Annotated in this window: 57 protein-coding genes, 1 other RNA gene and 1 pseudogene (2 of these 59 cut by a window edge); 22 read left to right on the top strand and 37 right to left on the bottom strand. The window is 45.7% G+C overall.

From position 1 onward, the window contains the following. Nucleotides 1–945 carry the 3' portion of a DNA mismatch repair protein MutS gene (mutS, locus tag C1S73_RS13555; RefSeq protein WP_038870271.1) on the top strand. Its footprint begins 1,617 nt before the window's first position, so only the last 945 of its 2,562 coding nucleotides appear in the window; its start codon lies beyond the left edge, outside the window; it ends in the stop codon at nt 943–945. Nucleotides 946–1,034: 89 nt separating this feature from the next. Here the strand turns inward: mutS and rpoS are convergent, their stop codons facing one another. The 13 genes from rpoS to rlmD form a co-directional block, all read right to left on the bottom strand. Then, a complete protein-coding gene (rpoS, locus tag C1S73_RS13550; protein WP_038870341.1) occupies nt 1,035–2,018 on the bottom strand; it encodes an RNA polymerase sigma factor RpoS in 984 nt (327 codons plus the stop codon). 79 nt (nt 2,019–2,097) lie between these two features. Further along, nucleotides 2,098–3,021 (bottom strand): peptidoglycan DD-metalloendopeptidase family protein, encoded by a 924-nt coding sequence (locus tag C1S73_RS13545; protein WP_038870272.1) that lies wholly within the window; start codon nt 3,019–3,021, stop codon nt 2,098–2,100. Between the two features lie 14 nt (nt 3,022–3,035). Beyond that, complete coding sequence (locus tag C1S73_RS13540; protein ID WP_038870274.1) at nt 3,036–3,662, bottom strand: protein-L-isoaspartate(D-aspartate) O-methyltransferase; 627 nt, start codon at nt 3,660–3,662, stop codon at nt 3,036–3,038. Continuing rightward, complete coding sequence (surE, locus tag C1S73_RS13535) at nt 3,662–4,438, bottom strand: 5'/3'-nucleotidase SurE (protein WP_038870275.1); 777 nt, start codon at nt 4,436–4,438, stop codon at nt 3,662–3,664. Before surE ends, C1S73_RS13540 begins: the two co-directional genes overlap by 1 nt. Then, nucleotides 4,438–5,481, bottom strand: a complete 1,044-nt coding sequence (truD, locus tag C1S73_RS13530) for a tRNA pseudouridine(13) synthase TruD (RefSeq protein WP_038870277.1) — start codon at nt 5,479–5,481, stop codon at nt 4,438–4,440. The genes surE and truD overlap by 1 nt, the downstream gene beginning before the upstream one ends. A 46-nt stretch (nt 5,482–5,527) precedes the next feature. Beyond that, nucleotides 5,528–6,004, bottom strand: a complete 477-nt coding sequence (ispF, locus tag C1S73_RS13525; RefSeq protein WP_038870279.1) for a 2-C-methyl-D-erythritol 2,4-cyclodiphosphate synthase — start codon at nt 6,002–6,004, stop codon at nt 5,528–5,530. 14 nt (nt 6,005–6,018) lie between these two features. Continuing rightward, nucleotides 6,019–6,726, bottom strand: coding sequence for a 2-C-methyl-D-erythritol 4-phosphate cytidylyltransferase (ispD, locus tag C1S73_RS13520; RefSeq protein WP_038870280.1), 708 nt, complete (start codon nt 6,724–6,726; stop codon nt 6,019–6,021). 1 nt (nt 6,727) lies between these two features. After that, nucleotides 6,728–7,009: a cell division protein FtsB gene (ftsB, locus tag C1S73_RS13515; protein WP_038870281.1), complete on the bottom strand. Its 282-nt coding sequence runs from the start codon at nt 7,007–7,009 to the stop codon at nt 6,728–6,730. A gap of 315 nt (nt 7,010–7,324) precedes the next feature. Further along, nucleotides 7,325–8,623, bottom strand: a complete 1,299-nt coding sequence (gene eno, locus C1S73_RS13510) for a phosphopyruvate hydratase (protein ID WP_038870282.1) — start codon at nt 8,621–8,623, stop codon at nt 7,325–7,327. A gap of 81 nt (nt 8,624–8,704) precedes the next feature. Beyond that, nucleotides 8,705–10,345: a CTP synthase gene (locus C1S73_RS13505; RefSeq protein WP_038870283.1), complete on the bottom strand. Its 1,641-nt coding sequence runs from the start codon at nt 10,343–10,345 to the stop codon at nt 8,705–8,707. 151 nt (nt 10,346–10,496) lie between these two features. Continuing rightward, nucleotides 10,497–11,294 (bottom strand): nucleoside triphosphate pyrophosphohydrolase, encoded by a 798-nt coding sequence (gene mazG / locus C1S73_RS13500; RefSeq protein WP_038870284.1) that lies wholly within the window; start codon nt 11,292–11,294, stop codon nt 10,497–10,499. A gap of 206 nt (nt 11,295–11,500) precedes the next feature. Continuing rightward, a complete protein-coding gene (relA, locus tag C1S73_RS13495; protein WP_038870285.1) occupies nt 11,501–13,720 on the bottom strand; it encodes a GTP diphosphokinase in 2,220 nt (739 codons plus the stop codon). Between the two features lie 127 nt (nt 13,721–13,847). Continuing rightward, nucleotides 13,848–15,167, bottom strand: coding sequence for a 23S rRNA (uracil(1939)-C(5))-methyltransferase RlmD (gene rlmD / locus C1S73_RS13490; RefSeq protein ID WP_038870289.1), 1,320 nt, complete (start codon nt 15,165–15,167; stop codon nt 13,848–13,850). 192 nt (nt 15,168–15,359) lie between these two features. Here rlmD and barA point away from each other — a divergent pair, with 192 nt between their 5' ends. Next, complete coding sequence (gene barA / locus C1S73_RS13480) at nt 15,360–18,158, top strand: two-component sensor histidine kinase BarA (RefSeq protein ID WP_038870290.1); 2,799 nt, start codon at nt 15,360–15,362, stop codon at nt 18,156–18,158. 89 nt (nt 18,159–18,247) lie between these two features. Here barA and acpS read toward each other — a convergent pair whose 3' ends face one another. The 11 genes from acpS to rpoE all read right to left on the bottom strand — a co-directional run bounded on the left by acpS (nt 18,248) and on the right by rpoE (nt 27,490). Further along, entirely contained in the window at nt 18,248–18,628 is a 381-nt protein-coding gene (gene acpS / locus C1S73_RS13475) for a holo-ACP synthase (protein ID WP_038870291.1), read from the bottom strand. Nucleotides 18,629–18,640: 12 nt separating this feature from the next. After that, nucleotides 18,641–19,372 carry a pyridoxine 5'-phosphate synthase gene (gene pdxJ, locus C1S73_RS13470; protein ID WP_038870292.1) on the bottom strand — a complete coding sequence of 244 codons (732 nt, stop codon included), beginning with the start codon at nt 19,370–19,372 and terminating at the stop codon, nt 18,641–18,643. Continuing rightward, nucleotides 19,369–20,100, bottom strand: coding sequence for a DNA repair protein RecO (gene recO / locus C1S73_RS13465; RefSeq protein WP_038870293.1), 732 nt, complete (start codon nt 20,098–20,100; stop codon nt 19,369–19,371). Before recO ends, pdxJ begins: the two co-directional genes overlap by 4 nt. 129 nt (nt 20,101–20,229) lie before the next feature. Further along, nucleotides 20,230–21,192 carry a GTPase Era gene (gene era / locus C1S73_RS13460; protein WP_038870296.1) on the bottom strand — a complete coding sequence of 321 codons (963 nt, stop codon included), beginning with the start codon at nt 21,190–21,192 and terminating at the stop codon, nt 20,230–20,232. Continuing rightward, on the bottom strand, nt 21,185–21,862 hold the full coding sequence (gene rnc / locus C1S73_RS13455; RefSeq protein ID WP_038870297.1) for a ribonuclease III: 678 nt from the start codon (nt 21,860–21,862) through the stop codon (nt 21,185–21,187). Before rnc ends, era begins: the two co-directional genes overlap by 8 nt. A gap of 20 nt (nt 21,863–21,882) precedes the next feature. Next, nucleotides 21,883–22,782, bottom strand: a complete 900-nt coding sequence (gene lepB, locus C1S73_RS13450) for a signal peptidase I (protein ID WP_038870298.1) — start codon at nt 22,780–22,782, stop codon at nt 21,883–21,885. Between the two features lie 104 nt (nt 22,783–22,886). Beyond that, on the bottom strand, nt 22,887–24,680 hold the full coding sequence (gene lepA, locus C1S73_RS13445) for a translation elongation factor 4 (RefSeq protein WP_038870300.1): 1,794 nt from the start codon (nt 24,678–24,680) through the stop codon (nt 22,887–22,889). 149 nt (nt 24,681–24,829) lie between these two features. Then, nucleotides 24,830–25,300, bottom strand: coding sequence for a SoxR reducing system RseC family protein (locus C1S73_RS13440; RefSeq protein WP_038870305.1), 471 nt, complete (start codon nt 25,298–25,300; stop codon nt 24,830–24,832). Beyond that, on the bottom strand, nt 25,297–26,262 hold the full coding sequence (gene rseB, locus C1S73_RS13435) for a sigma-E factor regulatory protein RseB (protein ID WP_038870306.1): 966 nt from the start codon (nt 26,260–26,262) through the stop codon (nt 25,297–25,299). Before rseB ends, C1S73_RS13440 begins: the two co-directional genes overlap by 4 nt. Further along, the gene (locus C1S73_RS13430; protein WP_038870308.1) at nt 26,259–26,885 is read right to left on the bottom strand and encodes a sigma-E factor negative regulatory protein; all 627 of its coding nucleotides are present in this window, start codon (nt 26,883–26,885) and stop codon (nt 26,259–26,261) included. The genes rseB and C1S73_RS13430 overlap by 4 nt, the downstream gene beginning before the upstream one ends. Before the next feature lie 26 nt (nt 26,886–26,911). Further along, a complete protein-coding gene (gene rpoE / locus C1S73_RS13425; protein WP_005436461.1) occupies nt 26,912–27,490 on the bottom strand; it encodes an RNA polymerase sigma factor RpoE in 579 nt (192 codons plus the stop codon). Between the two features lie 555 nt (nt 27,491–28,045). Here rpoE and nadB point away from each other — a divergent pair. Then, nucleotides 28,046–29,653 (top strand): L-aspartate oxidase, encoded by a 1,608-nt coding sequence (gene nadB / locus C1S73_RS13415; RefSeq protein ID WP_038870310.1) that lies wholly within the window; start codon nt 28,046–28,048, stop codon nt 29,651–29,653. Nucleotides 29,654–29,688: 35 nt separating this feature from the next. Here nadB and C1S73_RS28260 read toward each other — a convergent pair whose 3' ends face one another. Next, nucleotides 29,689–29,922: a hypothetical protein gene (locus C1S73_RS28260; RefSeq protein WP_038870311.1), complete on the bottom strand. Its 234-nt coding sequence runs from the start codon at nt 29,920–29,922 to the stop codon at nt 29,689–29,691. Nucleotides 29,923–30,076: 154 nt separating this feature from the next. After that, nucleotides 30,077–30,337, bottom strand: a complete 261-nt coding sequence (locus C1S73_RS13405; RefSeq protein ID WP_038870312.1) for an FAD assembly factor SdhE — start codon at nt 30,335–30,337, stop codon at nt 30,077–30,079. Between the two features lie 236 nt (nt 30,338–30,573). Between C1S73_RS13405 and ygfZ the strand changes: the two genes are divergently transcribed. The 3 genes from ygfZ (at nt 30,574) to C1S73_RS13390 (ending at nt 32,876) form a co-directional block, all read left to right on the top strand. After that, nucleotides 30,574–31,542: a tRNA-modifying protein YgfZ gene (gene ygfZ / locus C1S73_RS13400; RefSeq protein ID WP_038870313.1), complete on the top strand. Its 969-nt coding sequence runs from the start codon at nt 30,574–30,576 to the stop codon at nt 31,540–31,542. Then, a complete protein-coding gene (locus tag C1S73_RS13395; protein ID WP_038870314.1) occupies nt 31,535–32,008 on the top strand; it encodes an aminoacyl-tRNA deacylase in 474 nt (157 codons plus the stop codon). The genes ygfZ and C1S73_RS13395 overlap by 8 nt, the downstream gene beginning before the upstream one ends. Nucleotides 32,009–32,669: 661 nt before the next feature. Then, nucleotides 32,670–32,876, top strand: a complete 207-nt coding sequence (locus C1S73_RS13390) for a DUF1107 domain-containing protein (RefSeq protein ID WP_005449772.1) — start codon at nt 32,670–32,672, stop codon at nt 32,874–32,876. Between the two features lie 76 nt (nt 32,877–32,952). Here C1S73_RS13390 and C1S73_RS13385 read toward each other — a convergent pair whose 3' ends face one another. The 3 genes from C1S73_RS13385 to C1S73_RS13375 are packed head-to-tail and all read right to left on the bottom strand — an operon-like array spanning nt 32,953 to nt 35,985. Then, nucleotides 32,953–34,161: an FAD-dependent 2-octaprenylphenol hydroxylase gene (locus C1S73_RS13385; protein WP_038870315.1), complete on the bottom strand. Its 1,209-nt coding sequence runs from the start codon at nt 34,159–34,161 to the stop codon at nt 32,953–32,955. Between the two features lie 27 nt (nt 34,162–34,188). Continuing rightward, nucleotides 34,189–35,367, bottom strand: a complete 1,179-nt coding sequence (gene ubiH / locus C1S73_RS13380; RefSeq protein WP_038870317.1) for a 2-octaprenyl-6-methoxyphenyl hydroxylase — start codon at nt 35,365–35,367, stop codon at nt 34,189–34,191. Nucleotides 35,368–35,406: 39 nt separating this feature from the next. Beyond that, nucleotides 35,407–35,985 carry a YecA/YgfB family protein gene (locus C1S73_RS13375; protein WP_038870319.1) on the bottom strand — a complete coding sequence of 193 codons (579 nt, stop codon included), beginning with the start codon at nt 35,983–35,985 and terminating at the stop codon, nt 35,407–35,409. 249 nt (nt 35,986–36,234) lie between these two features. Here C1S73_RS13375 and C1S73_RS13370 point away from each other — a divergent pair, with 249 nt between their 5' ends. The 5 genes from C1S73_RS13370 (at nt 36,235) to serA (ending at nt 39,539) form a co-directional block, all read left to right on the top strand. Next, the gene (locus C1S73_RS13370; RefSeq protein WP_038870320.1) at nt 36,235–36,543 is read left to right on the top strand and encodes a cell division protein ZapA; all 309 of its coding nucleotides are present in this window, start codon (nt 36,235–36,237) and stop codon (nt 36,541–36,543) included. A gap of 8 nt (nt 36,544–36,551) precedes the next feature. Then, a non-coding RNA gene (gene ssrS / locus C1S73_RS13365) (6S RNA) lies at nt 36,552–36,736 on the top strand. A gap of 5 nt (nt 36,737–36,741) precedes the next feature. Then, nucleotides 36,742–37,335 (top strand): 5-formyltetrahydrofolate cyclo-ligase, encoded by a 594-nt coding sequence (locus tag C1S73_RS13360; protein WP_038870321.1) that lies wholly within the window; start codon nt 36,742–36,744, stop codon nt 37,333–37,335. A gap of 58 nt (nt 37,336–37,393) precedes the next feature. Continuing rightward, on the top strand, nt 37,394–38,050 hold the full coding sequence (gene rpiA / locus C1S73_RS13355) for a ribose-5-phosphate isomerase RpiA (RefSeq protein ID WP_038870323.1): 657 nt from the start codon (nt 37,394–37,396) through the stop codon (nt 38,048–38,050). A gap of 259 nt (nt 38,051–38,309) precedes the next feature. Beyond that, nucleotides 38,310–39,539, top strand: a complete 1,230-nt coding sequence (serA, locus tag C1S73_RS13350; protein WP_038870325.1) for a phosphoglycerate dehydrogenase — start codon at nt 38,310–38,312, stop codon at nt 39,537–39,539. Nucleotides 39,540–39,615: 76 nt separating this feature from the next. On the opposite strand, the gene C1S73_RS13345 is transcribed toward serA, so the two are convergent. Continuing rightward, nucleotides 39,616–40,311, bottom strand: a complete 696-nt coding sequence (locus tag C1S73_RS13345; protein ID WP_038870326.1) for an oxidative stress defense protein — start codon at nt 40,309–40,311, stop codon at nt 39,616–39,618. A 257-nt stretch (nt 40,312–40,568) separates the two neighbouring features. Continuing rightward, nucleotides 40,569–41,465, bottom strand: coding sequence for a LysR family transcriptional regulator ArgP (locus C1S73_RS13340; RefSeq protein ID WP_038870328.1), 897 nt, complete (start codon nt 41,463–41,465; stop codon nt 40,569–40,571). A gap of 140 nt (nt 41,466–41,605) precedes the next feature. On the opposite strand from C1S73_RS13340, the gene C1S73_RS13335 reads away from it, so the two are divergent. Together C1S73_RS13335 and C1S73_RS13330 are read left to right on the top strand one after the other, a co-directional pair. Beyond that, nucleotides 41,606–42,235, top strand: a complete 630-nt coding sequence (locus C1S73_RS13335; protein ID WP_038870330.1) for a LysE/ArgO family amino acid transporter — start codon at nt 41,606–41,608, stop codon at nt 42,233–42,235. Between the two features lie 24 nt (nt 42,236–42,259). Further along, a complete protein-coding gene (locus C1S73_RS13330) occupies nt 42,260–42,742 on the top strand; it encodes a YbaK/EbsC family protein (protein ID WP_038870332.1) in 483 nt (160 codons plus the stop codon). A gap of 63 nt (nt 42,743–42,805) precedes the next feature. Here C1S73_RS13330 and mscS read toward each other — a convergent pair whose 3' ends face one another. From mscS to epd, 4 genes are all read right to left on the bottom strand, one after another. Further along, complete coding sequence (gene mscS / locus C1S73_RS13325; RefSeq protein WP_038870334.1) at nt 42,806–43,672, bottom strand: small-conductance mechanosensitive channel MscS; 867 nt, start codon at nt 43,670–43,672, stop codon at nt 42,806–42,808. Between the two features lie 458 nt (nt 43,673–44,130). Next, entirely contained in the window at nt 44,131–45,207 is a 1,077-nt protein-coding gene (gene fbaA / locus C1S73_RS13320; protein ID WP_038870335.1) for a class II fructose-bisphosphate aldolase, read from the bottom strand. Nucleotides 45,208–45,360: 153 nt separating this feature from the next. Next, the gene (locus tag C1S73_RS13315) at nt 45,361–46,521 is read right to left on the bottom strand and encodes a phosphoglycerate kinase (protein WP_038870336.1); all 1,161 of its coding nucleotides are present in this window, start codon (nt 46,519–46,521) and stop codon (nt 45,361–45,363) included. A 153-nt stretch (nt 46,522–46,674) separates the two neighbouring features. Continuing rightward, nucleotides 46,675–47,712 (bottom strand): erythrose-4-phosphate dehydrogenase, encoded by a 1,038-nt coding sequence (epd, locus tag C1S73_RS13310; RefSeq protein ID WP_038870338.1) that lies wholly within the window; start codon nt 47,710–47,712, stop codon nt 46,675–46,677. Between the two features lie 199 nt (nt 47,713–47,911). On the opposite strand from epd, the gene C1S73_RS13305 reads away from it, so the two are divergent. Beyond that, nucleotides 47,912–48,148, top strand: coding sequence for a hypothetical protein (locus C1S73_RS13305; protein ID WP_038870340.1), 237 nt, complete (start codon nt 47,912–47,914; stop codon nt 48,146–48,148). 50 nt (nt 48,149–48,198) lie between these two features. On the opposite strand, the gene tkt is transcribed toward C1S73_RS13305, so the two are convergent. Beyond that, complete coding sequence (gene tkt, locus C1S73_RS13300) at nt 48,199–50,193, bottom strand: transketolase (RefSeq protein ID WP_038881148.1); 1,995 nt, start codon at nt 50,191–50,193, stop codon at nt 48,199–48,201. A gap of 367 nt (nt 50,194–50,560) precedes the next feature. Between tkt and metK the strand changes: the two genes are divergently transcribed. From metK to ruvX, 8 genes and pseudogenes are all read left to right on the top strand, one after another. After that, complete coding sequence (gene metK, locus C1S73_RS13295; RefSeq protein WP_038868143.1) at nt 50,561–51,715, top strand: methionine adenosyltransferase; 1,155 nt, start codon at nt 50,561–50,563, stop codon at nt 51,713–51,715. A gap of 280 nt (nt 51,716–51,995) precedes the next feature. Next, entirely contained in the window at nt 51,996–52,793 is a 798-nt protein-coding gene (locus tag C1S73_RS13290) for a DUF2189 domain-containing protein (RefSeq protein WP_038868141.1), read from the top strand. Between the two features lie 66 nt (nt 52,794–52,859). Further along, nucleotides 52,860–53,357 (top strand): SprT family zinc-dependent metalloprotease, encoded by a 498-nt coding sequence (locus C1S73_RS13285; RefSeq protein WP_038868139.1) that lies wholly within the window; start codon nt 52,860–52,862, stop codon nt 53,355–53,357. 150 nt (nt 53,358–53,507) lie between these two features. Continuing rightward, nucleotides 53,508–54,204 (top strand): annotated as a pseudogene (gene endA, locus C1S73_RS13280) (deoxyribonuclease I). Nucleotides 54,205–54,351: 147 nt separating this feature from the next. Beyond that, nucleotides 54,352–55,083, top strand: coding sequence for a 16S rRNA (uracil(1498)-N(3))-methyltransferase (gene rsmE / locus C1S73_RS13275; RefSeq protein ID WP_038868134.1), 732 nt, complete (start codon nt 54,352–54,354; stop codon nt 55,081–55,083). A 14-nt stretch (nt 55,084–55,097) separates the two neighbouring features. Next, nucleotides 55,098–56,048 (top strand): glutathione synthase, encoded by a 951-nt coding sequence (gene gshB, locus C1S73_RS13270; protein WP_038868132.1) that lies wholly within the window; start codon nt 55,098–55,100, stop codon nt 56,046–56,048. A 111-nt stretch (nt 56,049–56,159) separates the two neighbouring features. Next, nucleotides 56,160–56,723 carry a YqgE/AlgH family protein gene (locus C1S73_RS13265; RefSeq protein ID WP_038868129.1) on the top strand — a complete coding sequence of 188 codons (564 nt, stop codon included), beginning with the start codon at nt 56,160–56,162 and terminating at the stop codon, nt 56,721–56,723. Between the two features lie 53 nt (nt 56,724–56,776). Continuing rightward, nucleotides 56,777–57,202 carry a Holliday junction resolvase RuvX gene (gene ruvX / locus C1S73_RS13260; RefSeq protein ID WP_038868128.1) on the top strand — a complete coding sequence of 142 codons (426 nt, stop codon included), beginning with the start codon at nt 56,777–56,779 and terminating at the stop codon, nt 57,200–57,202. Between the two features lie 223 nt (nt 57,203–57,425). Here ruvX and C1S73_RS13255 read toward each other — a convergent pair whose 3' ends face one another. Next, a protein-coding gene (locus C1S73_RS13255; protein ID WP_038873178.1) for a PilT/PilU family type 4a pilus ATPase crosses the window boundary here: on the bottom strand, nt 57,426–57,671 show its final stretch. It continues 861 nt past the right edge of the window; only the last 246 of its 1,107 coding nucleotides appear in the window; its start codon lies beyond the right edge, outside the window — the gene reads right to left on this strand; its stop codon occupies nt 57,426–57,428.

Genomic DNA, 57,671 nt, shown 5'->3' with positions numbered 1-57,671 from the left:
AAAATGCAAAACCTTGCGTCAGCGATTTCTCAGTTGGACGTTTTACAAAACCTTGCCGAACGTGCAGACACGTTAGATTACTGTCGCCCGACTCTAGATAAAGAAGCCGGTATCAGTATTCAAGCAGGCCGCCACCCTGTTGTGGAACAAGTAACCAGTGAACCATTTATTGCTAACCCAATAGAGTTAAGCTCAGACCGTAAGATGCTTATCATCACTGGTCCAAACATGGGTGGTAAATCGACCTACATGCGCCAAACTGCGTTGATTGCTTTGATGGCTCACATTGGTTCATACGTACCAGCGGAATCAGCTCATATCGGATCTTTGGATCGTATATTTACTCGTATTGGCGCATCCGATGACCTTGCTTCCGGGCGCTCTACCTTCATGGTAGAAATGACCGAAACAGCGAATATTCTTCATAACGCGACTCAAAACAGCTTGGTGTTAATGGATGAGATCGGCCGCGGTACCAGTACTTATGATGGTCTTTCTTTAGCATGGGCAAGTGCAGAATGGCTAGCCACACAAATAGGCGCAATGACCCTGTTTGCAACGCACTATTTTGAGTTGACTGAACTGCCAAACCAACTGCCAAATCTTGCCAACGTCCACCTAGATGCAGTAGAGCACGGTGACAGCATTGCCTTTATGCACGCAGTCCAAGAAGGTGCAGCAAGCAAGTCTTACGGCCTTGCCGTTGCTGGGCTGGCTGGAGTTCCAAAACCCGTGATCAAGAATGCGCGCAACAAACTGTCTCAGCTTGAGCAATTAGGTCAAGGTAATGACTCTCCACGACCAAGTGCTGTCGATGTAGCAAACCAACTAAGCTTGATCCCAGAGCCAAGCGATGTAGAGCAAGCACTGTCGAATATTGATCCTGACGATCTAACGCCACGTCAGGCATTGGAAGAGCTTTACCGCTTGAAGAAGATGCTCTAGATCTGACGCATCTTCAATAAAACGCAAAAAGGCTATGGTTTCCCATAGCCTTTTGTTTATTCTAAATTCACCTTTAAAGCAGGACTGTCCTAGTCGACTTCCACGTTGAACAGGTTTTCCATGTTCAAACCTTGCTTAATCAAGATTTCGCGCAATCGACGTAAACCTTCAACTTGAATCTGACGTACACGTTCGCGTGTTAGACCAATCTCGCGTCCCACTTCCTCAAGCGTTGATGGCTCGTAGCCAAGTAAACCAAAACGACGAGCAAGCACTTCTTTCTGTTTTGGATTTAGCTCTTCTAGCCAGTCAATCAACGAGGATTTGATGTCATCGTCTTGAGTGGATACTTCAGGATCCGAATTGTTTGCATCAGGAATAATATCCAGTAGCGCTTTCTCGCCATCACCACCGATAGGTGTATCGACAGAGCTGATACGCTCGTTAAGGCGAAGCATTTTACTTACGTCTTCAACTGGAATATCTAGCTGAGCTGCAATTTCTTCTGCCGTTGGTTCATGGTCGAGCTTCTGAGAAAGTTCACGCGCGGTACGCAGATAAATGTTCAGCTCTTTAACCACATGAATTGGCAAACGAATGGTGCGAGTTTGGTTCATCAACGCACGCTCAATCGTTTGGCGAATCCACCAAGTTGCATAGGTTGAAAAACGGAAACCTCGTTCAGGATCAAACTTCTCAACCGCACGGATCAAGCCCAGGTTACCTTCTTCGATAAGATCAAGAAGTGCTAAACCGCGATTGCTGTAACGACGAGAGATCTTCACGACAAGACGTAAATTACTTTCGATCATTCGCTTACGGGCAGCTTCATCACCACGTAATGCTCTACGAGCGTAAAGTACTTCTTCTTCTGCTGTGAGTAGTGGTGAAAAGCCAATTTCGCCTAAGTACAGTTGTGTCGCATCTAGACTTTTATTGCTCGCATCAAATTCTTCGCGAGCTGTTGCTTTGGTTTTTTTAGATGTTTTTTCAAGTTCAGGACTTCCGCTTCCTGTCGTTGCGTTGTCATATTCGAACTCTTCAACTTTGGTGACTGTGTTGCTGATACTCATAACGCCTCCCCCTGGCGAGTTAGCAAACATAACAACTCAATATGTCGCTAAATGATGTCGCAAGTTGTTATTCAAAGTTTTAAGGTAAATATCGTTTTGGATTTACGGATTTACCTTGATAGCGAATTTCAAAGTGGAGCTTGACTGATTTAGAACCAGAACTACCCATGGTAGCGATTTTTTGTCCGCTCTTGACACTTTGTCCTTCTGATACCAGCAATCTGTCATTATGTGCGTATGCGCTTAAATAATTGTCGTTATGCTTCACTATAATTAGGTTGCCATAACCTCGTAGCGCATTACCTGAGTACACAACAGTGCCGGCCGCGGTTGAAACGATAGGCTGACCACGCTGTCCTGCGATGTCTATGCCTTTATTTCCTTGTTCTCCCGCTGAGAAGTTCTTGATTACTCTCCCTTTTGTTGGCCACAACCACTTTGATACTTTATCGTTTTTCGCCGCAGTTACTGGTGGTTTCGGTTTAACATTCTGATTACCTTTTGACCCAACATACTCCTTTGGTTTGGATTGTTCAACCTTCTTTGGCGGCTGTTTTTGTGCAACTTTAGGCGTAGTGGTCGCAGGCTTTTGAGTAGAGCTTTTACTTGAATTTGACGGCTTTGACGCTGTTGATGTTTTAGTCACCGGCGCTGGTTTTGTCGCAACCACTGGAGGAACAACGGGTTCCACTTTATGACCATATTTTGGAGCAACATATTTCGGTGCCCAAAGTTTTAATCGTTGACCAGGGAAAATCGTATAGGGTGCGTTAAGTTCATTGTAACGAACAAGGTCATTTACATTCTTATCTGTGACATAAGCTATGAAATAAAGTGTATCTCCTTTCTTTACTTCATAATAACTGCCTCTATAACTGCCTCGTTCAACACTAGAATAGTCTTTATTTAAGCTAGAAACAGGCGCAGGCGAATGAGCCGCGCAACCGACAAGTCCCGCAGCTATCAAGCAGCTAATACCAAAACGACGTAAGAACCTATTCACCTGATCTTTAACCCTTAAGCTAAATCGCCTGCAACTAATGGCACAAATCTTACCATTTCTACCACGGTAGAAAGGAATTGTTCACCCTTGCGTTCAATTTTCAACAATTGTTGCTCATCCTCACCAACAGGTATGATCATCTTACCGCCCTCTTTCAGCTGAGATAAAAGTGCTTGGGGAACACTTTCCGCAGCCGCAGTGACAATAATCGCATCGAACGGACCTTTCGCTTCCCATCCGAGCCAGCCGTCCCCATGTTTGGTAGAGACATTATAAATATCCAGTTGTTTCAAGCGACGCTTAGCGTCCCATTGCAAAGATTTGATGCGTTCAACGGAATAAACATGATCAACGATTTGAGCAAGTACAGCCGTTTGATAACCTGATCCTGTTCCTATCTCAAGCACATTGCTGCTTTGTTTGAGATCGAGCAATTCTGTCATTTTCGCAACAATGTAAGGCTGAGAAATAGTTTGCCCCTGACCAATCGGTAACGCATTGTTATCGTACGCTTGGTGCATCATTGCCTGTGAGACAAAACTCTCACGCGGCAAACAGTACACGGCATCCAATACGCGTTGATCACTGATGCCACTGGAGATAAGAAACGCTATCAACCTGTCAGCATGTGGGTTACTCATTACTTCTCTTCCTTTAACCAACTGTCCATCGCACGCAAAGACTCATGAGCAGTGAGGTCAACTTGCAGTGGGGTGATTGAAACTCGACCATGCTCAATCGCATAAAAATCGGTGCCCTCTCCAGCATCTTGCTCTTTACCCGGAGGACCTAACCAATATATATCATGCCCACGTGGGTCCTGTTGCTTGATCATATTCTCGGCATGATGACGGGCGCCTAAACGTGTCACTTCAATCTCACCTAATTGTTCTAGTGGTAAATCAGGAACATTGACGTTCAGTAAGCGGTTAGTCGGGATCGGCCTAACCAAATGCTGCTCAACTAGCTGACGGGCAATTTTTGCCGCAGCTGCAAAGTTCTGTTTACCCACCAACGAAAAAGCAACAGATTGAACGCCAAGAAAGTGTCCTTCCATCGCAGCGGCAACCGTACCTGAATATAAGACATCATCGCCAAGGTTCGCGCCATGATTGATCCCAGTGAGAACTAAGTCTGGTAAATCGCCTTTCATCAATTCATTCAATGCAAAGTGAACACAATCTGTCGGGGTGCCTTGCACAGAGAAGGTGTTGGGTGCGATTTCATTTACTCTCAGAGGCTGCTCTAACGTCAGTGAGTTCGAAGCACCAGACCGGTTTCGATCTGGTGCCACAATCGTCACCTCAGCAATACTTTTTAGCTCATCAGCAAGCGCATGAATTCCTTGAGCATGAACGCCGTCGTCATTACTGAGCAGTACTCTTAATGGCTTCGCGTTTGGTGAATCCATTTCCATTAATATTCTCTTTCTACTTTTTCCTCGATAATCAACTCGCGTACGATAGAGGTCGCAAACGAACCGGCATCTAGCGAGAAGGTCAACGTAATATTGTTGCCATCCACCGTCCAAGCTAAGTCTTGAGGTTTAAGTGCAATATCACGACGGTCGTGACGCATACGATTCCCACGAATTAATGCCATTAAATCGGGTTCTTCATCCAAGAAAGGCTGCTCCAAGGCTAATGCATCTGTTTGAGTTGGAAGTGCATTGTCTCCAGCTAGCGCTGCAGTAATAACCACTTCGCCCTGAGCAAATTGTGCCTGTAGATCAGCAATGTTGCTTGCATCAATCAACTGAGTACCAGAAGTTGTCTTCGCCACATCACCGTCGATGAACTTGTCAAACACGCCTTGCTCTAATCGAGCTGAAACGATGCGGTTGAAGATCCACGAACGAGCCGCCGACAAATACATGCTGCGCTTGTTTTGGTTGCGAGTACGTACGTTCTCGCGCCCCCATCGACGTGCTTCTTCAAGGTTGTTGCCATCGTTACCAAAACGCTGACTACCAAAGTAGTTCGGCACGCCAACTTGTTTCACTTTTTCAAGGCGTTGCTCAACATCCGCTACATCTGTCACTTCAGACAAAGTAACCACGAACTCGTTCCCTACTAGGTCACCAGGACGTAGTTTTTTATTGTGACGACCTGTTGCCAGAATTTCGATACTTGGGTATTGCGCCAAAAATGCTGAAAAATCGGGTGTTTCACCTTTCGGTAAATGAACACTTAGCCATTGTTCAGTCACTGCGTGACGGTCTTTAAGACCCGCCCAGCTAACGTCTTTCGACTTAACGCCACAGGCTTTTGCTAGCTCATTAGCAACAAAGCTGGTGTTCTCGCCCGTTTTACGGATACGAACCATTAAATGCTCGCCTTCACCCGTAAAGGCAAAACCTAAGTCTTCGCGAACCTGAAAGTGTTCTGGTTGCGCTTTGATTTTTGCTGATGCTACAGGCTTACCCGTAAGGTAAGCCAATGAAGATAAAATGTCTGACATGATGTTTTTCCACTGCTAACGCAGCATTGAGGAGCAAATTGCTAGGTTATTGCTTAAAGAGAAGTACAACTGCTTCCGTTGCAATGCCTTCTTTGCGTCCAGTAAAACCGAGACGCTCTGTCGTCGTCGCCTTTACGTTTATATTACTGATATCGGTTTCCAAGTCTTCAGCAATCGTGGCACACATTGCGTCGATATGTGGCGCCATTTTAGGCGCTTGTGCCATGATGGTGATGTCAGCGTTTCCTAATCGATAGCCTTGTTCTTTCACCCTGCGATAAACATCTTTAAGCAGTTCGCGGCTATCAGCCCCTTTCCACTTATCATCGGTATCTGGGAAGTGACGGCCAATATCTCCGGCAGCAATAGCACCAAGCAGTGCATCGCTCAATGCATGAAGTGCCACATCACCATCTGAGTGGGCAATCAACCCTTGTTCGTAAGGAACAGCGACACCACCGATAATCACAGGGCCTTCACCACCAAATTTGTGTACATCGAAACCATGACCAATTCGAATCATTTTCTATCCTTTGTTTACTCGCCGTGCTCACGGCTTAGGTAAAACTCGGCTAACGCGAGGTCTTCTGGCTGAGTAATTTTTATGTTATTCGCATTACCTTGAACCAAAGCCGGCGTTTCACCTAACCATTCCAAAGCCGAAGCTTCATCAGTAATGGTTGCACCTTGTTCTAATGCGTCAGTCAGTGCTCGTGTTAATTGTTGAGTTTTAAACATTTGTGGGGTAAGTGCATGCCACAATGCTTCTCTATCTACCGTATGATCGATATCTTGTGCCACGTTTGCTCGCTTCATTGTGTCTCTCACTGGAGAGGCAAGGATGCCACCAGTTTGATGCTCGCAACAAACTTCGATCAGACGATCAATATCAGACGTAAGTACACAAGGTCTCGCGGCGTCGTGAACTAAAACCCACTCGCTCTCAAGATATGTTCTTACATAGTTTAGCCCTGAAAGCACAGAATCCGCCCTTTCTTTGCCACCAGACACGCAAATCACGTCTGGGTGCTGAGCAATGTTCAATTCAGGGTAATAAGGGTCGCCATCGGTAATTGCGATCACGACTTTAGAGATCCTCGGATGAGAAAGCAGCTTCTCTACTGTGTGCTCTAATACCGCTTTTCCGTCAATTAAGAGATATTGCTTAGGGCGATCAGCCTTCATACGGCTACCAACACCGGCCGCAGGTACAATCGCAACATGAGATGAAAACAACTTTGGCATGTTATTGCTCGTCCTCGTCAATAATACGATAGAAAGTCTCGCCATCTTTGACCAAACCTAACTCATGACGCGCACGTTCTTCAATCGCATCAAGACCTTGTCTCAGGTCATCAATTTCTGCGAACATCTCATTATTACGAGCTTGCAGCTTGCTGTTCACTTGTTGCTGCACTTCAATTTCATCTTCTACTGTGTAGTAGTCAGTCACCCCGTTTTTGCCAAACCATAGGGTATATTGGAGCCAGCCAAACAGTAACGTAAGGGCTAAAACAAAGATTCGCATATCGCTGCTAACATTCTGTACCGGAAGGGATTAGATAAGGTGACATATATAGCATAAATGCGTGGTTGGCTCTAGGGCAGAAAAAGAGACTCACACGCTCCTTACAGGAAAAAAGCAGCAAAATGAAACAAAGAGATTTCCGACTCCCTCCTTCGTCGTTCTAGGGAATGACAAATGAACGTGAACGACAGACATCAAAATGCAAAGTTAGCTCCCGCCTATCTAAGCGATGCGTTTACGTATCTCAGATACAAAAACGCCTCGCAAATGCGAGGCGTTTTTTAAAGCGTTAAGCTAATAATTTAGAAACCTAAATTATTGACCTTTAACTTCTTTAAGACCGTTGAAAGGAGCGCGCTCACCTAGAGCTTCCTCGATACGGATAAGTTGGTTGTACTTAGCAACACGGTCAGAACGGCTCATAGAACCAGTTTTGATTTGACCTGCAGCTGTACCTACCGCTAGATCAGCGATAGTTGCATCTTCAGTTTCGCCAGAACGGTGAGAGATTACTGCTGTGTAACCTGCGTCTTTAGCCATCTTGATTGCAGCTAGAGTCTCAGTTAGAGAACCGATTTGGTTGAACTTGATAAGGATAGAGTTAGCTACGCCTTTCTCGATACCTTCAGCAAGGATCTTAGTGTTAGTAACGAATAGATCGTCACCTACTAGTTGAAGCTTGTCACCTAGTAGTTCAGTTTGGTGCTTGAAGCCAGCCCAATCAGACTCGTCTAGACCGTCTTCGATAGAAACGATTGGGAATTGGTTAGCTAGCTCAGCTAGGTAGTGGTTGAACTCTTCAGAAGTGAAAGTTTTACCTTCACCTTTCATGTTGTAGATGCCAGCTTCTTTGTCGAAGAACTCAGATGCAGCACAGTCCATAGCTAGAGTAACGTCTTTACCTAGTTCGTAACCAGCAGCTGCAACAGCTTCTGCGATAACTTCTAGAGCTTCAGCGTTAGACTTAAGGTTAGGAGCGAAACCACCTTCGTCACCAACTGCAGTGCTGTAGCCTTTAGACTTAAGAACTTTAGCTAGGTTGTGGAATACTTCAGCACCGATACGTAGACCTTCTTTAAGAGTCTTAGCACCAACTGGTTGGATCATGAACTCTTGGATGTCAACGTTGTTATCTGCGTGCTCACCACCGTTGATGATGTTCATCATTGGTAGAGGCATAGAGAACTGACCAGCTGTACCGTTTAGCTCAGCGATGTGCTCGTATAGAGGCATGCCTTTAGCAGCAGCTGCTGCTTTAGCGTTTGCTAGAGAAACAGCTAGGATAGCGTTCGCACCGAATTTAGATTTGTTTTCAGTACCGTCTAGGTCGATCATTACTGCATCGATTGCAGCTTGATCTTTCGCGTCTTTACCAACTAGAGCTTCAGCGATTGGGCCGTTTACAGCTTCGATAGCTTTAAGAACACCTTTACCTAGGAAACGTGCTTTGTCGCCGTCACGTAGCTCAAGAGCTTCGCGAGAACCAGTAGATGCGCCAGATGGAGCAGCAGCCATACCTACGAAACCGCCTTCTAGGTGTACTTCAGCTTCTACAGTTGGGTTACCACGTGAATCGATGATTTCACGACCTAGAACTTTAACGATCTTAGACATTGAATGTTTCCTTCTCGTTGAATATATAATGTCAAAATTAAAGGCAGCAACACAGCTTACGTTACTGCCTGTATTCCTTACTTACTTCTCGAAATCGCCACGCTGGTATTCGCCAGCTGCTTTCACGAAACCTGCGAACAATGGGTGACCATCACGCGGTGTTGACGTGAACTCTGGGTGGAATTGAGCCGCTACGAACCATGGGTGAGCTGGGTTCTCAATTACTTCTACCAGTTTCTTGTCTGCTGACAAGCCAGATACTTTAAGGCCTGCTTTTTCGATTTGCGGACGAAGATTGTTGTTCACTTCATAACGGTGACGGTGACGCTCATGAATTGTCGCGTTGCCGTATAGTTCACGAGCTTTCGTACCTTTTTCTAGGTGACATAGCTGTGAACCAAGACGCATAGTACCACCAAGATCAGACTTCTCGGTACGTTCTTCAACTTTACCTTCGCCATCAACCCACTCTGTGATTAAACCTACCACAGGGTACTTCGTCTCTTTGTTAAATTCTGTTGAATGTGCACCTTCCATACCCGCTACGTTACGTGCGTATTCGATCAGTGCCACTTGCATGCCTAGACAGATACCTAGGTAAGGAACGTTGTTTTCACGAGCGTATTGAGCTGCGCGAATCTTACCTTCGATACCACGGTCACCGAAACCGCCAGGAACAAGGATTGCGTCTAGACCTTCTAGGATCTCAACACCTTTGTTCTCTACATCTTGAGAATCAACGTACTGAATCTTAACGCTCAGACGGTTCTTAAGACCAGCATGTTTCAACGCTTCGTTTACTGATTTGTATGCATCTGGTAGTTCAATGTACTTACCAACCATACCAATCGTCACTTCTGCCGTTGGGTTAGCTTCTTCGTAAATTACTTGTTCCCACTCAGACAGGTTAGCTTCTGGCGCATTGATGCCAAAGCGAGCACAAACAAGATCGTCTAGACCTTGAGCTTTGATTAGCTGAGGGATCTTGTAGATAGAATCTACATCTTTCATTGAGATAACTGCTTTTTCTTGTACGTTACAGAAAAGAGCAATTTTCTTACGTTCGTTAGCAGGGATCATACGATCGCTACGACAAACTAGAATATCTGGTTGGATGCCGATAGATAGCAGCTCTTTAACAGAGTGCTGAGTTGGCTTAGTTTTCACTTCGCCCGCAGCTGCTAGGTAAGGAACTAGAGTTAGGTGCATGAACATTGCGCGTTCACGGCCTAGTTCTACAGCAAGCTGACGAATAGCTTCCATAAATGGTAGTGATTCGATATCACCTACCGTACCACCGACTTCAACGATAGCAACATCATGGCCTTCAGAACCTGCGATTACGCGGTCTTTGATAGCGTTAGTGATGTGAGGGATAACCTGAATGGTTGCACCTAGGTAATCGCCGCGACGTTCTTTACGTAGTACGTCTGCATAAACACGACCTGCAGTGAAGTTGTTACGCTTCGTCATCTTGGTGCGGATGAAACGCTCGTAGTGACCAAGGTCAAGGTCAGTCTCTGCGCCATCTTCCGTAACGAACACTTCACCGTGTTGAGTTGGGCTCATTGTGCCTGGATCAACGTTGATGTAAGGGTCAAGCTTCATCATAGTCACTTTAAGACCACGAGCTTCTAGAATAGCGGCAAGAGATGCTGCTGCAATACCTTTACCTAGAGAGGATACAACCCCGCCAGTAACAAAAATGTAATTTGTCGTCATGTTTAACCTGAAATTGGTTGAATGAGGGAAATGGAGTGCTTCTGGACGGGACGTAAATATACCAGAAGCTCCTTAACGCCACAACGTGAAATCTATCACACCGGAATTTTTTATTTTTTGCTTCAAATCAAAGTCGAGTATTCATGCAATTTCAGCTTTGCTCTTCTCGTTTCACTTCATCCCACATCGAATCGAGTTCATCTAGAGTAAAGTCTGTGAGTTGCTTACCGTGCGCTGCAACTTTAGTTTCCACGCCTTTAAAGCGTCTTGAGAACTTTAGATTTGCTTTGGCCAAAGCGACTTCAGGGTCTTTGCCTAAGTGACGAGATAGGTTGACGGTCGCAAATAATAAGTCCCCCAACTCAAGCTCTACCTTGGTTTCATCGGGGTTGACTTGAAGCGCCTCTTCCATCACTTCTTCAATTTCCTCTTGTACCTTCCCGACTACAGGACCCAGAGAGTCCCAATCAAAACCATATTTAGCGCATTTCTTTTGAATTTTTGTAGCACGAGAAAGCGCAGGTAGAGAGTTCGGTATTGAGTCTAGAATACTTTCCTCAGCTTTGCCTACTTGTGCTTTTTCTTTGGCTTTTTCCGCTTCCCAATTAGCGTTAATTTCTTCATCAGATTCAAACTCAACATCAGAAAAAACATGAGGATGACGACGAGTCAGTTTTTCATTCACAGTTTCGACGACGTCAGAAAAATCAAACAGCCCCTGTTCTTTTGCTATTTGGCTGTAGAAAATCACTTGGAACAATAAGTCACCCAACTCTTCTTGTAAGTTCGGCCAATCACGGTTTTGAATCGCATCCACCACTTCATAAGTTTCTTCAATGGTGTGCGGAACAATGGTGTCGAAGTTCTGCTTTAAGTCCCATGGGCAACCGCCGTCTGGGTCACGCAACTTCGCCATGATTTGTTCTAACTGTTCAATTGGATGACTCATTTTCTCTGTTCCTTTAAACCTTTCTATCTAAAGAAAAAGGTGAGCAGCCAAAACCACTCACCTTTGTTATATGTTGATCAATTCTCTAAATAATTGAAGCTGTAGCTAGGCTGCAAGCGAGCGAGACTCCTGAGCATAGCTTGCCTATGTGATGGAGCGAGTGAGCGTAGGCAACAACGCTATCAGCTTCAAGTATGACGAGAATTTTAGCCTAAGCGTTTCACCGACATAACATCCTTAATCTGCTCAACACGTTTCGAAACTCGTGAGAACACTTCAAGGTTGGTCACTTCAAGGTCAAAGTCCATGATCGACATTTGCGTGCGGTAATCGACGCGGCTCTTCATACTGGTGACTTTGATTTTCTCGTTCGCAAACAGAGTTGTGATGTCTTTTAGCAGACCGCCACGCTCCATTGCTTCAACACGAACCGTCAAGATGTAAGAACCGACAAAGCCGCTGCCCCAGACGGTATCGATGATACGTTCTGGTGCGTGATGGCGAAGCTCCTCTAGTTGCTCACAGTCACTGCGGTGGACCGAAATACCGCGACCTTGGGTGATGTAACCGGCAATCTCATCACCTGGGATCGGCTGACAACAACGCGCTAGGTGTGTCATTAGGTTATCGACACCTTCAACTACGACTGCATCTTTCTTCGGACGACTTTGTGCTGGCGCGCGATTTTCTGCTTCTTGCAGTTTTTCTAGCGCTTGTTGGTCTTCCTCTTCGGCGGTTGGTTTGTTTACCAAGGCGTTGATGTGGTTGATGATTTGGTTGATACGCAAGTCACCACTACCAATACCAACATACAATTCATCGGCACTATTAACGTTAAAGCGTTTCAGCGCGTAGTTATCAGCATCTTTCAATGTCGCGCCGATTTTCGCCAGTTCGTGCTCTAGAATTTCACGACCCGCTTCTAGGTTCTTCTCACGACTTTGCTTGCGGAACCATGCGTTGATCTTCGCACGCGCTCGGCTTGACGTCACAAAGCCAAGCGATGGGTTTAACCAGTCTCGTGAAGGGTTTGGTTCTTTCTGGGTGATGATTTCCACCTGATCGCCCATTTGCAGTTTATGGGTGAACGGTACGATACGACCTGCCACTTTAGCACCGATACAACGATGCCCTACTTCTGAGTGAATGTGGTAAGCGAAGTCTAATGGGGTTGCGCCCATCGGTAGGTCGACGACATCACCACGTGGGGTAAAGGCATACACGCGGTCGTCAAATACCTGACTACGCAGCTCGTCCAACATCTCGCCAGAGTCGGACATTTCTTCTTGCCAGTCGAGTAGCTTACGTAGCCACGTGATCTTCTCATCGTAACCGCTGCGGCTGCTTGCGCCTTCTTTGTATTTCCAGTGCGCTGCAACACCTAGTTCCGAGTCTTCGTGCATCTCTTTAGTTCGGATCTGGATCTCGATGGTCTTGCCTTCAGGGCCAAGAATCACGGTATGGATAGACTGGTAACCGTTTGGTTTCGGGTTCGCTACATAGTCGTCGAACTCGCTTGGCAGGTGTTTGTATTTGGTGTGGACCACACCCAGAGCGGCATAACAATCTTGCAGTTTGTCGGCGATGATACGTACTGCTCGTACGTCAAACAATTCATCAAACGCCAGACTCTTCTTCTGCATTTTACGCCAAATGCTGTAGATGTGCTTTGGACGACCACTGACTTCTGCGTTGATGCCGCATACGGTCATTTCTTGGGTAAGGTCGTCGACAAAGTCTTTGATGTATTGTTCACGGACAATACGACGCTCAGCCAATTGCTTCGCGATTTGCTTGTAGGTTTCTGGTTGTTGGTAGCGGAAAGCGTAATCTTCGATTTCCCATTTCAGCTGACCAATACCAAGGCGGTTTGCCAGAGGCGCATAAATGTTTGCACACTCTTTTGCCGCAGCGCGACGAACTTCGTCCGGCGCTTTTTTTACTTCAATCAGGTTGCAGATACGTTCCGCCAGCTTAATGACGACGCAGCGGAAATCATCCACCATGGCCAACAACATACGACGAACGTTATCAACTTGAGACGAGGCAGCACCACCATCCATTGTTACATTCAGTTGACCAATTGCCGCCATTTCGTCGACGCCATCGATCAGCTTAATGATTTCTTTGCTGTATTTTTCCTCAAGGAGTTCTCTATCAAAAGCACCGCTTGAGACCAAAGGAAACAGTTGCGCCGCGACAAGTGTCGCTTTGTCCATCGACAAGGTGATCAAAATTTCGATCATCTCTCGTCCACGCCACAACAAAAGCTCCGCCTGCTCGTGGTTCGCCAAAATCGACTGGCAATCACGATACACTTCAATTAAGCGTTTCGCTGTGTTCTTCTCTTGCCCTAGGCTAGCCACCCAGGTTTCGAGTTCAAACTGTTCATCTTGGTTTAAATGCGCGCTTCTTACCGCAACCATCTCATCATCCTAATTATTATATTTGTGTGGTTTGACTAACACCATCCAGGTTAGTTCTTATGCCAAGCCTTAAACGTTGGCTTATTGACCACCCACCACGTGTAAGTGATCAACAAAGTCCCAATTATCAGGACTTTTCAAACAGCGCCATCGATTCTAGATGGCTGGTATGAGGGAACATGTCCAGCATACCTAATTTGGTCAATTGGTAGCCTTGCTCCAGCAAGCTCTGACTATCCCTTGCAAGGGTAGCAGGATTACACGAAACATAAACTACACGCTGTGCGCCAAGCGCAGAAACTTGATCGATGATCCCACTCGCGCCTGCACGTGCCGGATCAAGCAGCACTTTGTCGAATTGTTCAGCCGCCCAAACTTGCCCTTCAAAATCCTGCTCAAGGTTAGCGTGATAAAATTGTGCGTTATTGATTTGGTTCAAGGATGCATTATTTGCTGCCTTTTCTACCATTTCTGGCACACCTTCTACGCCAACCACATGTTTTGCACGTTTTGCAATTGGCAAACTGAAGTTACCTAGACCACAGAACAAATCTAACACTCGCTCGTCACTTTGTGGGTCTAACCACGCCACTGCCTGAGCGACCATTTTCTGGTTCACCGCTTGGTTCACTTGAATAAAGTTGTTTGGCGTGAATGGTACGGTGACACCGGCTTCTTGATAGAAAGGCACTTCACCTTCAATCAAATCAAGTTGATCCGTTTCTGGCATCAGGTAGAGCGATGCATGATGACGCTTCGCCAATTCCACCAAAGTGTTAGTTTCTTTTTCAGTCAGTTTGCTTAGGTGGCGCAATGTAATACAAGGACCATTGTCGCCTAAGACCAACTCTACGTGACCCAATTGCTCTGGCTTCTTAAACGCTTTTAGCGTCGAGTAGATTTCTGGCAGTAACACATTCAACTCAGGCGCAAGCACGGGACAGTCCGTCACTTGTGCGATTTGCTTACTTTGTTTCTTACGGAAACCAAAGTGCAGCTGACGGGTCTTTTTATCCACAAATAAGCTCACGCGAGCACGGCGACGGTAGCCATGAGAGTCACCCAACACAGGTGCATCCAACTCGATATCACTGCCGGCAAATTTTCTCATCAACTGACGAAGCGTGTGCTGCTTATGCATCAATTGTTGGTCATAGTTCAAATGCTGAAGGTCACAACCACCACATTCATGGTAATGCGGACAAAAGGCGTCAACGCGTGTTTCACTCGGTTTAAGGATTTTAATCAACTTACCACGAGCGAATTTGCTCTTTTCTTCCACCAATTGGGTTACCACTTCCTCACCCGGTAGCGCACCATCAATAAACAATGGTTTCTTCTTGAGGTAAGCAATGCCTGCGCCGTGGTGATCCAAACGCTCCACTTGTACCGCTTGGTGACGAGTATTTAATTGCGTTTTCTTTTTAGGTTGAAAGATACGTGCCATGCTCTGTGCCTGATTTGTGTCTAATTGCTCTACGGCTTCACTATTCTTGATTGCAGCCGTTGTGTGATTCGAGTGACTTGATTATGCTTACCGTTTATCCGGTGACGTCACTTCTTTACTCAAGGCTTTATCGCGCGCTTGAGAAATAATGCGTTATTTTCCCATATCCAGACTCCGATGTAATTAGATAACATGACCAGATATGGCTTACGAGCACGTGTAATTACACTAACTCTCGCTCCCACACTCATTATTGGTTTATTACTGAGCGGCTTTTTCTCATTTAACCGCTACCAAGACCTCGAAAAACAAGTCATCACGACAGGTAATAGCATTATCGAACCACTTGCTATTGCCAGCGAAACGCACCTTCTTTCTGAAAGTCGTGAAGCCGTCCGTCGCCTGATCAGCTACGCCCACCGTAAAAACTCGAAATTGGTTCGTAGTATCGCGGTGTTTGATGAAAACCATGAGCTTTTTGTCACCTCTAACTTCCACCCAAATTTTGAAGCGCTGATGTTCCCGAAGGACAAACCGATTCCTCAATTAGGGAACTCAGAAATCTTCGAGAACTCGCTTATTCTGCGTGTGCCGATTCTATCAGAAGGCCATTATCTTTCTGAGCTTTCAAATGAGAATCAGGGAACAAAAGCCATTGGCTACATCGCGGTGGAAATGGATCTTTCGTCACTTCGTTTGCAGCAGTACCAAGAGGTCTTCTCAGCATTCTTGGTGTTGATTCTCGGCCTTGGTCTCGCGAGCGTGTTCGCCTCTCGCCTCATGCATGACGTTACCCAGCCGATCACCCACATGAAGAACGTTGTGGACCGAATTCGTCGTGGCCACCTTGACGTGCGTATCGAAGGCAAAATGCACGGTGAGTTGGACCAACTGAAAAACGGCATCAACGCCATGGCGGTCTCGTTGTCGGAATACCACGTTGAGATGCAGCACAGTATAGACCAAGCGACATCGGACTTGCGTGAAACCCTCGAACAGCTAGAAATTCAGAACGTAGAGTTAGACATCGCGAAGAAACGTGCGCAAGAAGCGGCGCGAGTGAAATCTGAATTCTTAGCCAATATGTCACACGAGCTTCGTACGCCACTGAACGGTGTGATTGGCTTTACGCGTCAGATGCTTAAAACTCAGTTGTCGAACAGCCAAACGGATTACTTGCAAACCATTGAGAAGTCGGCAAACAACCTACTCAACATCATCAACGACATCCTCGACTTCTCGAAACTGGAAGCGGGTAAGCTAGCCCTAGAAAACATTCCATTTGAATTCAGAGAAAGCTTGGAAGAAGTTATTAACTTACAAGCGACCAGCGCACATGAGAAAGGATTGGAGATCACCCTAAAAGTGGATCCGAAGATTCCGCCAGGCTTGGTCGGTGACCCACTGCGTATCCAGCAAATCCTTACTAACTTGGTCGGTAACTCGATCAAATTTACCGAGCGCGGCAACATCGACATCAGTGTTGAAATGCGTTCCCAATCCAGTGATTCCATTGAACTGCAATTTATGGTTCGCGATACGGGCATTGGTATTTCGGAGCGCCAACAAGCACAATTGTTCCAAGCCTTTAGCCAAGCAGATGCAAGTATTTCACGCCGATACGGCGGTACTGGTTTAGGTCTGGTTATCACCCAAAAACTGGTTAGCCAAATGGGCGGCGAAATCAGCTTAACCAGCCGTCTCCACCAAGGTTCTACCTTCTGGTTTACGCTGCGCCTACATTCAACAGAAATGCCAATGAGCGATCTAATTGAAGTAGAACTGCTATCTGGTAAGCAGCTGCTGCTGGTTGAACCAAACATGCAAGCAGCATCAGTGACTCAACAAGTCTTGAGTCAAGAAGGCATTCTAGTGACCTACCGCTCATCGCTACCAGAGAACGATGAACACTACGACTACGTATTGTTGAACTTGGGCGCAAACCAAACTTACGACGACCAATCCGTCTCAGCGTGGATTGAACAGGCGAAGCGTATGGCTCCAAGTGTCATCATGGGTACGCCAAGTACGGAGCTAGCATTAGCAGACCAAGTGATGAACGATCATCAGATCCAATGTCTGACCAAGCCATTATCGCGTCGTAAACTGCTACAGAGCCTGATCATTGACCATATAGAAATGCCTCAGGTTACCCTGCCTCCGGTTGAACCTGTAGAGAGCGAAAGACTGCCATTAACTGTGCTTGCGGTTGATGATAACCCTGCCAACTTGAAGCTGATCTCCGCGCTATTGAGAGAGCGTGTCGAAACAGTAACTGCATGCAGCAACGGTCAACAAGCAGTGAACCTCGCAACAGAGAAGAAATACGATCTGATCTTCATGGACATTCAAATGCCATTGATGGACGGCGTAACCGCTTGTCAGTACATTAAAGAGCTAGAGCTGAACAAAGACACCCCTGTAATTGCAGTGACCGCACACGCAATGGCTGGTGAGCGTGACCGACTGCTGGCAGCGGGAATGGATGATTACCTAACCAAGCCAATTGAGGAACATGTGTTGCAACAGGTTTTGGTTCATTGGAACCCAAATACTTGTACTGACAGTGTCGATAAGATCGCACCATCTTACGTGGAACCTGCAGTGGAAGTTGCACCACCAGCACCGGAAAAACCGCAGCAAGATATGATCATCGACTGGCAAGCGGCCTTAAAACAAAGCGCAAACAAAGAAGACCTAGCTAAGGACATGCTGCGCATGTTGATCGACTTTATTCCAGAAGTGGAAGAAGTGGTCGATCAAGCCATAGAGCAAGAAGACTTTTCGCGTGATGACCTTATCCATGTGGTGCATAAACTTCACGGCAGTAGCTCTTACTGTGGCGTACCGAGGTTGAAGTCACTGTGTGCAACCTTGGAACAGGCGCTGCGTTCAGGAGCGAGTATTGAAGACATCGAACCGGAAATGTTCGAACTGCAAGATGAAATGATTAAAGTCACCACGACGGCGAAGTTCTATCTTGAGCAGTAGAGAATAATTCGGGAAATCAACACAATAAAAAAGCCAGAGCATCGACTCTGGCTTTTTCGTATTCGGTTATTAATCCGTAATCAGACAAATTAGGATTCAAAAATCACCGTCGCGACCGCGTAATGACGCTCGTCAGAAATCGATAGATGAACATGATTCACCCCCATCGACTCGGCGATTTGCTTTGCCACGCCAGAAAGCGTCAACATCGGTTTACCGAACTCATCATTCGAAACAGTAAAGTCATGGAAGGTCACGCCTTTCGCAATGCCCGTGCCTAGCGCTTTTGACGCTGCTTCTTTTACCGCGAAGCGCTTTGCTAGATAACGACCTTTTTGTTTCAGTTCGTCAAGTTTTGCCATTTCTTGAACCGAGAGAATGCGCTTTGCAAATGGCTCACCACTGCGTTCTAGTGCTTTCTCTATTCGCCCAATCTCGGCGATATCGGTTCCTAATCCTAAAATTGCCATGATTGAAACGGATTACTTACGTGCAGCGACCATCAGGGCTTTCATTTCTGCCACTGACTTTTCTAGGCCATCAAATACCGCACGACCGATGATCGAGTGACCAATATTCAGTTCGTAAATTTCAGGCAATGCAGCGATTGGCGCAACGTTGTGGTAAGTCAGACCGTGACCAGCATTAACGATGATACCTAGGTCATCAGCGTAGCTTGCACCTGCAGCAATCTTCTTAAGCTCGTCTTGTTGGTCTTCCTCAGTCTCCGCATCCGCATAGTGACCAGTGTGAAGTTCGATATACGGTGCACCACATGCTTTTGCCGCATCGATCTGTTGACGGTCAGCATCAATAAATAGAGAGACTTTGATGCTCGCTTCCGTCAGTTTTTGCGTTGCTGCTTTCACTTTCTCAAGCTGACCTACAACGTCAAGACCACCTTCTGTTGTCAACTCTTCACGTTTTTCAGGAACCAGACACACGAATTCAGGCTTAATCTGTAGTGCAATCTCAACCATCTCGTCTGTTACTGCCATTTCAAGGTTCATACGAGTTTGAATGGTCTCACGTAGGATGCGCACGTCACGATCTAGAATGTGGCGACGGTCTTCACGCAGGTGAATAGTAATACCGTCTGCGCCAGCACGCTCTGCGATCTCAGCAGCATGAACTGGATCTGGGTATTTAGTACCACGCGCATTACGTAGAGTGGCAATATGGTCGATATTAACGCCTAAATAGATTGAGCTCATTTTCCATTACTCCGTGCTCTGTATGTCTGAATGAATAATTCACGACTTTTTAAAGGTTTGCCGCCAAGATACGGCTTTAAGGCCATACGTGTAAAGCGTTTCGCCGCTTTTAATTGCTCTTTAGTGACGAATCGCCGTTCACTAATCGCAATCAATTCATTCCCCAAAAAAGTGAGGTTATCTCGCCTTACTGATGCGATGAATCCTTTTTGTTCGCGATAGCGGTAAGTCATATCAGGATCAACGGGTTCACCAGTACCAGCACAATGCAAAAAATCGACGCCATACCCCATAGAAGACAGCAGGGCCAATTCAAAACGACGCAAGCCCGGTTCAGGATTATCACTCTGAGCTAGTTCCGTTAGTGCATGCAGATAATCATGAAACAGCGCAGGCATCGGCACTTCTGCCATCAACACTCTTCCAATCAATTCATTTACGTACATGGCGGAGTAAAGGTTTATTCCTGTCAAAGGCAAACCTAAGCTGATGGGCTCTGCTTGACGTAACGTCTTCATCGAGCCTTTCCCTGACCATTTCAGCAATAAAGGGGTAAAGGGCTGCAATGCGCCTTTAAGATTGGAGCGTTTACCGCGGGCACCTTTTGCCATCAATGTAATTCGACCATACTCCTCGCTGAATACATCAAGGATTAAGCTCGATTCACTGTAAGGGCGTCGATGCAATACAAAGCAGCGTTGAAAGCCTTCTGAAGACTGGTTGCTCATCTCGTCAGTGTGCCTAAGAAGTGTGAATAAAAAATAAGGAGCCAATTGGCTCCTTATTCTAATCGATATTTAGTTTTTATCGATGTTGTAACGAAGTATCTTCGTTACCAAACTTACAAGCAACCAAACTTATAGGTCGTCGATGTAACCAAGTGAACGCAATGCACGTTCGTCGTCTGCCCAACCAGATTTCACTTTTACCCAAGTCTCTAGGTAAACCTTACGGCCGAACAACTCTTCCATATCTAAGCGCGCTTCACGACCAATGGTCTTGATCTTCTCACCGCCTTTACCAATGACCATTTTCTTTTGACCGTTACGTTCAACAAGAATTAAGGCATTGATGTGGAAGCCATCATTTTCTGGGTTGTAGTCAAAACGTTCAATTTCAACCGTTACCGAGTAAGGCAATTCTTCACCAGTAAAACGCATCAGCTTTTCACGCACGATTTCAGACGCCATGAAACGCTGAGAACGGTCTGTTACGTATTCTTCAGGGAAGTGATGCGTTGCTTCTGGCAAGTGATCGCGAACGTGCTTACGTAGTACGTCGATGTTCTTGCCTTGTTTCGCAGAGATTGGCACAACGTCAACAAAGTCCATTTTCTTAGACATGTCGGCCATGTACATCATCACTTCGTTACGATCTTGGACGTTGTCTACCTTGTTCACACAAAGTACTACAGGGAAGTTCGACTTTTGAAGCTTAGTCAGCACCATCTCGTCGTCTTTGGTCCAGTGCGTACCATCAACCAAGAAGAATACTAGGTTTACATCACTGAGCGATGAGTTCGCCGCACGGTTCATCAAACGGTTGATCGCACGCTTCTCTTCAATGTGAAGTCCTGGTGTATCTACGTAGATCGCTTGGTAATCGCCGTCAGTGTCCACACCCATGATGCGGTGACGAGTCGTTTGCGGTTTACGAGATGTAATCGAAATCTTCTGACCAAGAATTTTGTTTAGAAGCGTCGATTTACCAACGTTTGGGCGACCAACAATCGCAATAAAGCCACAGTGCTGGTTTTCTGGTGAACTTACTTCACCGTTTGATGCAAAGAATGCATCGATATCGAATTCGTTATCAGCCATTTGTTAATTGCTCAAGTGCTGTTTCAGCAGCCGCTTGTTCTGCCTTGCGGCGGCTGGTGCCTTTACCAATGACAGGCTTATCCACACCTGCTACGTCACACTCAACCGTGAACTCTTGGTTGTGCGCTTCACCTTTAATATTAGTCACTGTGTAGACAGGCAGTGGTTTTCTTCTGCCTTGCAGGAACTCTTGTAGGCGAGTTTTTGGATCTTTTTGTGATACGCCAGGCTTGATGGCTTCAAGACGCGAGTTGTACCAGCTCAGTACAATACCGCGCACGACTTCAATATCACTATCAAGGTAAATCGCACCAATAATGGCTTCTACCGCATCGGCTAGAATAGAGTCTCGGCGGAATCCGCCACTCTTCAATTCACCTGGACCTAATTTTAAATAATCTCCTAGATCGAATTCACGACCCAGTTCCGCCAATGTGTGCCCACGTACCAAAGTAGCGCGCATACGGCTCATGTCACCTTCGTTCACTTTCGGGAAACGATGGTACAGATCATCAGCGATGACAAAACTTAAAATTGAATCGCCCAGAAACTCAAGACGTTCATTATGCTTACTGTTGGCGCTGCGGTGAGTCAGCGCCAAGTTGATAAGCCCAGCATCCTTAAATTGGTAGCCGAGCTTTCTCTCTAGTTTATCAATTGGAGAATTCATACTCTCTCGATATGTAATGGTTAGTGAATACCACCGACGCGGTTAAAACGCACACCAGTTGGAATCCATGAAGGTAGAACGCTGTCTGCGCCACGATCAAACTCGAAGCTAATCCAAATCGCGACAGCTTTACCCACTAAGTTTGCTTCTGGAACAAAACCCCAGTAACGGCTATCAGCACTGTTATCACGGTTATCACCCATAACAAAGTACTGACCTTGCGGTACAACCCATTCGTTAACTCCTGGACGTGGCTGGTAGTTCTGCACACGGTCACGAGCTAATGGGTTAACCAAGATTTGGTGTTCCACTTCACCCAGTTTTTCATTCATCTGAATCAGAGGAATACCGTTTTGGATGAACGGACTTTCTTCAACATTGCTCAATTTAACTGGCTTACAAACCGAATCACCTTGCGATTGAATACACACTTGCTTGTCACTTGAGTAACGAATCGTATCGCCAGGTAAGCCAACAACACGTTTAATGTAGTCAATATTTGGTTGAGGTGGGTATTTGAATACCACAATATCACCACGCTCTGGTTTGCCAGTTTCCACTAGCTGATGACGCCAAACAGGATCTTTCAATCCGTAAGCGTATTTCTCCACCAGAATAAAGTCGCCCACTAGTAGGGTGGGCATCATTGAGCCTGAAGGAATTTGGAACGGTTCATAGATAAAAGAACGCAATACAAGAACGAATGCAATTACAGGGAAAATAGACACGCTATTCTCAATCCACCATGGCTGACGTTCTACTTTCTGTAGTGTTACCGCGTCTAGGCCATTAGCTGTCTGTGCTTGAATCTCTTCTACTTTCGCTTGACGTTTTTTCGCAAACACCAGCTTTTCCAGTAGCCAAACTACGCCAGTTACCAAAGTCACGATAACTAGAATCAGTGAGAATGTATTCGCCATTAAATTCCCTTATCTAAAAATACGAAAGTGAAAGAGCCGAAACCCTTTCACTTATTTTACTATCTAACGTCTTATGACAGACAAGAGTAAGAGATAGTTCAACTCTAGTCTTTACCAACGTGAAGAATCGCTAGGAACGCTTCTTGAGGCAGCTCTACGTTACCGATCTGCTTCATACGTTTCTTACCTTCTTTCTGTTTCTTCAGAAGTTTCTTCTTACGGCTCACGTCACCACCGTAACATTTCGCGATTACGTTCTTACGTAGCTGTTTCACAGTAGAACGAGCAATGATGTGGTTACCGATTGCCGCTTGGATCGCGATATCAAACATCTGACGAGGAATGAATTCTTTCATCTTCTCAACTAACAAACGACCGCGGCTTTGCGCTTGATCTTTGTGCGTGATGATAGCTAAAGCATCCACTTTATCGCCGTTCAACAGAACGTCTACACGAACCATGTTTGATTCTTCAAAACGCTGGAAGTTGTAATCCAATGATGCATAACCACGAGATGTTGACTTCAAGCGGTCAAAGAAATCGAGTACAACTTCTGCCATAGGGATATCGTACGTCACCGCAACTTGGTTACCGTGGTAAACCATATCAACCTGCATACCACGCTTCTCAACACAAAGTGTGATTACGTTACCTAGGTAATCCGATGGCACAAGAATATTACAACGCGCAATAGGCTCACGGATAAATTCGATGTCGTTTACAGCTGGTAGCTTTGCAGGGCTGTCCACATACAGGATTTCGCCACTTGTTTGCTCAACTTCATAAACTACCGTTGGTGCGGTTGTAATAAGGTCAAGGTCGTATTCACGCTCAAGACGTTCTTGGATAATTTCCATGTGCAGCATACCAAGGAAGCCACAACGGAAACCAAAACCAAGTGCTGCCGAGCTTTCTGGCTCGTAGAACAACGACGCATCATTCAGGCTCAGTTTACCAAGTGCGTCACGGAAGTTTTCGTAGTCATCAGATGATACTGGGAATAGACCCGCGTATACCTGAGGCTTCACTTTTTTGAAGCCAGGAAGTGCTTTCTCACAACCATTTTTTGCGGTTGTCAGTGTATCACCCACTGGAGCACCAAGGATGTCTTTGATACCACAAACAACCCAGCCTACTTCGCCAGTATTTAACTCTGTCGTATCAACTTGTTTTGGTGTGAAGATACCTAGACGGTCAACACCCCAAACTTGGCCTGTGCTCATTACTTTGATTTTGTCATTTTTCTTCAGCGAGCCGTTTTTAATACGAACCAAAGAAACAACGCCAAGATAATTATCGAACCATGAATCGATGATCAATGCTTGAAGTGGCGCTTCAGGATCACCTTCTGGAGAAGGTATCGCAGAGACAATATTTTCTAGAACGTCATCCACGCCTAGACCTGTCTTCGCACTACAACGCGTCGCTTCCATCGCGTCGATACCAACAATCTCCTCAATCTCTTCAGCTACACGCTCTGGTTCTGCTGCTGGGAGGTCGATTTTGTTTAGGATTGGCACAACTTCCAAATCCATTTCGATCGCGGTGTAACAGTTGGCAAGCGTTTGAGCCTCTACACCTTGACCTGCGTCAACCACCAACAACGCCCCTTCACAAGCGGCCAGGGAACGTGAAACTTCGTACGAGAAGTCTACGTGTCCAGGAGTGTCGATAAAGTTAAGTTGGTATGTCTCGCCATCTTTTGCGGTGTAATCAAGAGTCACACTCTGCGCTTTGATAGTGATGCCACGCTCACGTTCAAGATCCATAGAATCCAGAACCTGTGCGGCCATTTCACGATCGCTTAATCCTCCACAAACTTGGATTAGACGGTCTGATAGGGTCGACTTACCATGGTCGATGTGGGCGATAATCGAAAAGTTACGAATGTGCTTCATAGATTTAGGGTGACTAACTCTTTACAAATAAGGACAGTAAGAAAGCCATCAGCTGACGGCATTTCAATCAAGTTGGCAGATTCTACCCAATTTCGTTAACGGGCGCACCTTATTTAAAGTATATACCTTAGTAACCTCGAGGTACGTACTTACTGGATAGGCTCACCGAGAACTCGAATGAGAGTGACTTGGCGTTTTGATTCATCTTCTAAAGGCCGTGACACACGTTTAGCGAGCCACATACCACCAGCAGCAAACAAAACCGAAGCTAAGATGGTAATGCCCTCGCCGCCTGCGGTTAAAGGCTCAAGAAGGAAGTTGCCAATCACGGCACCAAAAATCAGACCAAACAGAGGAAGAAGGTAAACCGCCATTGCGGATTTGATCAGGCTCGACTCAGGAAAGCCGATTTCTACCACCTGACCAACTTTGACAGATGTTTTTGTACGCAGATGCCATGCTAATGTTTTGTTACCAATTGCTTTAGTAACCACGCCAGTGCCACAGCTTTTTTGCGAAGAACAGCTGCTGCAACTGGTCTGTTGCTCGCAGCTTAAATCGATATCGTATTGCTGACCGTGACGATGAACACCCGTCACGGTTGCTAATGCGGTCATCATTGCGCTTTACTCTTTGCTGCATCAAACGTAACAGATTGTGCAATACGCTGAGCAGTTGCCGGTGGAATATCACCCACAACAGAGATTTCATGATTACCACTTACAAAGCTATGCAAAGTACGGCGGCCTTGACGAACCAGCTGACCTTTCAGCGAATGCTCATCTTTGCTGGCGACATAAACAGAGAAACTGAATAAACCATCCGAGTAAAGTTGGCTTTCAACCATTTGGTCGGTCACTGCCATTCGGTAGCGATTTAGCTCATTTGGGTGGAAACCTTCAGGAATCCAACCTACGTTCCAATCACTCGTACCGATATCACCTTTAGGCATCGTCAATACTGCTGGCAACTGCACATCCGCCAAACCACTCATCAACTCGCCAATTTTTGGATTCACCGAGTATGAAATCGTACGGTATTGCTCTAGCATTTCTCCATCTCGGTCAACCAGATCAGCACGCAGTGGTAACTTACTTTTCTCATCAATCCAAAGTACGTACGAATAACGCAAGCCGTCTTTAGGCACAATACGTAACACCTGAGTCGGAACGCCAGCTTCACGAGCACGACCGACTTTGACGTAATCGTAATAGAGGTTCAATTCATCGATATTGGTGTTCAGCATCGGCATGATTGGTGCGACCATCTTGCCAGATTCAATCGTAAACGGCTCTGCGCCGGTTTCGATGTAGCTCACTTCAGTACCACGACGAATTACTTCACGAACTGGACCACTCAAATACACAAGATGTGCGTACTGATCTTTATCGTGAGTCGCATGACGGTACAGCAAAGGTTCAATGCTGTTCTTTTTGATGAGGATATAAGAGAGTTCGTAGCTTAAATTTTTGCTCGCCTCGCTCATTTGATGCAATAAAGCCTCCGCTGGTTTATCACCAGCAAAGGCTTGAGTAGACATCAGACTGAACAGAGCGCAAGCGCTGATCAGAAATTTTTTCATTCAATATCCGGAGTCAGATTTGCATCTTGCTGAGACGCATCACTGTTAATTCTTAACTGCAATTCGTAGTCACGAAGCATAGCATGAACACGTTTACGTTGCTCTTGCATATTTGCTTCGCCAACCGAGCGCTCAACGGACTCACGAGTCAAACTTACTGGTTCTGCACTGCCAGCAAATGGCACTGTTTGAAGCACAGGAAGTTGATCGGCTTGTGGCGACATTGGGTCGCTACCACCGTATTGTTGCACACCTAAAATCACGGCAAGTGACACACACGCAGCAACGGCAACCTGACCAAACTGAGTTAGCCATGCAGGCAACTGGCGCTTGGCTTTTTGTGGCTCTGGTTGCGACTCTTTTGGCGCGTCATTAATTGAAATAACGTTAGCACTGCGTGAATCGATAGCACGATGCACAGGCTCGTCTTCTAACGCTAACGCCACGCTTTCAGCAATATTCCACTCAGGCTTTGCTGGCGCTTCGCCTCGCATCACATCACCAATAAGATGATAGTTCTGCCAAGCGTCACGGCTTTCTTGGTCTTGCTCTAATTCTTGAATTAAAGCCTTATCGACCAATTCTCCATCCATGAGAGCTGAAAGTTTTTCTTTGTCAGCCATTGTTTTCACCATAGTTATCACTTGTACTAGCGCTGTAAAAGAGGTTTGATTTTCTTTTCCACCGCCTCACGAGCACGGAAGATACGTGATCGTACCGTTCCCACCGGGCAATCCATTACTTCAGCAATTTCCTCATAGCTTAAGCCATCAAGCTCACGCAGAGTCATTGCCGTTTTTAAATCTTCAGGTAAGGCTTCGATTGCGCTGAACACTACCCGTTGCAATTCTTTGGACAACGTTAAGTTCTCAGGGTTCGAAATTTCTTTCAATGCATTACCTGTTTCGTAAAATTCAGCATCTTCAGCATCAACGTCCGTCGCAGGCGGTCTACGACCCTGAGCAACGATATGATTCTTCGCAGTATTCACTGCAATGCGATACAGCCAAGTGTAAAACGCACTCTCCCCGCGAAAGCTAGGGATAGCTCGGTAAGCCTTGATAAACGCTTCTTGTGCTACATCTGGAACATCGCCAGGATTACTTACGTATCTGGAAATAAGATTACATACCTTGTTCTGATACTTCGTTACCAGCAGGTTGAATGCTTGCTTATCTCCATTCTGAACTCGCTCAATCAATACTTGATCGGTCAGCTGCTCGTTCATTCGAGCGGATACTCCTATTTGTTATGCCCCTACTCTTCTCAGATATGGGTACTAATTATGCAAAACGTAGTATTGACACCACTGCTTACTTGAGCACTATTGTGACTCCGACGTGAATGAGAAAGTTCCATGGTTTCTCAAATTTTTTGTCATTGTTTTTTCACAGTGTGATGTCACTAGCCAAATCCCTCGCCACGTCTGAATTACGTCTCGTTTTGACAAGCGAGCATAGTGATGGGGAAATGGGTATAATGGATGATCTCTGTCCCAGATTGTGCTGGGTAGAGCCTAGAAAAGCAATGGCATTGACAAACTATTACTTTTTGTTGGCACGGCTAATGGCTATCTGAACAACGCGTTTAAAATAAAACTCAGGAAGCATTCGCATGTCATCGACATGCAAAAATAAGAGTGGCACAAGTCACCAGAGTTGCGGTGATTTAGATACCTCCCAACTTAGCCCTTAGCGACGGATGTCGCGTTAATGGATGCACATGGTGTGCAAAATATACACAAGGTAGCCTTGTTACCTTAGCTTGGGATTGTAAAAGTAATATGAACACGAATCGTGAACATGAATGTGATGTGTTAGTGGTAGGGAGTGGCGCCGCAGGCTTGTCGTTAGCTTTGCGCGTAGCAAACCACTGTAAAGTGATGGTGTTGAGTAAAGGCCCACGCAGCGAAGGCGCGACGTTTTACGCGCAAGGTGGTATCGCTGCGGTCTTCGATGAATCTGACACCATCGAGTCTCACGTTGAAGACACACAAATTGCTGGTGATGGCATTTGCGATGAAGAAACGGTTAAGTTTATCGCTGAGAATTCAAAAGAATGCGTGCAATGGTTGATTGATGGTGGTGTACCGTTTGACCGTGAGGACGATGACTCTGATGAAGAACCTCGTTACCACTTAACTCGCGAAGGTGGTCACAGTCGACGCCGAATTTTGCATGCTGCGGATGCAACAGGTATGGCGATGCAAACCTCACTGCAAGACAACGCCCACAGCCACCCAAACATTCATGTTCTTGAACGTCACAATGCTCTGGATTTAATCACTGAAGATAAAGTCGGCGGCGACAAAAACAAGATCATTGGCGCTTATATTTGGAACCGAAATGAAGAACAGGTAGAAACCGTTCGCGCTAAATTTGTTGTTCTTGCGACTGGTGGCGCTTCCAAAGTTTACCAATATACGTCAAACCCTGACGTTTCCTCTGGTGACGGTATCGCGATTGCTTGGCGCGCAGGCTGCCGTGTCGCAAATATGGAATTCAACCAATTCCACCCTACTTGCCTGTTCCACCCAGAAGCACGTAACTTCCTACTCACAGAAGCCTTGCGTGGTGAAGGTGCCTATCTGCGACGCCCTGATGGCTCACGCTTTATGCCGGATTTTGATGAGCGTAAAGAACTTGCGCCGCGTGATGTCGTCGCACGTGCCATCGACTTTGAAATGAAGCGCCTAGGTGCAGACTGCATGTATTTAGACATCAGCCACAAACCTGCGGAATTCATTACCAAGCACTTCCCAACCATCTACTCTCGTTTGATGGATCTTGGCATCGATATGACCAAAGAGCCGATCCCAATTGTTCCAGCCGCACACTACACGTGTGGTGGCGTGATGGTCGATCAAAACGGCAATACGGACTTGAAGAATCTATATGCCATTGGCGAAGTCAGCTACACCGGTCTACACGGTGCAAACCGCATGGCTTCAAACTCACTACTTGAGTGTGTGGTCTACGCATGGGCAGCCGCCAAAGATATCCTAAAGCACCACACGAAGGTCGAATTAGCACCCCGAGTACCTTGTTGGGATGAAAGCCAAGTCACCAACAGTGATGAAGAGGTTATCATCCAGCATAACTGGCATGAGCTTCGCTTGTTTATGTGGGATTACATGGGCATTGTTCGCACGGACAAACGTTTAGAACGCGCACTACGCCGTATTCAAATGCTTCAGCAAGAAACGCATGAGTACTACAGCCACTTCCGTGTTTCAAACAACTTGCTAGAACTGCGTAACCTACTTCAAGTAGCTGAACTGATGGTACGTTGTGCGATGCAGCGTAAAGAAAGCCGCGGTCTACACTACACCTTGGATTATCCAAACCAACGAGAGAATAGCGGACCAACGATCCTAACACCAAACAAGTAAATCTGACGCCAAGTAAGAAAGAGTCAGACACGATATCAAATGGGAGCTTCGGCTCCCATTTTCCATTGACGCAATATCATATTCAATTGACGATACGACACATCATCACAACTGTCTCGCCAAACGGTCACCTTATCCCCAGATACCAACTTGAACGTCACCTTGAAAACAGAAGCGGAAAGATCGACTCCTGATAACAGTGAAGTTTGAGCGTCATTTCGAACCGTTCCATCACGATGAAAAAACCAATTCCCGACAGTTGACGGCATGACGAATCCACCTTGGGTATGGCAACGATAGATCAGTAGTAACAGATAACTAGATAAGACGAGTGGAATATCAGAGAAGATAACCGCCCAAGCTAAACCGAAAAGAATCAAGTAATGCAGCGCTTGGGCGTTTAGAGATTTAGAAACAGTAAGGTTAACGAACCTTGCTGAGGTTGTGTGCGACAATTTTATCAACCATCGAAGCGTGACCAAGGTTTTCGCTGCGACCATGCCCCATGACCCAAGTAAACAAATCTGGATCATCACATTCTAACAACGAAACAAAATCACGTTGCTCTTGCTCACCTAGTGCATCGAAGCACTCTTCAAAAAACGGCATAATCACCACGTCAAGCTCAAGCATGCCACGACGACAAGCCCATTTAATACGCGCCTTTTCTTCCGCAGTGTACATTCAGTATTCCTTCATAGATGTCTTGTTCTTAGTGCGGAGTGTAACAAGGGATGTTCTACGCCACTAGTGTGCGGGTCACAATATGTAGCCAAGTCACTGCAAATCCTGATCGCATTTAATAAACAAACGTTCAGTTGAGCCAAACACCTTAAAATTGAGTGGATATATTGAGTGCTGACAAATGTCGAATCTGCAATTAACATAGCTGAAAAATATCTTCAAAAGGCATCGTACTCATGGAATGGCAAACTCGCTTTTCACCACTGAACCTATCGACACAAGACGCGCTACCGGAGCTGTCTATCTCGCTATTGGATAACCTGGGCATGATCACCATGGTCGGGGACGACAAAAAGTCATACCTACACGGTCAAGTTACCTGCGATGTGGTTTCTCTTGAGAAAGACCAATCAATGTTGGGAGCACATTGTGACGCGAAAGGTAAAGTGTGGAGTGTCTTCCGCCTATTCCACCATAACGATGGCTACTCAATGGTTCAGCCGAAATCAGCAATTGAAGTAGAACTGAAAGAAATTAAAAAGTACGCAGTGTTCTCGAAAGTGACCATCGAAGAGTCAAGCGACGTGGTACTGGGTGTTGCTGGTGAGAATGCAGATGCATTCATCTCAACGCTAAATGCTGATTCTGGCGACGTGCGTGCGATTGAAGGCGGCACTGCGGTCAAAGTCGCTCTGAATCGCTGGTTGCTTGCGCTTACAGCAGAAGCAGCACAATCATTAGTGGAAGATAGCCAAGCAACACTGACAACCCACGAGCTTTGGACCCGTTTCGATATTGAGGCAGCACTGCCATACTTGGCAGCAGACGCGCAAAACGAACACATTCCACAAGCACTAAACGTACAAGCGCTTGGTGGTATAAGCTTTACGAAAGGCTGCTACACGGGTCAAGAAACTGTAGCGCGCGCGAAATATCGCGGCACCAACAAACGTGCAATGTACATTGTTAAAGGTGTAACCGTTGAAACCTTAGGTGAAGGTGCGATCGAATTGGAACGTAGTGTCGGTGAAAACTGGCGTTCAGTAGGCGCCTTGCTCACGCATTATCAATTCAGCGACAACCAAGCGATGGGTCTCATTGTATTGCCAAACAACCTAGATGATGACACTCGTCTGCGCTTGGTTGACCAACCAGAATGTGAATGGGAAATCGCAGCACTGCCGTACAGCCTTGACGATGAGTAATACCATTCATACCCCTTTGATGCAGTTTTTGGCGGACCAAAACATCGAGTACCGCCTTCTTCCTCATCAAAGGCCAGCAACAACCATTGAGGATGCCGCGCAACAACGCGGCATTCGCCCTTCTCAAATGGTCAAAGCGATTCTTTTGCGTGATATGGGAAACCAATATGCGCTTGCTTGTGCACCAGGTGATCGTAGCGTTGATCCAAAGAAGGTGCGCGCATTACTGCAGTGCCGTCGCATGACGTGTGTTGATCAAGCCGACGTAGAAGCGATTACCGGATACAAGATTGGTACTGTCACACCACTACTCTTAAAACGCTACATGCCGATCGTATTTGACCCAAGTTTGCTTGAAGAAAAAGAAATCACTATCAGCAGTGGTGATCGTATGGCTGGATTAGCATTATCTATCGATGATTTACTGCAATTGTGCCAACCAACCTTGGCCGATATCTGCCGTTAACCTTCGTAAAAATGTAATAACATGCAGGCTTTCTCACACCTACGTGATCTCACTCATATCTCCCAACATACAAAGTGGAATTTTTAATCATTTTTAAAACATAAATAGTCACGCACAATAAACTCGTATATGCTGAATTTGTTGGTTAAGTTTTCAACAACGACTTAATCAACATAAAGTGAAACTGCTGACTGAATTGGCCTCTGCCACACGGTCAGTCGTCCACTTTTGTGTAATGCATCTGTGACTATTCGCCCGCCGAAGCGGGCTTTTTTTTATACGGAACTTTTCTGCGCCTCTTCCCTCTAACTCGATGAAAGCCATGTATTAAGCCCTTAATCCGGCGAAACGATAAAAATGCAATCAATTGAGTAAAAACATTTAGCAAACAATTATTTTCCTTCTATTCTTAATTCTGTAACAAAACAGTTGCTTAATGCACTACGTAACAACAGAAGGAGATAAGGAACGGTTCCTTCGCTAGTGTTTTTTTGAGGTAATCCTCACGCTATTTGAGATATGACCCTGTCAATTTGTCTATGGCAGCACAAATCTCTAAAGCGATACAACTCATCTGTACTTAATACCATTGCTGTCACAATAATTTTTACGCCAAAAACGTAAGATAACTGAGCTAGGTAAGAGATAAGGAAAAGTAAATATGAGACTGTTTAAGCGCTATACACCAGGTATGATTGCTAAACACATAAGTCGTCTTTTTAAAGGAAGAATTTATATTTACGGAGTCGGTAAATTTGAGTTTGATAATGGAAAATTAATGCTGCCAGAGAAAGCGGAAAAACGCCACTTTCAAGCGGTTAAAGAAATTAACCAAGAGATTATGAAGCTCAGATGCGCATACGCTTAGCGACAACATCGATGTAAAGGAAAGGCTGGATTAACCAGCCTTTTTTGTGTCTTCTATTCGTCGAGCAATAAGCTCGTTATTGACGCGCAAGTTCCGGCAAATTGCCTTTCAAACCCAATGCGCGTTTCATTATCTCGTCTTTTGCTCCTGGTAGCTGGCTAGCTAAACTCAAACCAATTCCACGTACCAGCTTTTTAGCAGGATTCTCACCAGAGAACAGGTCACGGAAGCCTTGCATCGCAGCAATCATCTTCGCAGCTTCCGCTTTACGCCAACGTTCATAACCACGTAGGTTACGTTTGGTGCCAATGTCCTGCCCTTGCTTCCAAAGCGCCAACACTTCTTGCGCTAAGCTCGCAGCATCCAATAAACCAAGGTTCACACCCTGCCCTGCTAGTGGATGAATGGTGTGTGCTGCATCGCCAACTAACGCCACGCGTTCAACCACAAAGTCACGCGCATAACGCATCTTAAGCGGGAACGCCGCACGTTCACCAACTACTTCACACAAACCTAAACGCACATCAAATTCGCTAGTTAATGCCTTATTGAACTCTTGCTCATTCATCGCCAGCAGTTGCTCGGCACGATTTGGTTCGGTAGACCAAACAATCGAACACATGTGCGGTTCAGACATCGGAAGGAAAGCCAATGGACCTTGCGGTGTAAAGATCTGACGCGCAACGCTGTTGTGTGGATCAGCGGTTTTCACGTTCGCGACAAGTGCACTATGACCGTAATCCCAATGCGTCAATGGAATATCCATTTGGTTGCGCAGCCAAGAGTTTGCACCATCGGCGCCAACCACTAACTTCGCAGTCATGGCTTGACCGTTGTCGAGCGTGAGCCAGCTTTCTTGCTCACCAACCGCTAACGTTGCACAACGTGCAGGCATAAACAGCGTCACGTTATCCAGCTTTTGAACTTGCTCTAGCAACGCCAATTGAATTACGCGATTTTCAACAATATGGCCAAGGTCTGGTTGAGCCATGCTTTGTGCATCAAATGCGATGTTAGCGAAACTGTCTTGCTCCCACACTTCCATCGCATGGTACGGTGAAGCACGACGCTGCTCGATACCTTGCCAAGCACCAAGGTTGCGAAGGATAGTTTCACTTGAACGGCTCAACGCCGATACGCGTACATCTGGCAGTTCATTTAGGGTGTCGTTTGGCACTGCGCCTTCGATAACGGCTACTCGCAGGTCACTGTCCTTAAAAGCGGCCGCCAATGCTAAACCTACCATTCCACCACCGATGATGGCGATATCTACACTTTGCATCATTGCTTTTGTTACCTAATTCGTTGCCGTTTATCGTTTCACTAGACCAAGCGTGTGGCGTAGCAGCGGCTGCTTAAAAGTAGAAAGGTTATCCATCGTTGCGAGAGCGAGGTTACGCCCAATTCGCATCGCCGGTAAATCATTTGAAAAAATATGCACGAGAGAACTGGTTAGCCAAATTGTTTCGCTGCGATCATCTTCACGACGCTGGCTAAATCGCATTAAGCCTTGGTAACGACCAGCGTCTTCAGTTTGCTTAACAACCTCTTCCGCTAACGATGCCACATCACGAATACCAAGGTTGAAGCCTTGCCCAGCAATCGGGTGAAGCGTTTGTGCAGCATTGCCGACAATAGCAAAGCGGTGCGAAATGTTCTGCTTACGATGACGCAGAAGAAGCGGATAGCTCGCGCGTTGTCCGACTTTCTGCATCGCACCTAAACGCCAACCAAAATCGTTCTGCAAACGCTCAAGGAACTCCGCGTCAGATAAGTTCACCACGGTCTGCGCTTCTTCAGGACGCAGGCACCACACCAACGACATGCGGTTGTCACTCATCGGCAGCAGTGCGACTGGGCCATTCTCGGTAAAGCGTTCAAAAGCGCGACCTTGATGAGGCTCTTGCGTCACGATATTCGCAATCACTGCCACTTGGTCAAAATCATGCTCAGACAACTCTAAACCGATTTGCTGACAGCATTGCGATACTGCGCCATCGGCAGCAACGAGCAACTTAGCTTCCAGCTTCTCACCGCTCGTCAGCTCAATGTGTGCTTTGTTTTGCTCACGCTCGATGTTCACGACCGAATCCGGGCAAAACAGACTGATCGCCTCACTCTTATCTAAGAGCTCTTGATAGACGCGACCAACATCGGCGAGTTCCACTACGTAACCAAGTGCTTCAACACCAACTTCGTGCTTGGTAATCTCAGTCATCCCCGCATGAGAACGATCGGACACATGAATGTGCTCTATTGGAGTTGCAAAAGGCTCAACCGCCGCCCACAACTGCAAATGGCGTAAGGTGTTGACGGTCCCGTAGGATAAGGCAATGGAACGAGAGTCAAAACCAGGGTGCTCATTAGATTGCGCTTTAAACGGCTCAACAACGGCAACACGAAGTTGTCCTTTCGATAAGCGATCTATCGCTAAAGCAAGTGTGGCTCCCGCCATGGCTCCACCAGCAATTACAACGTCATATTGCCTCATGCTAACCTCTAGAAACTATTCAATTAATGGTACCGACGATCAATGAATCGTCGGTTTACTATCGTTGCTTTCAGGACGAGCGCCAAACTCGGCATGAATAGTTAATACGCATGCTTTGACGTGTTCGATTACTTGCTCTAGCAATTGAGCTTGCTCACCTAGGTCGTCATCTTCATCAATGCCTAACTTAGCGATCTCTTCAAGATCTGCTAACGCCTCTTTCACATCGTCAGACGCTTTATTCATGGCGATACCAGCTAATCCCAAACCTGAGATAAAATGGTTAACGAAATCAGATAGGCCATCAGCCAATGCGAACAAGCCTTCTTCACCTGGCTCATCAGGCAACAACAGAGACAATTCCATCGAGGTGCCTGTCAACTCATTTACCGTCACTTTAAAAATGCTTTGTGCAAAAGCCAGTGCAGTAGTTGGCCACCCCATGCCATCATTGGTGTAATCAAACAAAATTGGTTGCCAGGTTTGATCGTTAATCGCCAATCCACCACTTAGCATGCCGACAAGTAACCCGTGTAACTCAGCAGGCGTCACTGCAATGCTTGCGGATTTAAGTTCAACAGCAATAGATTGATATTCTGGAAGGGTGATTTCACTCATAACTGGGCTCATTCTTGCGTAATAATGTATCGTTCTATCCTACCATCAAGCCTACTCGGCTGAAACGGCTATCAAATTCAAATTTGGACAGCATTTACTCAATTTGTCCAATTCCTGTGTGATCACTTCACCATTTTTCTATCTAGGGTGGGAAATGCTTGAATCTTAATAGCGGTTTTCCTATAGTTTCCTCCTCGGTAGTTGTACAAAGCAATACCTTAGATAGCGCGAATATAGAGTTTATTCATCATGAGCAATCAAGCGGTCGACGTTGAAATCCTTGGAAAAATGACACGAGTGAATTGTCCACCGGGTCAAGAAGAGTCACTGATTACAGCGGCTAAAGATCTCGATCGTCGATTGAAAGAGATGACAGACCGTACTAAGGTAACCAATGAAATTCAGCTACTGACTTTTGCTGCATTAAATATTTGTCATGAATTGCATACCAAGTCGTACGAATCAAACGGTCAGCAACAAGAAATTACGGAGCGAATGGAAAAGCTCACTGCGTCGCTAGAGAACGCACTTAAGAATGTAACGCAAGGACAGCAGTAGATACCAAATTTACCCTGGGGTGTTCGTCAGTTGGATTTAAGTCCCTGAGCCGATAAGCAATACCGAAGGGTTAGTACTTGATAGCTATTGAGCAAGCTTGGCATGCACCGAGAAGCCTACGGTTATCATTGCTGATCCGCCTTGAACCAGCTGGTTCAAGGGCCACAATCCTCAACGGCACCCTGGGGTATCCTCTCTATGTCAAACCTATCTCGACAAGAATTCCGTAAACTCATCCGTGAAAAACGTAACGGCCTGTGCAGTGATACTCAGTTTCAAGCAGGGCTCGATCTAATTAAACAGTTTTCACAGTTGCCAGAAATCCAAGTTTCAGATCACATCGCCATTTATCTTTCCGCCGACGGAGAGCTCGACACAAAACCGTTAATTGAGTGGCTATGGCAACAAGGTAAGTCGATTTACCTACCGGTGATTCACCCATTCTCGCAAGGCCAATTGTTGTTTCTTCATTACGTAAACGATGACCAGTTGGTGTTTAATAAGTATGGAATCTTAGAACCCAAACTCGATATCACCTACCTAAAGCCCGTTCGAGATCTCGACCTGATCTGCACACCATTAGTTGGTTTTGACAGTACCGGCCATCGCTTAGGTATGGGCGGAGGCTACTATGACCGGACACTCTCACGCTGGTTTAGTACTGGCGAGGGCGCCAAGCCAATCGGCATTGCTCATGACTGTCAGCATGTCGAACGCCTTCCAACAGAGAGTTGGGACATCCCATTACCTAAGATCGTGACTCCAAGCCAGATCTGGCAATGGGAAAAGTAGAACTTACCCGCTATAATCACGCCGCAAACGTTAACGAACATCTATTCAGGAGATTGGCATGACTCAAGATGAAATGAAGAAAGCGGCTGGTTGGGCAGCACTTAAATATGTTGAGAAAGACAGCATTGTCGGTGTTGGTACTGGCTCTACCGTGAATCACTTCATCGATGCCCTAGGCAGTATCAAAGACGATATCAAAGGTGCAGTGTCTAGCTCTATTGCTTCTACTGAGCGCCTAAAAGAGCTTGGTATTGAAGTATTCGAGTGTAACGACGTAGTGAAGCTAGATGTCTACGTTGATGGTGCAGATGAAATCAATGCAACACGCGATATGATCAAAGGCGGCGGTGCTGCATTGACTCGTGAAAAAATCGTTGCAGCGATTTCAGACAAATTCGTATGTATCGTTGACGGCACAAAAGCAGTTGACGTACTGGGCCAATTCCCACTTCCTGTAGAAGTTATCCCAATGGCACGCTCTTACGTAGCTCGTCAATTGGTAAAACTAGGTGGTGACCCTGCATACCGTGAAGGCGTAACGACGGACAACGGCAACGTGATCCTAGACGTACACAACATGCAAATCACTAACCCGAAAGAGATGGAAGATAAGATCAACGGCATCGCGGGTGTTGTGACTGTGGGTCTATTCGCTCACCGTGGTGCAGATGTGGTTATCACTGGCACACCAGAAGGTGCAAAAATAGAAGAATAAGTCACTAGTTGACTTAAATTTTCTGTTATTTCATTACAGACGGCGCCCTAGGGCGCCGTTTTTTCTTTCTTTTTCTAAGAAAAGCATGCCTTATTCCGTAATTTTCTTACCCAAAGCAAAAATTTTTTGTTACTTTATTGAACAGAAGACGCACAGGGAAACGTTTGTCTTCCAACAAAACTGTTAATTATCCCCTTTTTAATGGTTTTGCTTTATGTGCGCCACATTAGCCCACCTTTCCATTTTAAGGACGAGAAAAATGGCCAAAGTTTCACTGGAAAAAGAAAAGATTAAGATCCTCTTGCTAGAGGGACTCCACCCTTCTTCAGTTGAAGTTCTTCAAGCAGCTGGCTACAGCAACATTGAATATCACAAAGGTTCCCTTTCTGAGGAAGAACTGATTGAAGCAGTAAAAGACGTACACTTCATCGGTATCCGCTCCCGAACAAACCTATCGAAAGACGTGATCAATGCGGCGAACAAGCTAGTTGCGATTGGCTGTTTTTGTATTGGTACCAACCAAGTAGACCTCAACGCTGCTTCGGTGCGTGGTATCCCTGTATTCAACGCACCTTTCTCAAACACGCGCAGCGTCGCAGAGTTGGTTCTAGGTCAAATCCTGTTGCTTCTTCGTGGCATTCCAGAAAAGAACGCACTCGCGCACCGTGGCATTTGGAAAAAGAGTGCAGACAGTTCTTACGAAGCTCGCGGGAAACGTCTGGGCATCATTGGTTACGGTCACATTGGTACGCAATTAGGTATCATTGCCGAAAACCTAGGCATGCGTGTTTACTACTACGACATTGAAAACAAACTGTCTCTAGGTAATGCGACACAAGTGCTCACCATGAGTGAGTTACTAAATAAATGTGACGTCGTTTCTTTGCACGTACCAGAGACGCCAGAAACCAAGAACATGATGGGTGAGGAAGAGTTCGCGCGCATGAAGCCGGGCGCTATCTTTATCAATGCGGCGCGCGGTACTGTTGTTGATATTCCGGCTCTATGCCACAGCCTAGAATCAGGCCATATTTCTGGAGCAGCTATCGACGTATTCCCTGTAGAGCCAAAAACCAACGCCGATGCGTTTGAGTCTCCACTACAGAAGTTCGACAACGTTATCCTAACGCCACACGTCGGTGGCTCAACACAAGAAGCACAAGAAAACATTGGTGTAGAAGTTGCGGGTAAGTTGGCGAAGTACTCAGACAATGGTTCAACACTGTCGAGCGTGAACTTCCCAGAAGTATCACTGCCAGAGCATCGTGAATGTTCACGTCTACTCCACATCCACAAAAACCGTCCTGGTATCCTGACGCAAATCAACACCATTTTCGCAGAAGACGGCATCAACATCGCCGGCCAGTACCTACAAACCGCAGCTGAGATCGGCTACGTAGTGATTGACGTAGAAACCTCTCGCGCAGCAGAAGCATTAGTTAAATTAAAAGGCATCGAAGGCACCATTCGTGCCCGAATCCTTCACTGATCACTGACTTGCAAATACAAAAAAGGCAGGGACTTCCCTGCCTTTTCTCATTCTATGAATCGTAATGTTATCTGTACTATTTAAGCCTGTATACGACGTCCACTTGGTCACGAATCACCAACGTTGAATCTTGATAGCTATTTGAACTCTCTCTTGCATCCATCGCCACAGAGCGCATCAATACTGGGCGTGCGTGCATTTGGTTGTAGTTAATCTGCCACACATCACCTAACTTCTTATCAAAACCTGTCGCTAAAGAAGCCGCTTTGCTTTGTGCATCTTTAATCGCTGCCATGCGTGCTTTTTGTTGGTACTCAGATTGGTTGCTTACTTTAAGCTGAATGTTGTCAACTTGGTTGATGCCCGCCTTTAGCGCCATATCCAAGTACTCATTCAAGTTTGCCAAATCACTCACAGTCACATCAATACTGCGTGAAGCTCGATAACCCACAAGTTCCGCTTTACCCGATTTAGGATAGTGGTACTGAGGAGCAAGGTACAGATTTGAGCTAGTAATATTGTCTTTCGACAAACCGGCATCAGCTAAGCTCTTAAGAAACTCATCAACCGTATTATCGACAGATTGCTTCGCCTGTTCTGCCGTCATGGTCGTATCAACAACCTTTACAGAAAAAGCCGCCATATCTGGCGTCGCGACAACTTCACCGTAGCCAGTGGTTGATAAATGGGCAAAATTCGGCACATCATTCGCAAACACAGAAATACTGGTAAGGCTTAGGGCTGAAGCAAGTAAACATGAAGACAGTTTCATTCGACAAATCCATCCGTATTGAAAGACTAAGATCACTCCAGTTGCCTGAGTTCAAGGCGAGAAACTCGATGAAAGCCATGGCAGATAAGTTGCTGTCTTGAATTCGCAAATAGATAAAACAGCAATGAACAGGAGTGTATATAGACTCATCATAGAAACTTCTGGCAATTATCCAAGCACCTTAAGCGACTTCTAACACAACTTTGACTGTGTAACTTCATGGTAATTTCGACTCAAAACGCGAGCGAAGTGGGAACTTATTGCGGTAAGTGTTTTTGAGCGTAACTCACAATTGCTTGCGATATCTCTTGCAGCACTCCAGTTTCCAACTGCCAGTGATGCCAATAAATGCGATAAGACATCAAAAAGCCAGGTGTAATATCGATAAGCTCCCCTTTCTCCAGTTCATCGGTGATCTGTAGTCGAGGAATCAAGCAATAAGCGACTCCAGCTAACGCCATTTTGAGGAAAGCTTCAGAACTACTAATGTTGTGATGGATGACACTATCCGGTCTGACGTTGAAGTGCTCCGTTAAAAACTTCTTATGCAGATCATCGTACTGATCGTAGGAAACCGCTGGTGCTTTAGCTAACGTTTGATTGTTCACGCCTTCGGTAAAATAGCGCTGATAGAACTCAGGGTTAGCGACACAAACATAATCGATGCGCCCTAGGTAATCCGCTCGACAACTCGGTATGGCTTGTGATTCTAAACTTATAGCCCCTGCTACCTCACCACTTCTGAGCTTTTCAATCGATCGTGATTCTCCGTAGATCGTCAACTTAAGTTCAACTTGGCGATGCTTCATCACATCTTGTAAAGCCGGTAGTAACCACGTTGCTAAGCTGTCGGCATTAGTCGCGAGTGAGAGCTGAACGGGGCGAGTTGTGGTGTCGTTTTTTAGCTCAGGAAGGATTTCATGCTCAAGCAACCTGACGCGACGATAAAGCCCGAGTAGCTTCTTACCAATTGGGGTTGGCTTTGGCGGTTGCTCACGTATAAGTACCGGTTGGGCAAGGTACTTCTCAAGCTGTTTGATACGTTGGGAAATGGCTGATTGCGAAACAAAAAGGTGCTCAGCAGCTCGGTCAAAACTGCCCTGATGAACTACCGCATCTAACGCTTCTATCCATTTATAATCCAATCCTCGCACGTGTTTTTCCTCCCTAATAAACGCCAACAGCACTAAATAAGTAACGCTAATAATATATTAAAATCATTAATTATACTTATTTAATGAAAAGCTTTATCTTCCCCTCCTCTGTTGTTCTATTACTAATGTTGAGGTGTGTTGTGAGCTTTTGGGTGTTATTACAAGGATTCGGTTTAGGTGCGACCATGATCATTCCAATCGGTGCGCAAAATGCGTATGTACTTAACCAAGGCATTAAGCGTCAACATCATCTAACGACTGCGACCATCTGTAGCATCCTAGATATGATTTTTATCTCGCTCGGTATTTTTGGTGGCGGCGCGATTCTCTCGCAAAATGAAATCCTACTTACCTCAGTCACTTTAGGTGGTATTGCCTTCTTAAGTGTTTACGGTTTACTGTCACTAAAAAGTGCATTCAAAGCAGCAAACGCCTCTGAATCGAATGGTGAAGTCGTCGCACGAGGCCGTCGTACCGTAATTCTTGGCGCACTTGCCGTCACAGTGTTGAACCCGCACCTGTACTTAGATACCGTAGTGATCTTAGGTTCAATTGGTGGTCAGTTCGAAGGCAACGATCGCATCGCCTTTGCAATAGGCACTATTATGGCATCGTTTGTATGGTTCTACACCTTATCATTAGGTGCAGCGAAACTAGGTCCAACACTCTCAAAACCAAAAGTGAAAAAAGGCATCGATATTGCGGTTGCTACTATGATGTTTACTATCGCTTTTGTACTTGCGAATGAGTTAGTCACCAAATACTGGTAAAGATAAATAGGAAAGAAACACGACATGGAGTCACTGGAAAAAATCCATCAAATCAATCGAGAGCGATTCAACGCGCTCTCCATCCCCTTTCGAGAGTGGCAACATGAAGCCATTCTCGACTTCGAAACCGATGTCAAAGTTGCCGCACAACTCGGCTGGACTGGCACTCATACTAAGAGCCTTTTTCTCAAGCTAAAAGGACAAGGTTACGCAGTATACCTGACTGACAAAGACTCTCGTTTAGACTCCAAACAAATCAAAATTATGACTGGTAAAAGACCTTCTATTTGCAGCGACGATGAAATGATTGAGCAGCTAGGTTGTGTACCAGGCGCAGTTTGTCCTATTGGCTTACCTGAGCATGTCACCATTATCGTCGACACGGCACTCTACCAGCATGATGAGTTGCTTTATACGCCAGGTTTACCCGAATTAACCTTTGGCTTTGCGGGTAGCGAACTTAAACGTCTGCTCCTCGCTGGCAGTAACACTCTGTTAGAACTTTAGAAAATCCGGATATAAAAAAAGCGAGGCCATTGCCTCGCTTTTTCATGTTCTCAATCGAAGGGATTAAGCTTCTACTTTGTTCAAATGAACATCCATTTGTGGGAATGGAATTTCGATGCCTGCTTCGTCCAACGCTTCTTTGATTGCTTGAGTTGAATCGAAGTAAACATCCCAGTAATCAGACGTTTTACACCATGGACGAACCACGAAATTCACTGAAGAGTCTGCTAGTGCTAGGACACCGATTTGGATTGCAGGATCTTTCAGGATACGCTCATCTTTTTCTAGCACGTCACGGATAACTTGCTTAGTTTGCTTAAGATCAGCGCTGTAAGAAACACCGATAACTAGGTCTACACGACGCGTAGCGTGGCGAGAGTAGTTAGTGATTGCGCCGCCGATAACTGATGAGTTCGGCACAACAACCATTTTGTTATCAGGTGTCTTTAGTACAGTTTGGAAGATTTGAATTGCTTCAACACTACCAGCTACACCACCGATTTCCACATAGTCACCAGACTTAAATGGACGGAATGCAACGATTAGCACGCCAGCAGCAAAGTTAGATAGTGAGCCTTGTAGAGCAAGACCAACAGCAAGACCAGCCGCACCAATTACCGCAACTACAGATGCAGTTTGAACACCTACACGACCTAGTGCCGCAATCAATACAATAACAAATAGAAGGTAACGAACTAGACCGTTGACAAACTCAACAACCGCTTTGTCCATTTGTTTCTTTTCAAGCACTTTTGAAACGCTGTTTGCTACCGCTTTAACGATAATGTTACCGATAAATAGGATCAGCAGTGCAGAAATGATGTTTACACCGTACTGAATAAGAAGATCTGAGTTGTTATTTAGCCACGTTTCCGCTTTGCTCAAACCATCCGTTAAAGAGGTATCGATACCCATCGATTCACCTGCCATAATTCGTATCCTCAAAATAAAGATATAAAAATCTAATTGCCGTTAACTTATGAACCTTGTTTTTTATAGGTTCTTATTCACAACAACATCCCTATTGTTTTCCTGAACAGTGTCAGATTTTTGGCACAATATCTCAAAACTGAAATTTTGCAAAGTCAGAGTTTCGCAAAGACCTACAAAACAAAGCTTTATCAGAATTTTCCGATATTGGCATGTTACAGAGTACGCAATGGATTTACATTTCGCCACACTTTTTAATTGCTTTTATGCCACTTGGTGCGGAAATGCGCTGAGTTTCGAAATTTGCGCCAAAACTGAAGGGATATGAAGTGCGGTGATCATATAGCAGTTGATTGAGTTATCAATTGCTAAAAGAAAGAGAATGGTCGCTGTCTCATTGATTAGACATAAAAAAACCCGCTCGAAGAGCGGGTTTTTAGAAACTCAAATAAGACGAATTATAGTACGTCGATTGCGTTTAGGTCAGAGAATGCTTTCTCTAGACGAGCTACCATTGAAGCTTGACCAGCACGCAGCCATACGCGTGGATCGTAGTACTTCTTGTTTGGCGCAGATTCGCCAGTTGGGTTACCGATTTGACCTTGCAGGTAATCAAAGTTTTCTGCAGAGTAAGTACGGATACCATCCCAAGTTGCCCACTGTGTATCAGTATCGATGTTCATTTTGATAACACCGTAGCCGATAGACTCTTGGATTTCAGCTTCAGATGAACCTGAACCACCGTGGAACACGAAGTTTAGAGCGTTTGGTGCAATACCGAACTTCTCTGCACAGTATGCTTGAGAGTCACGTAGGATAGTTGGAGTTAGTACAACGTTACCTGCTTGGTAAACACCGTGTACGTTACCGAAAGATGCTGCAATAGTGAAACGTGGGCTAATAGCGTTTAGTTTCTCGTATGCGTAAGCAACGTCTTCTGGAGAAGTGTAAAGCTCTGATGCGTCCATGTGAGAGTTATCAACGCCGTCTTCTTCACCACCAGTACAACCTAGTTCGATCTCTAGAGTCATACCCATTTTCGCCATGCGAGCTAGGTATTTGCCAGAGATTTCGATGTTCTCTTCTAGAGACTCTTCAGAAAGGTCGATCATGTGAGAAGAGAATAGTGGTTTACCAGTTTGAGCGAAGAACTCTTCACCAGCGTCTAGCAGACCGTCGATCCATGGAAGCAATTTCTTAGCAGCATGGTCAGTGTGAAGGATTACTGGAACGCCGTAAGATTCAGCAACTGCGTGTACGTATTTTGCACCTGCTACAGCGCCAAGGATTTGTGCACCTTGACCTTCAAGTTTCACGCCTTTACCAGCGAAGAAACCAGCACCGCCGTTTGAGAACTGAACAACAACAGGAGCTTTAACTTTCGCTGCAGCTTCTAGAACACCGTTGATTGAGTCAGTGTTAACAACGTTAACTGCTGGAAGAGCAAATTTGTTCTCTTTTGCTACTTCAAATACTTTCTGAACGTCATCGCCAGAGATAACACCTGGTTTTACGAAGTCGAAGATCTTAGACATGGATGTAATCCTATTTATCTGTCGTTTTATAAACAAAACTTGTTAAATTGAAAATCTTGCAAACGTTTGCTCACAACTGAGGCTATTTTAGCAGAGTTCCTCTCGCGTTGCAGCAAACAAGAAAGCGGGAGAGGACTCCCGCTTTACTGAATATTACTTAGCGCGTGCTTCTAGCATTTCAACTGCTGGAAGAACTTTACCTTCTACGAACTCAAGGAAAGCGCCGCCGCCAGTAGAGATGTAAGATACGTCAGCTTTGATACCGAACTTGTCGATAGCCGCTAGCGTGTCACCACCACCTGCAACAGAGAAGCCTTCAGAAGATGCGATAGCGTCAGAGATACCTTTAGTACCTGCTTCAAAGTTCTTGAATTCGAATACGCCTACTGGACCGTTCCATAGGATAGTCTTAGCGTTCTTCAAAATTTCTGCTAGTTCAGCAGTTGAATCTGGACCAAGGTCGAAGATCATGTCGTCGTCTTGTACTTCAGAAACGTGCTTGATTTCAGCTTCTGCGTTCTCGTCGAATGCTTTCGCACATGCAACGTCAGTTGCTACTGGAATTGCACACTCGTCCATTAGCTTCTTAGCTGTTTCAACTAGGTCTGCTTCGTATAGAGACTTACCAACGTTGTGGCCAGCAGCTGCGATGAATGTGTTAGCAATACCACCACCAACAACAAGTTGGTCAGCGATTTTAGATAGAGACTCAAGAACCGTTAGCTTAGTAGAAACTTTTGAACCACCTACGATAGCAACCATTGGACGAGCAGGCTTGTCCATTGCTTTACCTAGTGCTTCTAGTTCGTTCGCTAGTAGAGGACCAGCACATGCCACGTCTGCGTGCATACCAACACCGTGAGTAGATGCTTGTGCACGGTGAGCGGTACCGAATGCGTCCATTACGAAGATGTCACATAGAGCAGCGTATTGCTTAGACAGTTCTTCTTCGTTTTTCTTCTCGCCTTTGTTAAAGCGAACGTTTTCAAGAACAACTAGCTCACCAGCGTTTAGTTCTAGACCGTTTAGGTAATCTTTCGCTAGTTTAACTTCGCAATCTAGTGCGTCGTTTAGGTAGTTAACTACTGGTTGTAGAGAGAACTCTTCAGCGTATTCACCTTCAGTTGGGCGACCTAGGTGAGAAGTAACCATTACTTTAGCGCCTGCTTCTAGACAGTGCTTGATAGTTGGAAGAGATGCGATGATACGTGCATCAGAAGTTACTTTACCGTCTTTTACTGGCACGTTTAGGTCAGCACGGATAAATACACGTTTACCTGCAAGATCCAGGTCAGTCATCTTGATTACAGACATGATGTGTCCTCTCAAATATTAAATAATTAAAGTTTTTAAAAACTCGGCAATCCTGCCAAGCCCGTTAATTCTTCAAACTGGTTATTGATATGGAGATACGTCAGATTTATTTCAAGGCTTAAAATAAAAAATTTCTCCATCGCTTCCTCACCATTAAGGCTCCACTTGTGAAGAAGCTTGCATTGCTAAAGCGGTATCCAGCATCCGGTTAGCAAAGCCCCATTCGTTATCGCACCAAACAAGCATTTTTACGAGTTGCCCGTTGCTCACTCGAGTCTGAGTTCCATCCACAATGGCACTGTGGGGATCATGGTTAAAGTCGATGGAAACGAGCGGCGATTCAGTATAGTCAACAATGTTACGTAATGTACACTGAGATGCGTTAACAATGGTTTGATTTACGTCATTAACTTTCACATTTGTACTAATTGTGACACTTAAATCCATCGCGGTGACGTTAACTGTCGGAACTCGAACCGAAATGGCTTCGAATTTGTTGGAAAATTTCGGGAAGATTCTTTCAATTCCCTTATGCAACTTAGTATCGACAGGAATGATGGATTGACTGGCAGCACGAGTACGACGTAAATCATTATGATAAGCGTCAATCACCTGCTGATCGTTCATTGATGAATGGATAGTAGTAATGGTGCCCGACTCAATGCCAAAGGCTTCATCTAAGACTTTAATGATAGGAACGATACAATTCGTCGTACACGAGCCATTAGAAACAATGCGATGCTCGCCTTTTAGCGTTTCATGGTTCACGCCATAAATAATGGTGTTGTCGAGGTCATTTGCACCAGGGTGAGAAAACAGGACTTTCTCTGCACCTGCTTCAATATGAGCTAAGCCATCCGCTTGTGAGCCAAATACGCCAGTGCAGTCTAAGACAATATCGACCTCTAGATCGCGCCATGGCAACAGGTCGATTTCAGCGAGGTGAAGGATTCGAATGGGGTCATATTCACCACTATCATGATGAACATAAAGATGCTCTTGATCGTGAGAGATTTTCTTTCCGAAGCGGCCATGACTGGTGTCATATTGCAGAAGATGGGCCATTGCTTCTGGTTGTGCAAGCTCATTGACAGCGACAACCTTAATTTGTTGGTGTTTACCGCTCTCATATACTGCTCGCAGTACATTACGACCGATACGTCCAAATCCATTGATCGCAACCTTTAGCATTTCTCCCTCGCCTCACCAAAAATTCGTGTCACAGATAGTACCTGATACAAAGGCAGAACGCATTAAGTAAGTGATCTCACTCGCGGTAAACTATCTTTTCACTTCACGATACATTCACATTGCCAATATATTCATTTCTGACCTCGCGTATTTCACTTGGCACTTTAACTCCTTGTTTGACCACCAAAAGGAAATGCGTATGTCAGGTTTTCCCGCTGCTCACTTTTGTCAGCGATGCAATAGAGAAACACCACACTCTGAAGTGCTGGTCCGTAAGCCAAGTCGTTATGATACGGATAAATCGATTCTTGGAACGTTAAAACTCTGGGCTCATACCTTGCTGAATGGCGGCCACTATTACGATATGGATCGCTATGTCACTTGTAAGGAATGTGGGCACAAGGAGAGAGACAACTGGGGAAAAGAATTTGAATAGGCATAAAAAAACCGAGCATTAACGCTCGGTTTTTCATTTATAACGCGAAATTACGCTAGCAATTCTTGTGCTGTGTTCACTACGTTTTCTACAGTGAAACCAAACATCTCAAACAGCTGGTCAGCCGGCGCAGACTCACCGAAGGTCGTCATACCGATGATGCGGCCGTCGAAACCAACGTACTTGTACCAGAAGTCAGCAATGCCCGCTTCTACCGCGATACGTGCCGTTACGTCTGATGGTAGTACAGATTCACGGTAAGCAGCGTCTTGCTTGTCGAATGCATCTGTTGATGGCATTGAAACAACGCGTACTTTCTTACCTTCAGCCGTTAGTTGCTCAGCAGCTTTCACTACTAGCTCAACTTCAGAACCTGTCGCGATTAGGATTAGCTCAGGCTTACCATCGCTGTCTTTCAGGATGTAAGCACCTTTTGCGATGTTCGCAACTTGCGCAGCATCACGATCTTGTTGCGCTAGGTTTTGACGAGAGAAGATAAGTGCAGTTGGCGCATCTTTACGCTCAATCGCCAGTTTCCATGCTACTGCAGATTCAACTTGGTCACATGGACGCCATGTACTCATGTTTGGAGTCAGACGTAGTGAAGCCATTTGCTCAACCGGTTGGTGAGTTGGGCCATCTTCGCCAAGGCCGATAGAGTCGTGCGTGTAAACTTGGATGTTCTGAACTTTCATCAGAGCAGCCATACGCATAGCGTTACGAGCGTATTCCATAAACATTAGGAATGTTGCGCCGTAAGGAACGAAACCACCGTGTAGCGCGATACCGTTCATGATCGCAGTCATACCGAATTCACGTACACCGTAGTGGATGTAGTTACCAGAGAAGTCGTTCGCTTCTAGAGACTTAGAACCTGACCACATGGTTAGGTTAGAAGGCGCTAGGTCAGCAGAGCCGCCCATGAATTCTGGAAGCATTTGACCAAACGCTTCTAGAGCATTTTGAGATGCTTTACGTGATGCAATGTTCGCTGGATTAGATTGAAGATCCGCAATAATTTGGCTCGCTTTTTCTTCCCACTCTGCAGGAAGTTCGCCGTTTAAACGACGTTTAAGCTCTGCCGCTTCTGCTGGGTAAGCCGCTGCGTATGCTTCAAACTTCGCATTCCAAGCTGCTTCTTTCTCAGAACCTGCTGGTTTTGCATCCCACTCAGCGTATACGTCTGCTGGAATTTCAAATGCTGGGTGTTCCCAACCTAGGAACTCACGTGCTGCTGCGATTTCGTCTGCACCTAGTGGCGCACCGTGACAGTCGTGTGAACCTGATTTGTTTGGAGAACCAAAACCGATGATGGTTTTAGTACAGATCAGCGTAGGACGAGGGTCTGCTTTTGCCGCTTCAATAGCAGCATTGATCGCTTCAGAATCGTGACCATCTACAGCAGGGATAACGTGCCAACCGTAAGATTCAAAACGCTTAGGAGTGTCATCAGAGAACCAACCTTCTACGTGACCGTCGATAGAAATGCCATTGTCATCCCAGAATGCGATCAGTTTGCCAAGGCCTAGTGTACCAGCAAGAGAACAAGCCTCGTGCGAGATACCTTCCATTAGACAGCCATCGCCCATGAACACGTAAGTAAAGTGGTCAACGATGTCGTGACCTTCTTTATTGAACTGTGCCGCTAGCGCTTTCTCAGCCATTGCCATACCAACCGCGTTGGTGATGCCTTGACCTAGAGGACCAGTCGTTGTTTCGATACCTGGTGCGTAGCCGTACTCAGGGTGACCAGGAGTCTTAGAGTGAAGCTGACGGAAGTTTTTAAGATCGTCGATAGACAGCTCGTAACCGCTCAGGTGCAGTAGAGAGTAAATAAGCATAGAGCCGTGGCCGTTAGACAGTACGAAACGGTCGCGGTCTGCCCACTCTGGGTTAGCTGGGTTGTGGTTTAGGTGAGAACGCCAAAGAACTTCAGCGATATCAGCCATACCCATAGGTGCGCCTGGGTGGCCAGAGTTAGCTTGTTGAACACCATCCATGCTAAGAGCGCGGATTGCATTTGCCAGATGTTTACGAGAAGACATGTCTGCTCCTGAGTGCATTAAGCGAATTGATAAAGGAATGTGGGCGCTTTTATCTTACTAAGAAGGGATAAAAGCGCCGCAATATTCTCTCAGAGCCAAATTCTGACTGCAAACGTTTTACTCACCATTTTTGAGGTTTTAACTCAATCTTTTCGCTGATTGTCTGCATTTTTCTATAAATTCATCACCCTTCAAGCAAACGATTGGGTAATAAGTCAGATGAATTGGATTGGAAAAAGAACTTGTAATTCGAACACGGCAATTTAAAATAGACGTCTAGATGTAGAAACACCTACAAACTGTATTGTATTTTTCGTGGCAAGCTTGCGTTAGTTGGCCATGAGTAAACCTTAAGATTGGAGCTATCATGGCTAAGCACCTGTTCACTTCTGAGTCGGTATCAGAAGGTCATCCAGATAAAATCGCAGACCAAATCTCTGACGCAGTTCTTGATGCAATTCTTGAGCAAGACCCAAAAGCACGTGTTGCTTGTGAGACTTACGTTAAAACCGGCATGGTTATGGTTGGCGGTGAAGTAACAACGTCAGCATGGGTTGATATTGAAGAAATCACTCGTGAAACTGTTCGTGAAATTGGTTACGTTCACTCTGATATGGGCTTCGACGCGAACTCGTGTGCGGTTCTAAACACCATCGGTAAGCAGTCTCCAGACATCAACCAAGGTGTTGATAAAGCAGACCCTAAAGAGCAAGGCGCCGGCGACCAAGGCATCATGTTCGGTTACGCAACAAACGAAACTGAAATCCTAATGCCAGCTCCAATTACTTACTCTCACCTACTTGTTAAGAAGCAAGCTGAAGTTCGTAAGAGCGGTAAACTAGACTTCCTTCGTCCAGATGCGAAATCTCAAGTAACGTTCCAATACGACCAAGGTAAGATTGTTGGTATTGATGCGGTTGTTCTTTCGACTCAGCACTGTGATTCAGTAACAACACCAGACCTACGTGAAGCAGTAATGGAAGAGATCATCAAGCCAGTATTGCCTTCAGAGTGGATCACTAAAGACACTAACTTCTTCATCAACCCAACCGGTCGCTTCGTTATCGGTGGTCCAATGGGTGACTGTGGTCTAACTGGTCGTAAAATCATCGTAGATACTTACGGCGGTGCAGCTCGTCACGGTGGTGGTGCATTCTCAGGTAAAGATCCATCGAAAGTAGACCGCTCAGCAGCTTACGCGGCACGTTACGTAGCGAAAAACATCGTAGCAGCTGGCATGGCTGACCGTTGTGAAATCCAACTTTCATACGCTATCGGTGTTGCTGATCCAACGTCTATCATGGTTGAAACGTTCGGTACTGAGAAAGTATCACACGACATCATCATTGAAGCGGTTCGTCAAAACTTCGACCTACGTCCATATGGCCTACAAGAAATGCTTAACCTGCTTCAACCTATCTACAAGCAGACAGCAGCATACGGTCACTTCGGTCGCGAAGAGTTCCCATGGGAAGCAACGGATAAAGCAGCTATCCTACGCGATTTCGCTGGCATCAAATAATCGAGCCACACAAGAATCGATAAAGCCCTCGCCTTTGGCGGGGGCTTTTTGTTCCCTCCTCCCTTTTTCTTTCCTATCTCTTTCTTGAACAAAAATTCAGCATTTATTTGTAAATTGCCCTAACTCCGCCAATAGTTAACATAATGTTAAATGCACTTTCCGATGCATATAACGTATAGAGATAAGGTGCGGACTCACGTGATGAAAAAAGTAATGAAAACGTCAGTCAGGCATCCTTTATGGCCTAGGTGCCACCGTGGGAATAAATCAAGGAGGAGTTATGCCTCGTACCGTGAATCCGTCTGACTTCCAAAATAAACGAAAGGAAGTCCCAGATAACGAATATGCCAGAACCATTCCGTGCAATACCGTGAATCTTTCGGCCCCATTCCATTGGCTCTCACTGGGTCTGCACGACTTCGTTCGCATGCCAGTCATTAGTGCCTTTTACGGCATCTGCTTTATGGCCGCCGCTATTGGTATCGTGCTTCTGGTTCAATGGCAAGGCACACACTTAGTGGTGATGCCGAGTCTAATTGTCTACATGCTAATCGGCCCATTCCTAGCACTAGGCTTATATGACGCCAGTTGGGAGAGAGAGCGTGGACACAAACCAAGCTTGTTCCATTCAATGAAAGCCATTGGACGAAATTCGACTTCTCAATGGGCATTCGCTGTAATGCTCGCGGTATGTATGATTTTCTGGATGCGAATTGCCGCTCTGCTTCATGCACTTTATCCGTCCGTTCAAGGCGCGCCACTGACTGACTTCTTGCCTTTCTTAGTGATTGGCTCTCTAGTTGGCTTGGTATTAGCGTGCATCGTGTTCAGTATTTCTGCTTTTTCTATTCCTTTAATGATGGAAAGGCGTGTAGACATGATGACCGCCGTCTTTACCAGCTTTAACGCTGTGAAGTCGAACATTCCTGCGATGATCGTATGGGCAGCCATCATTTGTGGCGGTATCTTAATTGGCTTTGCAACGTACGGCATAGGTATGCTCTTCACCATGCCAATCCTCGGTTATGGTACTTGGCATGCTTACCATGCAACGATCAAGAAAAAACACACGCCTTAGAAAACTGATGTTATGATCCTGCCCTCGCAAACGCGGGGGCTTTTTATTAAATATAATGAGGTAAGTGTGGATATAGAGCTGAGCTACAAAGCCAAACAAGTGATGGCAGTTTGCATCACGAAGGCGGAGCAAGCATTCAAACGTTCTTTTCCGATGCCCGCAGTCACATTTAATGTTCGTGGTAAAGCGGCAGGCAAAGCTTATCTGCAATTGAATGAAGTTCGTCTAAATCCAAAGCTTTTTAAAGAAAACCCGCAAGCTTTTCTAAAAGAAGTGATACCACATGAAGTAGCGCATCTCATTACGTACCAAGTATACGGTCGTGTTCGCCCTCACGGTAAAGAATGGCAAGGTGTGATGGAAGCCATTTTTAACGTGCCAGCTAAAACAACTCACAGCTTTGATATCGCCTCTGTGCAAGGTAAGACCTTTGAGTACCGCTGCGCTTGCACCGCCTATCCGCTCTCAATTCGACGCCACAATAAAGTCATGCGTAAAGAGGCCGTCTATTCCTGCCAAAAGTGTCGAAAACCATTAAGCTTCACTGGCACTCAGCTCTCTTAACTCTCCTCAATAGAAATATTCAGATTCCTAAAACAGAGATTGTCGTTCTCAAACGGCCTCTTTTTGCCCATTATTGTTAACACACTCATCACTAAAGCTAATTTCTGCGTGTTAGAATGAATAAAGTCATACTTTATAAAGACTTTAATCATGAAATACCTGTTCTCTTTATTCCTGTTTGCGCTTTCTAATGCCGTAATTGCTGCGCCACCGACCTCTTTCTCTGCGGCAAAACGTGAAGCGGTTAAAATATACAAAGATCATCCAACCAGTTTCTACTGTGGCTGTGATATCAACTGGCAAGGTAAGAAAGGTGTACCGGACCTTGCTTCTTGTGGCTACCAAGTGCGTAAACAAGAAAAAACGTGCTTCTCGCATCGAGTGGGAACACGTGGTCCCAGCTTGGCAATTCGGCCACCAGCGTCAGTGCTGGCAAGATGGCGGACGCAAAAACTGCACAAGAAACGACAAAGTTTTCAAATCAATGGAAGCCGACCTTCATAACCTGACACCAGCTATTGGGGAAGTGAACGGCGATCGTTCTAATTACAATTTCAGTCAGTGGAATGGTATGGACGGTGTCAGCTATGGCCGCTGTGAAATGCAGGTTAACTTCAAGCAACGTAAAGTCATGCCACCAGACCGCGCTCGTGGCTCGATTGCTCGCACCTACCTATACATGAGCAAAGAGTACGGCTTCAAACTGTCTAAGCAACAAACTCAGTTAATGAGTGCGTGGAACAAAACCTACCCTGTCGACAAGTGGGAATGTGAGCGTGACGAGCGCATTTCAAAGGTTCAAGGCAACCATAACCCATTTGTACAAGAGGCTTGTCGAGCACTGTAATTCCCCTCAAAAATACAGCGGCAAACTTGTGCTAATTGAGGCGTAACTATTTACTGCAAATGGAAACGCCTCTTGCCCCTTGTTTTTTCGGTGGAAAGCATCCATGTTAGTGTCTAAACACTCGCGTATGCAGGAAATCGAAACACGATGCGTATCCCTCGAATTTATCATCCAGAAACCATTCAACAACTTGGCGCACTCGCTTTAAGTGAAGATGCAGCAGGCCACATTGGCCGAGTCCTTCGCATGAAAGAGGGACAAGAAGTCCTCCTTTTCGATGGCAGTGGCGCAGAATTTCCAGCCGTGATTAGTGAAGTCACGAAAAAGAATGTGATGGTTGAATTAACCGAGCGTGTAGAAAGCAACATTGAGTCACCTTTAGATCTGCATCTTGGTCAGGTTATTTCTCGCGGCGATAAGATGGAATTCACGATCCAAAAGTCTGTTGAGCTTGGTGTTAATACAATCACACCTCTTATCTCTGAACGTTGTGGCGTAAAGCTAGATCAAAAACGCTTCGAGAAGAAACTCGCTCAATGGCAAAAAATCGCAGTGAGCGCTTGTGAACAATGTGGTCGCAATGTCGTGCCTGAGATCCGTCCAATCATGAGTTTGGAAGAATGGTGTCAAGAAGCGTACGACGGTTTAAAACTGAACCTTCACCCACGAGCGAAGTACTCAATCAATACCCTGCCAACGCCTGTCGAAAAAGTACGGCTATTGATTGGCCCTGAAGGCGGTCTATCTTCAGAAGAAATCGGCATGACACGCGAACATCAATTTGAAGAAACGCTACTCGGTCCTCGCGTATTGCGCACCGAGACTGCGGCTCTTACCGCAATTACAGCCTTACAAGTTCGTTTCGGCGATCTTGGTTAAAACGGAGAAAAACAATGATCAAACTCGGTATTGTTATGGACCCAATCTCGTCCATTAACATCAAGAAAGACTCTAGCTTTGCCATGATGCTTGAAGCGCAGCGCCGCGGTTACGAAATCCACTACATGGAAATGAATGATCTTCACCTAGACCAAGGTAAAGCAATTGCGGATACCAAAGTAGTTGAATTAAAAGAAGATCCAAGTGGCTGGTACGAATTCAAATCAGAGCAAACTATCGAGCTTTCTGAGTTAGATGCGGTTCTGATGCGTAAAGATCCTCCATTCGACACTGAGTACATCTACGCGACTTACATCCTTGAACGTGCTGAAGAACAAGGTGCACTAATCGTTAACAAACCACAAAGCCTACGCGACTGTAACGAGAAACTGTTCACGGCTTGGTTCCCTGAACTCACACCAACTACTATCGTGACGCGAAAAGCAGAGAAGATTAAAGCTTTTCGTGAAGAGCATGGTGATGTGATCCTAAAACCACTTGATGGCATGGGTGGTGCATCTATCTTCCGCGTAAAAGAGAACGATCCAAACGTATCTGTGATCATCGAAACGCTGACTAACCACGGCCAAAACTACGCAATGGCGCAAACCTTCGTACCTGACATCAGCAATGGTGACAAGCGTATTCTTGTGGTTGATGGTGAACCAATGCCTTACTGCCTAGCTCGTATCCCTGCAAAAGGCGAAACGCGCGGCAACTTGGCTGCTGGTGGTACCGGTGAAGCTCGTCCACTGAGTGAAACTGACATGAAAATCGCACAAGCCGTCGCACCAACATTGAAAGAAAAAGGTCTTATCTTTGTTGGCCTTGACGTGATTGGCGACAAGCTAACGGAAATCAACGTCACCAGCCCAACGTGTATTCGTGAAATTGAAGCAGCATTTGATATTTCTATCACTGGTAAGCTCATGGATGCGATCGAGCGTCGTATCAAAGGCGAATAACTCAAACTGTAGTACAGTTAATAGAGAGCGTTGAACATTAACTTAAGCAAACTCATGCACATATCAGTGCGTGACGTTTGCTTAAGTACCTACTGAAAGGTCGAAATGAGAATGAACCTCACAAACTATTTCTTAGTTGCTATGCCGGGAATGAAAGACCCCTACTTTCAGAATAGTGTTATCTATGTCTGTGAGCACAATGAAGAAGGTGCGATGGGGCTAATGATCAATGCTCCGGTTGATATTACAGTAGGTAGCATGCTCAAGCAGGTCGAAGTACAACCTGTTCACCCGCGCCTGTTTGAAGCGAGTTTGGACAGGCCTGTTTATAATGGCGGCCCTGTTTCTGAAGATCGTGGTTTTATTTTGCATAAGCCAAAAGATTATTACGAATCGAGCATTCAAATGACTGACGAGTTGGCTGTCACCACTTCCAAAGACATCCTGTCGGTACTCGGCACAGAGGCAGAACCAAGTGACTATCTTGTTGCGTTAGGTTATTCAGGTTGGAGTGCTGGTCAGTTAGAAACCGAACTGGCTGAAAACTCATGGCTGACGATTGAAGCCACACCAGAGATCATCTTCGATACTCCTATTATCGATCGTTGGAAAAAAGCCGTCGAAAAGCTAGGTATCGATCCGAGCCAGTTATCTTCTGACGCCGGACATGCATAACCCACTTGCGTAATACGTTAAGTTTTCCACCCAATTGAGATTCGAGACACATTATGTCACGCACTGTTATGGCCTTTGATTTTGGCACCAAGAGTATTGGTAGCGCGATTGGCCAAGAAATTACTGGCACCGCTTCACCATTAAAAGCGTTTAAAGCCAATGATGGCATTCCAAACTGGGATGATATCGAAAAACAAATCAAAGAATGGCAACCAGACTTATTGGTTGTTGGCTTACCGACTGACCTGCACGGGAAAGATCTAGAAACCATTACGCCACGAGCAAAAAAGTTCGCCAACCGCCTTCAAGGCCGATATGGCTTACCTGTTGAGTTGCATGACGAACGTCTGTCGACAGCAGAGGCTCGTGCTGATTTATTCAGTATGGGTGGCTACAAAGCGTTATCGAAGGGCAACATCGACTGTCAGTCAGCGGTGGTGATTCTTGAAAGTTGGTTTGAAAACCTTTGGGGTGAGTAGGCATTCAAGCACAAAGAAAAAAGGTTGGCTTCTGCCAACCTTTTTCATTTCTGGAGTAGATTATACCAATCACAGTAAATAAGTGATCAGAAATAGCATAGGGAAAATGCTTGAGAACAAGGCGCAATTTTTCGATAAGTAGTTATTCTACAATCAAAAATTGCAACGCAGTTATCGAGTATTTTAACAAGCTAGAATGACCAGTTATTTACTACGATTGGTATTAATCCATATCGATCTTAACGTTCGCCAGCGTGCCTGTAGAAAAGGCTTCACCGCGTTGCGTCTTCAACATCAAACGCAGATCGTTAGCTGAATCCGCACTGTGCAATGCATCTTCTTCACTGATCTTGCCTTGCATCACCAATTTATAGAGCGACTGATCAAACGTCAGCATCCCGAATTCATTAGAGCGTGCCATGGTGGTTTTTAACTCATGCAGATCACCGCGACGGATCAGATCAGAAAC

This window comes from Vibrio jasicida 090810c (assembly GCF_002887615.1).
In the GTDB taxonomy this organism is placed as follows: Bacteria; Pseudomonadota; Gammaproteobacteria; order Enterobacterales; family Vibrionaceae; genus Vibrio; species Vibrio jasicida.
This window is presented reverse-complemented; position numbering and strand designations above follow the sequence as displayed.

Coding starts and splice junctions, on each gene's coding strand:
- rpoS (WP_038870341.1), bottom strand. CDS start 2,018: ATGAGTATCAGCAACACAGTCACCAAAGTTGAAGAGTTCGAATATGAC.
- C1S73_RS13540 (WP_038870274.1), bottom strand. CDS start 3,662: ATGAGTAACCCACATGCTGACAGGTTGATAGCGTTTCTTATCTCCAGT.
- surE (WP_038870275.1), bottom strand. CDS start 4,438: ATGGAAATGGATTCACCAAACGCGAAGCCATTAAGAGTACTGCTCAGT.
- truD (WP_038870277.1), bottom strand. CDS start 5,481: ATGTCAGACATTTTATCTTCATTGGCTTACCTTACGGGTAAGCCTGTA.
- ispF (WP_038870279.1), bottom strand. CDS start 6,004: ATGATTCGAATTGGTCATGGTTTCGATGTACACAAATTTGGTGGTGAA.
- ispD (WP_038870280.1), bottom strand. CDS start 6,726: ATGCCAAAGTTGTTTTCATCTCATGTTGCGATTGTACCTGCGGCCGGT.
- ftsB (WP_038870281.1), bottom strand. CDS start 7,009: ATGCGAATCTTTGTTTTAGCCCTTACGTTACTGTTTGGCTGGCTCCAA.
- eno (WP_038870282.1), bottom strand. CDS start 8,623: ATGTCTAAGATCGTTAAAGTTCTAGGTCGTGAAATCATCGATTCACGT.
- C1S73_RS13505 (WP_038870283.1), bottom strand. CDS start 10,345: ATGACGACAAATTACATTTTTGTTACTGGCGGGGTTGTATCCTCTCTA.
- mazG (WP_038870284.1), bottom strand. CDS start 11,294: ATGAGTCATCCAATTGAACAGTTAGAACAAATCATGGCGAAGTTGCGT.
- relA (WP_038870285.1), bottom strand. CDS start 13,720: ATGGTTGCGGTAAGAAGCGCGCATTTAAACCAAGATGAACAGTTTGAA.
- rlmD (WP_038870289.1), bottom strand. CDS start 15,167: ATGGCACGTATCTTTCAACCTAAAAAGAAAACGCAATTAAATACTCGT.
- barA (WP_038870290.1), top strand. CDS start 15,360: ATGACCAGATATGGCTTACGAGCACGTGTAATTACACTAACTCTCGCT.
- acpS (WP_038870291.1), bottom strand. CDS start 18,628: ATGGCAATTTTAGGATTAGGAACCGATATCGCCGAGATTGGGCGAATA.
- pdxJ (WP_038870292.1), bottom strand. CDS start 19,372: ATGAGCTCAATCTATTTAGGCGTTAATATCGACCATATTGCCACTCTA.
- recO (WP_038870293.1), bottom strand. CDS start 20,100: ATGAGCAACCAGTCTTCAGAAGGCTTTCAACGCTGCTTTGTATTGCAT.
- era (WP_038870296.1), bottom strand. CDS start 21,192: ATGGCTGATAACGAATTCGATATCGATGCATTCTTTGCATCAAACGGT.
- rnc (WP_038870297.1), bottom strand. CDS start 21,862: ATGAATTCTCCAATTGATAAACTAGAGAGAAAGCTCGGCTACCAATTT.
- lepB (WP_038870298.1), bottom strand. CDS start 22,782: ATGGCGAATACATTCTCACTGATTCTAGTTATCGTGACTTTGGTAACT.
- lepA (WP_038870300.1), bottom strand. CDS start 24,680: ATGAAGCACATTCGTAACTTTTCGATTATCGCCCACATCGACCATGGT.
- C1S73_RS13440 (WP_038870305.1), bottom strand. CDS start 25,300: ATGATGACCGCATTAGCAACCGTGACGGGTGTTCATCGTCACGGTCAG.
- rseB (WP_038870306.1), bottom strand. CDS start 26,262: ATGAAAAAATTTCTGATCAGCGCTTGCGCTCTGTTCAGTCTGATGTCT.
- C1S73_RS13430 (WP_038870308.1), bottom strand. CDS start 26,885: ATGGCTGACAAAGAAAAACTTTCAGCTCTCATGGATGGAGAATTGGTC.
- rpoE (WP_005436461.1), bottom strand. CDS start 27,490: ATGAACGAGCAGCTGACCGATCAAGTATTGATTGAGCGAGTTCAGAAT.
- nadB (WP_038870310.1), top strand. CDS start 28,046: ATGAACACGAATCGTGAACATGAATGTGATGTGTTAGTGGTAGGGAGT.
- C1S73_RS28260 (WP_038870311.1), bottom strand. CDS start 29,922: ATGCCGTCAACTGTCGGGAATTGGTTTTTTCATCGTGATGGAACGGTT.
- C1S73_RS13405 (WP_038870312.1), bottom strand. CDS start 30,337: ATGTACACTGCGGAAGAAAAGGCGCGTATTAAATGGGCTTGTCGTCGT.
- ygfZ (WP_038870313.1), top strand. CDS start 30,574: ATGGAATGGCAAACTCGCTTTTCACCACTGAACCTATCGACACAAGAC.
- C1S73_RS13395 (WP_038870314.1), top strand. CDS start 31,535: ATGAGTAATACCATTCATACCCCTTTGATGCAGTTTTTGGCGGACCAA.
- C1S73_RS13390 (WP_005449772.1), top strand. CDS start 32,670: ATGAGACTGTTTAAGCGCTATACACCAGGTATGATTGCTAAACACATA.
- C1S73_RS13385 (WP_038870315.1), bottom strand. CDS start 34,161: ATGATGCAAAGTGTAGATATCGCCATCATCGGTGGTGGAATGGTAGGT.
- ubiH (WP_038870317.1), bottom strand. CDS start 35,367: ATGAGGCAATATGACGTTGTAATTGCTGGTGGAGCCATGGCGGGAGCC.
- C1S73_RS13375 (WP_038870319.1), bottom strand. CDS start 35,985: ATGAGTGAAATCACCCTTCCAGAATATCAATCTATTGCTGTTGAACTT.
- C1S73_RS13370 (WP_038870320.1), top strand. CDS start 36,235: ATGAGCAATCAAGCGGTCGACGTTGAAATCCTTGGAAAAATGACACGA.
- C1S73_RS13360 (WP_038870321.1), top strand. CDS start 36,742: ATGTCAAACCTATCTCGACAAGAATTCCGTAAACTCATCCGTGAAAAA.
- rpiA (WP_038870323.1), top strand. CDS start 37,394: ATGACTCAAGATGAAATGAAGAAAGCGGCTGGTTGGGCAGCACTTAAA.
- serA (WP_038870325.1), top strand. CDS start 38,310: ATGGCCAAAGTTTCACTGGAAAAAGAAAAGATTAAGATCCTCTTGCTA.
- C1S73_RS13345 (WP_038870326.1), bottom strand. CDS start 40,311: ATGAAACTGTCTTCATGTTTACTTGCTTCAGCCCTAAGCCTTACCAGT.
- C1S73_RS13330 (WP_038870332.1), top strand. CDS start 42,260: ATGGAGTCACTGGAAAAAATCCATCAAATCAATCGAGAGCGATTCAAC.
- mscS (WP_038870334.1), bottom strand. CDS start 43,672: ATGGCAGGTGAATCGATGGGTATCGATACCTCTTTAACGGATGGTTTG.
- fbaA (WP_038870335.1), bottom strand. CDS start 45,207: ATGTCTAAGATCTTCGACTTCGTAAAACCAGGTGTTATCTCTGGCGAT.
- C1S73_RS13315 (WP_038870336.1), bottom strand. CDS start 46,521: ATGTCTGTAATCAAGATGACTGACCTGGATCTTGCAGGTAAACGTGTA.
- epd (WP_038870338.1), bottom strand. CDS start 47,712: ATGCTAAAGGTTGCGATCAATGGATTTGGACGTATCGGTCGTAATGTA.
- C1S73_RS13305 (WP_038870340.1), top strand. CDS start 47,912: ATGTCAGGTTTTCCCGCTGCTCACTTTTGTCAGCGATGCAATAGAGAA.
- tkt (WP_038881148.1), bottom strand. CDS start 50,193: ATGTCTTCTCGTAAACATCTGGCAAATGCAATCCGCGCTCTTAGCATG.
- metK (WP_038868143.1), top strand. CDS start 50,561: ATGGCTAAGCACCTGTTCACTTCTGAGTCGGTATCAGAAGGTCATCCA.
- C1S73_RS13290 (WP_038868141.1), top strand. CDS start 51,996: ATGCCTCGTACCGTGAATCCGTCTGACTTCCAAAATAAACGAAAGGAA.
- rsmE (WP_038868134.1), top strand. CDS start 54,352: ATGCGTATCCCTCGAATTTATCATCCAGAAACCATTCAACAACTTGGC.
- gshB (WP_038868132.1), top strand. CDS start 55,098: ATGATCAAACTCGGTATTGTTATGGACCCAATCTCGTCCATTAACATC.
- C1S73_RS13265 (WP_038868129.1), top strand. CDS start 56,160: ATGAACCTCACAAACTATTTCTTAGTTGCTATGCCGGGAATGAAAGAC.
- ruvX (WP_038868128.1), top strand. CDS start 56,777: ATGTCACGCACTGTTATGGCCTTTGATTTTGGCACCAAGAGTATTGGT.